Consider the following 44,081-nt stretch of genomic DNA (forward strand, 5'->3'; position numbering starts at 1 on the left):
GGTTTGCGCGAGGCCCCCCTCTCTGTCCTGCCGGACATCTCCCCCTCAGAGGGGGAGATTGGCTGTCCCTTTGGGTTTCGCCAATCTCCAACGTGGCAGAATTGGCGAGGCCGAGAAACTGCTGATCTCCCCCCTTGAGGGGGAGATGTCCGGCAGGACAGAGAGGGGGGCGAAGGATCGCGGTCTCGGTCTGCACACGGCGGCGCCATGACCATCGCCGCTGTTCAATCCAACCCCACGCCCGCCATCCTGCCGGGCAGCGGCGGCCTGCGCGGCGCCTTCTCCGATCTGTTCTGGCGGAGGCCGAAATTCCTGCTCACCCTGATGCTACTGCCGCCGCTTCTATGGCTGGGCATCGTCTATATCGGCTCGCTGTTCGCGCTGCTCGCCCAGAGCTTCTTCTCGATCGACGAGTTCTCCGGCCTCATCAATCGCCAGTTCACGCTGAAGACCTATGGCGATCTGTTCCAGGCCGCCAATCTCGACATCATCCTGCGCACGGTGACGATGGCGGCGCTCGTCACGCTCGCCTCCGCGGTCGTCGCCTTCCCCATCGCCTATTACGCGGCGCGCTATGCGCGCGGCCGCTGGAAGGCGCTGTTCTATCTCGGTGTCATGCTGCCGCTGTGGTCGAGCTATCTGGTCAAGATCTACGCCTGGAAGCTGATCCTGGCCAAGGAAGGCATCCTCACCTGGCTGCTCGCCAAGCTGAACCTGCTTTGGCTGCTCGATGCATGGCTGTCGCTGCCGATCGTCGGCGGCAACTCGCTGTCGGTGTCCTTCACCGGCACCTTCATCGTCTTCGTCTATGTCTGGTTGCCCTTCATGATCCTGCCCGTTCAGGCCGCGCTCGAGCGCGTGCCCGGCAATCTGGTCGAGGCCTCGTCCGATCTCGGCGCCTCGCCCGGCCAGACCTTCCGCAACGTGCTGTTCCCGCTGGCGCTGCCGGGCATCGTCGCCGGCTCGATCTTCACCTTTTCGCTGACGCTCGGCGATTACATCATCCCGCAGATCATCGGCACCTCGCGGCTTTTCATCGGCCAGGCCGTCTATTCGCAGCAGGGCACCGCCGGCAACATCCCTTTGGCCGCCGCCTTCACCGTGGTGCCCATCGTCATCATGGGTTTCTACCTCTGGGGCGCCAAGCGCATGGGGGCTTTCGATGCGCTCTGACCGTGGTCAAAATGCTCCGCTCGGCCTGAAGATCGCCGCCGCCTGCGGCCTGCTCTTCCTGCACCTGCCGATCCTCTTGATCTTCGTCTACGCCTTCACGACGGAAGAGAAGAGCTTCGTCTGGCCGCCGCCGGGGCTCACCACGCAATGGTTCGCCGTCACCTGGAACCGGCCCGACGTGTGGGATGCGCTGTCGCTTTCGGTCCGTGTCGCCGCCATCTCGACGGCGATCGCCCTGGTTCTCGGCACGCTCTGCGCCGCTGCCGTCTCGCGGACGCGCTTCTTCGGCCGCGAGGCCATCTCGCTGCTGGTCATCCTGCCCATCGCGCTGCCCGGCATCATCACCGGCATCGCGCTGCGCTCGGCCTTCGCGCTGGCCGACATCCCGTTTTCGTTCTGGACGATCGTGCTCGGCCACGCCACCTTCTGCGTGGTCGTCGTCTACAACAACGCCGTCGCCCGCTTCCGCCGCACCTCGGGCTCGATGATCGAGGCTTCGATGGATCTCGGCGCCGACGGTTTCCAGACGTTCCGGCATGTCGTGCTGCCCAACATCGCGACCGCGCTGCTTGCCGGCGGCATGCTGGCCTTCGCGCTGTCCTTCGACGAGGTCATCGTCACCACCTTCACCGCCGGCCAGCAGCAGACCGTGCCGATCTGGATGCTGGAGGAGCTCATTCGCCCGCGCCAGCGCCCGGTCACCAATGTCGTGGCCATGGTGGTCGTGCTGGTGACGCTGCTGCCGATCCTCTTTGCCTATTACCTGACCCGCGACGGTGACCAGATCGCGGGAAGTGGAAAATGAAAACAGCGAATAGGGAGTAGCGAATAGCGAATAGGGAAAGCCGACAGCCAAACCCTATTCGCTACTCGCTACTCGCTCCTGACCAAGGAGAGACCCCATGGACACCCAGATGCTGATCGGCTCGAAATTCGAGAAGGGCACCGAAACCGAGGAGCCGATCCTCAATCCGAAGACCGGGGCGACCATCCTCAACCTGCCGGAAGCGAGCCCGGCGCAGATCGAGGCCGCGGTGGCGGCCGCTGAAAAGGCGTTCGTCGGTTGGTCGCGCACGACGCCGGCGCAACGTTCCGGCTATCTCTTGAAGATCGCCGACCGCATCGAGGCGGAGGCGAAGGAGTTCGCGGCGCTCGAGGCGCTGAATTGCGGCAAGCCGATCAACGCGGTGCTCAATGACGAGATCCCGGCGATCGTCGACTGCTACCGGTTCTTCGCCGGCGCGGTGCGCTCGATGCCCGGCCAGGTCGCCGGCGAATATATTCCCGGCCACACCTCGATGGTGCGGCGTGACCCGGTCGGCATCGTCGCTTCCATCGCGCCCTGGAACTATCCGCTGATGATGATGGCCTGGAAGCTGGCGCCGGCGATCGGCGGCGGCAACACGGTCGTCTTCAAGCCGTCCGAACAGACGCCGCTGACGGCGCTGAAGCTGGCGAAGATCCTCGCCGAGGTGCTGCCCGAGGGCGTCGTCAACGTCGTGCTCGGTCGCGGGGACAGCGTCGGCAACACGCTGATCAACCATGCCAAGGTCAACATGATCTCGATCACCGGCGATGTCGCCACCGGCAAGAAGGTGCTGCAGGCGGCTGCCAAGTCGGTCAAGCGCACGCATCTGGAGCTCGGCGGCAAGGCACCGGTCATCGTCTTCGACGACGCCGACCTCGGCGCCGTGGTCAACGGCCTGCGCGCCTTCGGCTACTACAATGCCGGTCAGGACTGCACCGCCGCCTGCCGCATCTATGCCGGCAAGAAGATCTACGACAAGCTCGTCGCCGATCTCTCCTCGGCGGTCTCGACCATCAAGTACAACCAGCCGGACGACACCGAAAACGAGATCGGCCCGCTGATCTCGCGCCGCCAGCGCGACCGCGTCTCGAGCTTCGTCGAGCGCGCCTCCGAACTGAAGCACATCGAGATCACCACCGGCGGCAAGCCGGGCGAGGGCTCCGGCTTCTATTATCAGCCGACGGTCGTCGCCGGCGCGCTGCAGGAAGACGAGATCGTGCGCCGCGAAGTGTTCGGCCCGGTCGTCTCCGTCACCCGCTTCTCCGATGTCGACGAAGCGGTGAACTGGGCCAACGACAGCGATTACGGCCTCGCCTCGTCGGTGTGGACGAAGGACGTCTCGCGCGCCATGGCGACGGCCGCCCGCCTGCAATATGGCTGCACCTGGATCAACACCCACTTCATGCTGACCAACGAGATGCCGCATGGCGGATTGAAGCAGTCCGGCTACGGCAAGGACATGTCGCTCTACGCGCTGGAGGATTACACCGCCGTTCGCCACGTGATGGTGGCGCACGGCTAGGCGCCTTCGACCTCTCCCTTGTGGGGGAGGTCGGATTGCTCCGAATTGCGAAGAGCAATTCGGTACAATCCGACTTCGGCGCGACGATCCCTGTGTCGGCGGGATCAGCGTAGGAATTAAGCGGCTGTCCTGCCCTCCGCCATCGAAGTCGCAGGCTTGATGTTCTGGTTGACCCGGAAGACGTTGAAGGGGTCATAGGTGCGCTTCACCTGGCTCAGCCGCTCGTAATTTGCGCCATAGCTCGCCTGCACGCGCGCTTCTCCTTCGTCTTCCATCATGAAATTCACGTAGCCGCCTTCGCCGTTGTGGGGGTGGATGCTCGTCCAGTAGGTCTTGGCCCACTTGGTGAGGTCGGCGGCCTTGCCCGGATCGGGATCGATTGCCGCGATGACCATCGACCAGGTTGCGTCGCGCGCGTTCCATGCCGTTTCGTTCTTGCCGACGCGCCGAACGGCGCCGTCGATCGGGTAAAGATGCATGAGCGACAATTCGCTCGGCGCCTCGGCGGCCTGCGCGATATGGGTGGCGATGGCTTCGTCGGGAAGCGACTTCACGAAATCGCCCTTCCAATACCATTGCAGGCCTTTCGGAAGCAGCGGATCGAACAACGCCTGCAAGGCCGGAAATGGCATAACGCCCATCCAGTTGAAGATCGGCGGCGGCAGATTGTCGAGCAGCGGCGCCATGGCCTTGCGCCCGTCCTCCTCGGTGCCGTTGTAGCAGGAGATGATGGCGCAGGCGCGCTTGCCCCAATATTCGCGCGGGAAGGGATCGGTCGAGGGAACGGTTTTCAGGCCGACAAAGGCGCCGAGATCTTCCGGCGCCTCCGGCAGGTAGTCGCGATAGGTCCGCATGACGGCCAACGCATCCTTGGCCTCCCAGAACACCGGGCCGCCGAAGATCATGTTCACAGGATGGGCCTGGAACAGGAAGCTGGTCACGACGCCGAAATTGCCGCCGCCGCCCCGGAGCGCCCAGAACAGGTCGGGATTCTCAGCTTTGCTGGCTGTCACCACGCTGCCGTCGGCCAGCACCAGATCGGCTTCGACCAGATTGTCGATGGTGAGACCGTATCTGCGCGTGAGATAGCCCGTCCCTCCGCCGAGGGTCAGACCGGCAACGCCCGTGGTCGAGACGATGCCGGCCGGAACAGCCAGCCCGAAAGGATGGGTGGCATGGTCCACGTCACCCGACGTGCAGCCTGGCCCGACCCTCACGGTGCGCGTTTTCGGATCGACATGGACCCCTTTCATCATCGACAGGTCGATGACGAGGCCGCCGTCGCAGATCCCCAGCCCGGCGCCGTTGTGCCCGCCGCCGCGCACGGCGATCAGCAGGTCGTTGTCGCGCGCGTATTTCACGGCGGTGATCACGTCGGCGATGTCGGCGCAGCGTGCGATCAGCAGCGGGCGCTTTTCGATCATGCCGTTATAGACCTTGCGGGCCTCGTCATAGCCGGCATCGTCACGCAGGATCACCTCCCCGCGCAGGCTTTCACGTAGTTTTGCATGGGCTTCGTCGGTCATCGGTTTGCTCCCTTGATTGGGGCCACCGCCATGCGGCGGCGGCGCGACGCATTTGTTGCTTCGTTATGCCGCCTCGACGGGCGGGGTGCGTTGGATGGCGCAGGAAGATCACATTGCACCGATCCAGTGCGTGCCGCTTCGCCCGAAAGGGCCAGCGGGGCATGGCCCGGGAGAGCCATGACATGGTCGCCAACGCGGCCGCCGGGGCCGGCCGTACCGAGGCTCGGTCCCCCCGGCCTTGTCGATCTGATCAAGGCGAGCGGCCGCCGCGCGCCGCGGCCACTCGCGCCTTCGTGCTTGCCGGTCGCCTCTCAGCCCCGGCTCTTCGACGGTGCAGCTATTCCACGATCCGGAAGATCTGCCACTGGCTGGTGCCAGACACCACATAGGGCTCCAGTTCCTTGCCCCATTTGGCATGCGCGTCGATCTTGGCGATCTTGGCGAAGAACGCCTCCAACTGGGCCAGGCTCTCGACCTCGTGATGGGACTCGATCGTCGCTTCGCGTGCGCCGATCGAGCCCGTCATGAGCCGGAATTTCAAGTCGGCGAGCCCGACCTGCGAGCCGATCTCGCGCTCCCATTTCCGCATCAGCTCGAGTGCGGTCTGCTTGTGACCGAACTTGGCGTCGATCTGCCATCTGGCGCTGAACATTTTGGTTCTCCCTCATCATTGCGGCCCAGGCCGCTGTTGAGTTGTCCGTGGTTGACTATTCGTCCCAGGCCTGCACGACGGTCTGCCGCGCGATCAGCCCGTTCTTCAGCTCCACCATCGCCGCGCAGTACACTTTTGTGCCGTCCGGATAGGCGCAGGCTTGCATGAAGGCGAGGTTGTTCCCCTCCGCGATGGTGGTATCCACCTTGTGGGTCATCGCCCGGCTGCAGATATCGTCCCAGAAGGTGCTGATCGCCGCGCGGCCGCGGATCTCGCGCGGCTTGCTCGGCGGATTGTTGCGGTCGATCACCCGCACCAGCGCGTCGTCATTGTAGAAGCTCGACAAGAGCTTGCCGTCACGGCCTTCGATCGCCTTCTTGATCGCGGCGCCGTCCACTGTTTGTGTCTTGGTCAGCATTTCATCCTCCATATGCCCATCGTCTTGGGCGGTTGATGTGCGAAAGTGCCGCCCGGCGCTCATTGCCGGACAGGGATTTTCTTATTGCGACTTGGCTTTGACCGCCGCGAACAGGTCGTCGGTCTGCTTCTTGAAGGTCGCCATATCGACCTGGCTGCCGTTGAGCATCGTCGACCAGTGGCGCACGATCGCCGCCATCGCGATGGCCTCCTTGATCTCCTCGTCGCTCGCGCCGTTCGCCTTGGCCGCCAGCGTGTGGAAATAGATGCAGTATTGGCAGGGGATCTGCGAGGCGACCGCCAGGCCCATCAGCTCCTTGGTCTTGCCGTTGAGGGCGGTGTTCGGATTGAGCTGCACGCCCTTGATCTCGGCCCACGCGCCGGCCACCGCGACATCGGGCAGCGTCTTGAACATGTCGGGCACCGTGCCGAGCGTGGCCTGGATATCCTTGTAGGCCGCGGTTGCCGAGGCGTCCTCGGCCCGCGCCGGAGTGATGGCCAGCAATGCGCCCGCGGCAAATGCCAGCAATCCGATCTTGCGATTCAATTTCAGCATTTCATCCTCCATTCGCAGTGCCTTCGTGGCTGCATCGCCTAGCCTGCATGGGGAGAATTGATACCTCTTAGGGCGCCCCGACCGCTTCGCCCGAAAGCGCCATGGTTCTCATGGCCCGTCCGGGCCAGCATGTCTGGCCGAGAAGGCCGCCGCCGCCGCCCGCGACGGCAGGTCGAGCTTGAGCAATATGTTGGCGACATGGCGCTTGACCGTGTGCTCGCTGAGGCAGAGTTCGGCGGCGATCGCGGCATTGCTCTTGCCGTCGGCGATCAGGCTCACCACCTCGCTTTCGCGAACCGTCAGCGCCGTCGGCTCGGCCGGCTTGGGCTTGGGCCGGCAGGCCGGCTCCAGATGCTGCTCGGCCGTCACCTGCACCAGCGCCAGCGGCTCGTCCAACTCGTCGAGGCTGATGCGCCCGGCATCGGTGAAATGCAGCCCGGAGCCCGCGGCCAGGTCCGCGACCAGCCGTGAGCAGAGGATGTGGCCGCGTTCGGCATGCGCGGCGAGCTGCATCGTCACGCGCGCCGTCAGCCCCGTCGGCGGTCCCCGCACCTCGATCTCGCCGACATGCGCCCCTTGCGCGCTCGCCACGCCGATTTCCTGGGCCGCCTCGCGCAGCAGCGCCGCGCAGCGCACGGCGCGGGCCGGACCGTCGAAGCGCGAGATCATCAGTTCGCCATGCGTTCCGGCAACGCGCCCGCCATGGCGGCCGACCAGCAATCGCCAGTTCTCCTGGAAGCGCAGGCTGCGTTCGCTCCACAAACGGTCGCCAAGTCGCGCGGTGTCGTAGATACGGGTCACCAGCAGCGCGGCAAGCACGCGTTCCACATCCGCGACGGCCGGTTCTCCGGTCAGGAATTCCTCGACCAGGTCGGCCACGCGGTCGACGTCGCCGGTCCAGATCGGGTGGTCGCGCCCGGAGATCTCGACCAGGCGAGCGCCGGGGATCTTCCTGGCCAGGAAGCGGCTGGCGTCTGGATCGACGCGGGCGTCGTTACGGCGATGGATAAGGAATGTCGGCACCCTGATCGTTCCGAGCATGTCGCGCACGTCGATATCGGCGTTCATACGGGCAAGCGCTGCCGCGGCGGTCGGACTGGCCGACAGCCGCTCGAAACGGGCCCACCACTGGGTGAAGTGGGTATCGTCCACTCGGCCAGGCGCGAAATTCGGCAACGTCGCGCCGGTTCCCCAGCACGTTTCCGTCGTATCGACGAAAGCTTCCAGACGCTCCGGCGGCATCACCCACTTGTGGAAATGCGCATAGCCGCCATAAAGCACCAGCGCGCGCGTCCGCTCCGGATAGGTGGCGGCGAACAGCATCGCCATCGGCGCGCCCTCCGAGGCGCCGAGGATCGCCGCCCGGCCGCTGCCGGCGGCGTCCATCACCGCGCGCACGTCGTCCATGCGGGTCTCCAAGCTGGGCAGGTGGCGGCTGTCGACGCGGTCGGAAAGCCCGGTGCCGCGCTTGTCGAACAGGATCAGGCGCGAGAAGGCCGAGAGCCGTTTCAACAGGCGGCTGTAGCCTTCGTCTTCCCAATGCAGATCGAGATTGGAAATGAAGCCCGGCACGAAGACCAGATCGAACGCGCCTTGGCCGACCACCTGATAGGCGATCCGCACCTCTCCGCTGCGCGCGTATCTGGTCTCGATCGGCCTCACGCAAACTACCCCGTCCGGCCAGACGATTTTCTGCCGCCGACCATAGCAGAAACCGGCCGTCTAAGGCAGCCTAACTTTAGAGAGCTGAAATATAAGATCTTTGTCGCCGAAAGAGCGAAGCCGCTCTGCCGGGTGCGGAACGGCGTCCGGCCCTATGCCTGCCTGACATATCCGAGGTCCTTGTCGGCCTGCTCCGGCATCGGCGGCCGCTTGATCCTGGCCGAGGCGGCAACCACGAGCTCGTCGAAATTCTCGGTGCCGGCGTCGAGCATCTCGAAGAACTGGCGCCGCATCCGCGGCTCCCAGAACTTGTTGATGTGCTCGGCCACGCCGGCAATGCCTTCCTCGCGCGGCTTCGAATGAAAGAAGGTGGCGATCTGGTTGGCCATGCGCACCAGCTTTTCCGCGGTGCTGGCGATGTGGTCTTCGTCATGCGACATGCTTGGCAACTCCGGAAGCCACCCGTTCGGGGTGGGTGAAAATATCGAAATCGTCGCCGCGAACCAGCGCCACCAGCGTCATACCGGCGGCATCCGCCGTGCGGATGGCAAGGGCGGTCGGCGCGGAAACCGCCATGATGATCGAAGCACCGATGGCGGCCGTCTTCTGCACCATCTCCACCGAGACGCGCGAGGTCACCACGATCGCGCCGCTTGCGCCGTCGATGCCGGCCTTGGCCAACGCGCCGGCGAGCTTGTCCAGCGCATTGTGGCGGCCGACATCCTCACGCGCCATCACGATGCCCTTGCCGGGAATATAGAAGCCTGCGGCATGCACCGCGCCGGTCTCGGCGTGCAGCGGCTGCACCTTCGAGAGTAGTCGGACAGCGCTCGTTATGTCATCCGCGCCAAGCGTAAGCTTTGACGCACCGACGGCGTCGACCGAGCGCATCGCTTCCTCGATGGATTCGATGCCACACAAGCCGCAGCCGACCGGCCCGGCCAGCCGGCGCCGCCGCGCCTGGAAGCGCGTGTTGGCCTGGTCCTTCAGCCTGATCTGGATATCGATGCCGGCGCCGAGATCCTCGACCTCGATCGCCTCGATCTCTTTTCGGTCGGCGATGATGCCTTCGGTCAGCGAGAAGCCCAACGCGAAATCCTCGAAATCGGCGGGGCTTGCCATCATCACCGCATGCGTGGTGCCGGCAAAGGAGAACGCCACCGGCGTCTCTTCCGGCACCATGCGGTACGCGGTCGCTGTGCCGCTGGCGCGGTGCGCCAGCCGCGAGATTTGTGTCGTCGCTTTGCGGCGCGCGGCCAAGAACTACTCCGCCGCCTGCAGCGGAGCGATGCGCCGGCTCTGCTTGGCCTGTTCGTTATAGTCCTTCTGCCAGTCTGTCGGGCCGTTGGACGGCGCCACCTGCACGGCGGTGACCTTGTATTCCGGACAGTTGGTCGCCCAGTCCGAGAAGTCGGTGGTGATCACATTGGCCTGCGTGTCCGGGTGGTGGAACGTCGTGTAGACGACACCGGGCGAGACGCGGTCGGTGATCAGCGCGCGCAGCGTGGTTTCGCCCGAACGGCTCGCCAGCCGTACCCAGTCGCCTTCGCGCACGCCGCGGACTTCGGCGTCGTGCGGATGGATCTCCAGCCGGTCCTCGGCGTGCCACATCGAATTCTCGGTGCGCCTGGTCTGCGCGCCGACATTGTACTGCGACAGGATACGGCCGGTGGTCAGCAGCAGCGGATAGCGCGGACCGGTCCGCTCGTCCGTCGCCACATATTCGGTGCGGATGAACTTGCCCTTGCCACGCACGAAGCCGTCGACATGCATGATCGGCGTGCCGAGCGGCGCCTTCTCGTTGCAGGGCCACTGCACCGAGCCGACACGGTCGAGCAGTTCGAACGAGACGCCCGCGAAGCTTGGCGTCGTCTTCGCGATCTCGTCCATGATCTGCGACGGATGCGTGTAGTTCCAGTCGAGCCCGATGGCGCGGGCAAGCTCCTGCGTTGCTTCCCAGTCGGCGTAGCGCGCCTTCGGTTCGATGACCTTGCGCACCATGTTGATGCGGCGCTCGGCATTGGTGAAGGTGCCGTCCTTCTCGAGGAAGGTCGAGCCCGGCAGGAAGACATGCGCGTAGTTTGCCGTCTCGTTGAGGAAGAGGTCGTGCACGACCACGCATTCCATCGCGGCGAGGCCGCCGGCGACATGCTTGGTGTCGGGATCGGACTGCAGGATGTCCTCGCCCTGGATGTAGATGCCCTTGAACGAGCCGTCGACGGCGGCGTCCAGCATGTTGGGGATGCGCAGGCCCGGCTCGTCGTCCAGCTTCACGCCCCACAGGCTTTCATAGATGTCGCGCACCGCGTCGCCCGAAATGTGGCGGTAGCCCGGCAGCTCGTGCGGGAACGAGCCCATGTCGCACGAGCCCTGCACGTTATTCTGGCCGCGCAGCGGGTTCACGCCGACGCCCTGCCGGCCGATATTGCCGGTGGCCATAGCGAGGTTGGCGATGGCGATCACCGTGGTCGAGCCCTGGCTGTGCTCGGTCACGCCGAGGCCGTAATAGATCGCGCCATTGCCGCCCTTGGCGTAAAGGCGCGCGGCGCCCCGGATGGCTTCCGGGTCGACGCCGGACAGCTTGCCGACGGTTTCCGGGCTGTTTTCCGGCAGGGCGACGAATGACGCCCAGTCCTGGAATTCGGCCCAGTCGCAACGCTCGCGCACGAAGGCTTCATTGTAGAGGCCCTCGGTGACGATGACATGCGCCAGCGCCGTCAGCACCGCCACATTGGTGCCGGGCTTCAGCGGCAGGTGATAGTCCGCCTCGATATGCGCCGACTTGACCATCTCGGTGCGGCGCGGATCGATCACGATCAGCTTGGCGCCCTGGCGCAGCCGCTTCTTCAGCCGCGAGGCGAAGACGGGATGGGCGGAAGCCGGATTGGCGCCGATGATCACGGCGACATCGGTGAATTCGACCGAGTCGAAATCCTGCGTGCCGGCCGAGGTGCCGTAGGTCTGGCCGAGGCCGTAGCCGGTCGGCGAATGGCAGACGCGGGCGCAGGTGTCGACATTGTTGTTGCGGAAGCCCTGCCGCACCAGCTTTTGGACGAGGTAGGTTTCCTCGTTGGTGCAGCGCGAGGAGGTGATGCCGCCGATCGCCGTGCGTCCATATTGGTACTGGATGCGGCGGAATTCCTTCGCCGTATGCTCGATCGCCTCTTCCCACGTCACTTCGCGCCACGGATCGGAAATCTTCTCGCGGACCATCGGCGACAGGATGCGGTCCTTGTGCGTGGCGTAGCCATAGGCGAAGCGGCCCTTGACGCAGGAATGGCCGTGATTGGCCATACCGTCCTTGTAGGGCATCATGCGGATGACCTCGTCATCCTTGACCTCGGCCTTGAACGAGCAGCCGACGCCGCAATAGGCGCAGGTGGTGACGGCCGAGCGCTCCGGCATGCCCTTCTCGAGCACGGTCTTCTCGCGCAGCGCGTCCGTCGGGCAGGCCTGCACGCAGGCGCCGCAGGATACGCATTCGGAAGCGATGAAGTCCTCATGCATGCCGGCGACCATGCGCGACTCGAAGCCGCGGCCCTCGATGGTCAGCGCGAAGGTGCCCTGCACCTCTTCGCAGGCACGCACGCAGCGCGAGCAGACGATGCACTGCGCCGGGTCGTAGGTGAAATAGGGGTTCGATTCGTCGCGGGCGATATAGTCTACCGCCAGCGAGCCATGGCCGGGCGCCACGCCGCCTTCTTCCTTGACGTGGTTGCGGCCCTCGACGCCGTAACGGTTCTCGGAGAGACCGACCGACTTCGCCACCGCGTCGAATTCGCTGGCGCCGGTTCCGGCCTTCTCGTTCCAGCCCGTCGGATGGTCGGAGACATAGAGCTCCATGACGCCGCGGCGGATCGAATCGAGCCGGTCCGATTGCGTGCGCACCACCATGCCTTCGCCGACCGGCGTCGTGCAGGAGGCCGGCGTGCCGCCGCGCCCTTCGATCTCGACCAGGCAGACGCGGCAGGAGCCGAAGGAGTCCAGCATGTCGGTGGCGCAGAGCTTCGGGATCTCGACCCCGCCCTCCATCGCCGCGCGCATGATCGAGGTGCCTTCCGGCACGGTGATGCTTTGCCCGTCGACCGTCAGGGTGACCTGCTTGGTCGCTTTCGACTCCGGCGTTCCGTAGTCGATCTCTTCGATGAGTGTCGGGAAGTCGGCCTTGATGTTCATCTGCCAGCTCCTATTCAGCCGCCACGCGCGCCGGCGCGGGCTTGAAATCCTCGGGGAAATGCGTGATCGAGCTCATCACCGGGTAGGGCGTGAAGCCACCCAGCGCGCAGAGCGATCCGAACTTCATCGTGTTGCAGAGGTCGGTGACCAGAGCGAGGTTCTTTTCCGCCTCGATGCCCGCGGCGACCTTGTCCAGAACCTCCACGCCACGCGTCGAGCCGATGCGGCACGGCGTGCACTTGCCGCAGCTTTCGATGGCGCAGAACTCCATGGCGAAGCGCGCCTGCTTCAGCATGTCGGCGCTGTCATCGAACACGGTGATGCCGGCATGGCCGATCAGTCCATCGCGCTTGGCGAATTCTTCATAGTCGAAGGGTGTATCGAACAAAGCGCGCGGGAAATAGGCGCCGAGTGGCCCGCCGACCTGCACCGCCTTGACCGGACGCCCTGAAGCCGTGCCGCCGCCGATATCGTCGACGATCTCGCCGAGCGTCAGGCCGAAGGCCGTCTCGAACAGGCCGCCATTCTTGACGTTGCCGGCGATCTGGATCGGGATCGTGCCGCGCGAGCGGCCCATGCCGAAATCCTTGTAGTAGGCGGCGCCCTTGTCCATGATGATCGGCACCGAGGCCAGGCTGATTACATTGTTGATCACCGTCGGCTTGCCGAACAGGCCCTGGATCGCCGGCAGCGGCGGCTTGGCGCGCACCACGCCGCGCTTGCCTTCGAGGCTGTTCAGGAGCGAGGTTTCCTCGCCGCAGACATAGGCGCCGGCGCCGACGCGGATTTCCATGTCGAAGGCGTTGGGCGAGCCCAGCACGTTGACGCCGAGCACGCCCGCCTTGCGGGCGATCGCGACGGCCTTGTTCATTGTCGCTACCGCATGCGGATATTCCGAGCGGACATAGACGAAGCCCTTGGTCGCGCCGGTGGCGATGCCGGCGATCGCCATGCCTTCGATCAGCACGAAGGGGTCGCCTTCCATGATCATGCGGTCGGCGAAAGTGGCGCTGTCGCCTTCGTCGGCATTGCAGACGATGTATTTCTGCGCGCCCGCCGTATCCAGCACCGTCTTCCACTTGATGCCGGTCGGGAAGCCGGCGCCGCCACGGCCGCGCAGGCCGGACTCGGTAACCTGCTTGACGACATCGGCCGGCGCCATGGCGACGGCGTTCTGCAGGCCACGCAGACCGCCCAGCGACTTGTAGGCATCGAGCGACAGCGGGTCGTTGATGCCGCAACGGGCGAAGGTCAACCGCGTCTGCTTGGCGAAGAAGGGGATCTTGTCAGGCGCGCCGAGCCAGCGCTTGTGATGACCGCCGGTGAGGAAGCCGCTGTCGAACAGGCTCTTGACGTCGGACGGCTTGACCGGCCCGTAGGCGACGCGGCCCTCGGACGTCGCCACCTCGACCATCGGCTCGAGGAAATAGGCGCCGCGCGAGCCGTTGCGCACGATCTTGGCCTCGACGCCGCGCTCCCTGAGTTCCTTCTCGATCGCTTTGGCGACCTTTTCGGCGCCGAGCGCCAGCGCGCCGGAATCTGCCGGGATATAGATGCGCGGGATCATGAACGCACCTCCGCGACGATCTCTTCGATCTTCTCGTCATCGAGCCGGCCGATAACTTCGCCGTCGAGCATCGCCGACGGCGAGCAGGCGCAAAGCCCGAGGCAGTAGACCGGCTCCAGTGTAACCGATCCGTCGCCCGTGGTCTCGTGGAAATCGATGCCGAGCAACTGCTTGACCTTGGCCGCGATGGCGTCCGAGCCCATGGACTGGCAGGCCTCCGCCTGGCAGAGCTTCAGCACGTGCCGTCCGGCAGGCTTGGCGCGGAAATCATGATAGAAGCTGACGACGCCGTGCACTTCGGCCCGCGACAGGTTCAGCCCGTCGGCGATCACCGGCAGCGCGTCCTTCGGAACGTGCCCGAACTCTTCCTGTATGCTGTGCAGGATCGGCAGCAGCGGGCCTTCGAGGCCCTTCATCTCGTCAATGATCGCCGCCGTGCGCGACGCGATCTCGGTACTTGCGGCCTGCATGGTCACGCAGCGCCCTCCCTGGGTCGTGGCATCCAACCATATATGTCGCCCAAACTCTTAGCGATTTTGGGGCAACGACATGCATGGACGCAATATCGCTAAGTCCTTACGAAATCAGAGGAAACCTCCGAAATCAATAAAGCGCTTCCGTCGCTTGATAGAAATTTTCTATCGAAATCAGGTCGCTCGCATTGTCTAGCCTAGCGGTGGGCGCGGAAATCGTCCGCCAGCGCCATCGCCTCGTCCAGCAGCGCCTGCACCAGCGGCGTGTGCGGCTCGCGCGGCGCCGCCACCAGCCCGACCGTGTGGCTGGCATCCGGGTCGACGATCGGAATAGCCCGGATCGGCTCCGAAAAGCCGAATGTTTCCGCAAGGTTGAGCGGCATGATCGACGACCATTTGCCTGTACGGATATGCGAGAACAGCACGATCATCGAATTCGATTCCAGCGTCGGGCGCACCTGCACCCCGGCTTCCGCCAGGTGCTGGTCGATGATGCGGCGGTTCTGCATATCCGGCGTCAGCAGACAGAGCGGCAACTGGCTGATCTCGGACCACGTCACTTTGTCGCGGTCGGAAAAAGGGTTCCCGACCGCGGTGATCAGCTGGTAGCGCTCGTCATAGAGCGGCACGCTGGTCACCCGCCCGAGCGGCTCGTTGTCGAGATAGGTGATGCCGGCATCGACGTCGAAATTGCCGAGCAGCGACAGCACCTCGATCGAGGTGCGCGACAGCACGGAAAATGTGACGCCGGGATGCTTTTCGCGGAACGGTGTCGTCAGCCGCGCCACCATGGCCAGCGCCGTCGGGATCGCCGCGATGCGGATGCGCCCGGACAGGCCGTGGCGCGCCGCCCGCATCTCCTCGCGCATCGTGCGCGTATCGCCGACGATGCGGCGCGCCCAGCCCAGCACCTGCTTGCCTTCCGGCGTCAGGCCCTGGAAGCGCGAGCCGCGCAGCACCAGCATGACGCCGAGCTGCTCCTCGAGCTGCTTGATGCCGGCCGACAAGGTCGGCTGGGTGACGCCGCACACCTCCGCGGCCCGGCCGAAATGCTCCTCCTTGGCCAAGGCGATGAAGAATTCCAGCTTGTCGATCATGCCATTCGATCCGCAACGTTCGGCCCAAGGTCGGGGAAATCGCGTTGCTTCGCAAGACGCACGCATAATCGGGCCTCGTCCACATTTTTTGAGCCGGCTATCTGTTTTCCCGCGCGGCGCATGGCGCTATGTGGGATAGGCGCAAGCCAAGGAGGGACGACATGCTGGGCTGGTTTCGCAAGCTGTTGCCGCGCGAGGATCGCTTCTTCGATCTGTTCGAGCGGCATTCGCGCACCGTGGTCGGCGGCGCCGAGGCCCTCGAGCAGCTTCTCAGCGGCAAGGACATCGACCGCTGGTGCCAGAAGATCGTCGATCTCGAAAACGAGGCCGATGGCATCACGGCCGAGGTTCTGCTTGCCGTCAGGCGCTCCTTCATAACCCCCTTCGACCGCGGCGACATCAAGGATCTGATCCAGTCGATGGATGACGCCATCGACATGATGCACAAGACCGTCAAGACGGTGAAATTGTTCGAGGTGAGGGAGTTCGACCCGCTGATGCGGGAAATGGGCGGCGTCATCGTCCAGGCTGCCCGGCTGGTCGCGGAGGCCATCCCGCTGCTTGGCAAGGTCGGCGCCAACGCCGCGCGCCTCAACGCCATCGCCGAGGAGGTCATGCGCGTCGAGGGCCGCGCCGACGACCTGCACGAGCAGGGCCTGAAGGACCTGTTCAGGCGTCATGGCCGCGGCGACGCCATGGCGTATCTGATCGGCTCGGAGATTTATGGCCAGCTGGAGAAAGTGGTCGACCGCTTCGAGGATGTCGCCAACGAGATCAGCGGCATCGTCATCGAGAACGTTTAGGCGATGGAAGCCACGATCGCTTTTCCCCTGCTGATCGGCCTCGTCGCCGTGGCGCTGTTCTTCGATTTCCTCAACGGCCTGCACGATGCTGCCAACTCGATCGCGACCATCGTCTCCACCCGGGTGCTCAGGCCGCGTTACGCGGTGTTCTGGGCGGCTTTCTTCAATTTCATCGCCTTCATGTTCTTCGGCCTGCATGTCGCCGAGACCGTCGGCAAGGGCATTGTCGATGTCAGCATCGTCACGCCGGCGGTGATTTTCTCAGCGCTCGTCGGGGCCATCGTCTGGAACATCGTCACCTGGGTCGCCGGCATTCCGTCGAGCAGCTCGCACGCGCTCATCGGTGGGCTGGTCGGCGCCGGCGTCGCCAAGGCTGGAACCGGCGCCATCGTCTGGTCCGGGCTCGGCAAGACGATCGCGGCCATCGTGCTCTCGCCCGCGACGGGATTCGTGCTGGCGCTCGTCCTGGTTCTCATCGTTTCCTGGCTGTTCGTGCGCCAGACGCCGTTCGCGGTCGACAGCACCTTTCGCGTGCTGCAGTTCTTTTCCGCCTCGCTCTATTCCCTGGGACATGGCGGCAACGACGCGCAGAAGACCATGGGAATCATCGCCGTGCTGCTCTTTTCGCAAGGCGCGCTCGGCCCGACTTTCTATGTGCCGCTGTGGGTGGTCCTCACCTGCCAGTCGGCGCTGGCGCTGGGCACGCTGTTCGGCGGCTGGCGCATCGTGCACACGATGGGATCGAAGATCACGCGGCTGAACCCCATGCAGGGTTTTTGCGCCGAGACCGGCGGCGCCATGACGCTGTTCGCCGCCACCTGGCTCGGTGTCCCGGTCTCGACGACCCACACCATCACCGGCGCCATCATCGGCGTCGGCGCCGCCCGCCGCGTCTCCGCCGTGCGCTGGGGCATCGCCGGCAACATCGTCGTCGCCTGGGTGATCACCTTGCCGGCGACGGCGGCGATCTCGGCGTTGACCTATCTCGCTACGAGGCTGGCCGCGTAAGCGGCCGTGCTCAGCCTCGCGGCGAGGCTACCTGTCCACCAGGTTCAGGATGTTGCCGTCGGGATCCCTGAACCAGGCGACCTTCATGCCTTGGCCGACATGGATGTCGCCCTCGAGCGTCAGCCCGGGCATGTCGTAGTGCTCGAAGCTGACGCCTTTCGCCCGCAGCGACTTGACGATCGGCTCGATCTGGTCGCCGACCGTCCACGTCACCGCCGTCGCCTTGTTGGTGCCGGCAAATTGCGAATGATAGACGTTGATGACAGTCTCGCCGCTCTTATAGACGATCAGCTCGCCGCCCATGTCGTGCACTTGTTTGAGGCCGAGCGTTCCTTCGTAGAAGGCCTTGGCCTTGTCCAGGTCCTTCACCGCGAGATTGGCTGTCGCATTGCTGTTTTGGAGCATGACGATCTCCTTCACAGATTGTCGTGATGGCAGTGGAGATAGCGCGGGCGGGTCGTTTGGCCATGGGCTTGGGCTCGAAGCGCGATCCCGGTTGGCAAATCCGACACCGTCCGTCGCTTTCCGGGGCACGCCGGGCGAGCTGTTGCGCCACGGCTTGGTTCTGCCGGGAAACTGCACTATCTGGAACGCCAAACCCCGAGGAAAGATCATGACTGTTACCAAGGAATCCGTCGTCGAGCGTCTGAAGACGGTCAATGGGCCGGACTTCACCGGCAACATCGTCGACCTCGGCATGGTCTCGGAGATTTTTATCGCCGATTCCAAGGTCTTCTTCTCGATCACCGTTCCCGCTGCCCGTGCCCAGGAGCTGGAGCCGCTGCGCGCCGCCGCCGAGCGCGCGGTGAAAACCATCCCCGGCGTCGCCAGCGCCGTCGTCGCGCTGACGGCGGAGAAGAAGGGCGGCGGCATGGAGGCGCCGGTTCCGGCGCGCCAATCTTCGCAGGCAGCACCGTCACCGCCTGCTCCGCCGGCAGCACCGCAGCGTCCCGCGCCGCAGGCGCCCGCATCGCAGAGCCATGGCAAGCGCGGCGTGCCCGGCATCGACGCCATCATCGCGGTCGCCTCCGGCAAGGGCGGTGTCGGCAAGTCGACCACGGCGGTCAACCTGGCGCTCGGCCTTGCCGCCAACGGGCTGAAGGTCGGCGTGCTCGACGCCGACATCTACGGCCCGTCGATGCCCAGGCTGCTCAACATCCACGGCCGGCCGCAGACCGTCGACGGCAAGATCCTGAAGCCGATGCAGAATTACGGCCTCAAGGTGATGTCGATGGGCTTCCTCGTCGACGAGGAGACGCCGATGATCTGGCGCGGCCCGATGGTGATGTCGGCGCTGACGCAGATGCTGCGCGAGGTCGAATGGGGTCCGCTCGACGTGCTGGTGGTCGACATGCCGCCCGGCACCGGCGACGCTCAGCTCACCATGGCCCAGCAGGTGCCGCTCGCCGGCGCCGTCATCGTCTCGACGCCGCAGGATCTGGCGCTGATCGACGCCCGCAAGGGTCTCAACATGTTCAAGAAGGTCGATGTGCCGCTGCTCGGCATCGTCGAGAATATGAGCTACTTCCTCGCTCCGGACACCGGCAAGCGCTACGACATTTTCGGCCATGGCGGCGCGCGCCGCGAGGCCGAGCGCCTCGGGGTCACCTTCCTCGGCGAGGTGCCGCTTGAAATGGGCATCCGCGAAAGCTCGGATGCCGGCGCGCCGGTCGTCGCCTCCAAGCCCGAGGGCGCCGAGGCGAAAATCTATCGCGACATCGCATTAAAGGTCTGGGATCGGGTCCAGGAAGAGCGCGGCGCGGCCGAAGCCGCGGTGCCGAGCATCGTGTTCGAGTAATTCGCCGGACCGGCGCTAGAGCAATTCCAGGAAAAGTGTGAGCGGTTTTCCATCCGGAATTGCTTAAAAACAAAGGGATAGAGCGGTTCGCCGTTTCCGTGAAACGGTGAAACGCTCTAGGCGCCGACCTTCTCGCCGAACGTCGAGAAGAACTGCCCTGCCAATTTCTTCGATGTCGACTCGATCAGCCGGCTGCCGAGTTGCGCGATCTTGCCGCCGACCTCGGCCTTGGCTGCGTATTTGAGCACTGTCGAGTCCGGCCCGTCGGCGGTCAGCGTGACGTCGGCGCCGCCCTTGGCGAAGCCGGCGATGCCGCCCTTGCCTTCGCCCTGGATGGTATAGGAATGCGGCGGCTTGAGGTTCTTCAGCGTGACTTCGCCGTTGAAGGTCGCCTTGATCGGCCCGATCTTGAGCACCACGGTTGCCGCCATCTCGGTGGCCGAATTCTTCTCCAGGCTCTGGCAGCCGGGAATGGCCTCCTTCAGGACCGCAGGGTCGTTGAGGGCTTCCCACACCTTCTCGATGGGTGCGGCGATCCGCTCCTCGCCTTCGATCACCAAAGCCATCAAGACCTCCCCGGATTGCTGATGCCGATTGGTCGTAGCGCGCGGGCCGGGACAAGTCTATCGCACCAAAGTCCGGGTTCTGGCAGCGCCTGCCTCTTGCCTGCATGAGCGCATTGTCCTATCGATTTGTCATACAAATACGGAGACCACCATGGCAGGCGCCCCCACCAAGAAGAAGACATTTCGCTCGCAGGAGTGGTTCGACAATCCCGACAATCCGGGCATGACGGCGCTCTATCTCGAGCGCTACCTCAATTACGGCCTGACGCGCGCCGAGCTGATGTCGGGCAAGCCGCTGATCGGCATCGCGCAGACCGGTTCCGACCTTTCGCCCTGCAACCGGCATCACATCGAGCTCGCCAAGCGCGTGCGCGAAGGCATCGTCTCGATGGGCGGCATCCCGTTCGAGTTTCCGTGCCATCCGATCCAGGAGACCGGCAAGCGCCCCACCGCCGCGCTCGACCGCAACCTTGCCTATCTTAGCCTCGTCGAGGTGCTCTACGGCTATCCGCTCGACGGCGTCGTGCTGACGATCGGTTGCGACAAGACCACGCCGGCGCTGCTGATGGCGGCGGCCACCGTCAACATTCCGGCCATCGCGCTGTCGGTCGGCCCGATGCTCAATGGCTGGCACAAGGGCAAGCGCACCGGCTCCGGCACCATCGTCTGGGAATCGCGCCAGCGCCTGTCTGCCGGCGAGATCGACTATGACGAGTTCATGGACATCGTCGCCTCCTCGGCGCCGTCGACCGGCTACTGCAACACCATGGGCACCGCCACCACGATGAATTCGCTGGCCGAGGCGCTCGGCATGGAGTTGCCGGGCTCGGCCGCCATTCCCGCGCCGTATCGCGAGCGCGGCCAGATCGCCTACGAGACGGGCAAGCGCATCGTCGACATGGTGCATGAGGACCTGAAGCCGTCCGATATCATGACGCGACAGGCCTTCGAGAATGCCATCGTCGTCAACTCGGCTATCGGCGGTTCGACTAACGCGCCGATCCACCTCAACGCGATCGCCCGCCATCTCGGCGTGCCGCTCGACAATGACGACTGGCAGAAGATCGGCCTCAACGTGCCGCTGCTCGTCAACCTGCAGCCGATCGGCGAGTATCTCGGCGAGGACTATCACCATGCCGGCGGCGTGCCGGCGGTGGTGGCCGAACTGATGAAGGGCGGCCTGTTGCCGCATCCCGATGCGATCACCGCCAACGGCAAGACCATGGGCGACAATTGCAAGGATGCCGTCACCGAGGATCACGATGTCATCCGCAGCGCCGCCAAACCGCTCAAGGCCAATGCCGGCTTCATCAACCTCAAGGGCAATCTGTTCGATTCCGCCATCATGAAGACCAGCGGCATCTCGACGGAATTCCGCGAGCGCTACCTTTCCAACCCGAACGATCCGGAAGCCTTCGAGGGCAACGCCATGGTCTTCGACGGGCCGGAAGATTACCACGCCCGCATCGACGATCCGGCGCAGGGCATCGACGAGCACACCATCCTGTTCATGCGCGGCGCCGGTCCGGTCGGCTATCCGGGCGGCGCCGAAGTGGTCAACATGCAGCCGCCGGCCTACCTCATCAAGAAGGGCATCCATTCGCTGGCCTGCATCGGCGACGGCCGCCAGTCCGGCACGTCAGGCTCGCCGTCCATCCTCAACGCCTCGCCGGAAGCCGCCATCGGCGGCGGCCTTGCGCTGCTCAAGACCGGCGACCGCGTCCGCATCGACCTCAAGAAGGGCACGGCCAATATCCTCGTCAGCGACGAGGAGATCGCCAAACGGCGCGCCGCGCTGCAGGGCAATGGCGGCTATCACTATCCCAAGCACCAGACGCCCTGGCAGGAGATTCAGCGCGGTATGGTCGACCAGTTCTCGGCCGGCATGGTGCTGAAGCCGGCGGTAAAATACCAGGACGTCGCGCATACCAGCGGCGTGCCGCGCGACAATCACTGAGTTCATATTCGGCTAAATCAAAGGGGCGGCTTGCGAATAGCGGGTCGCCCTTTTTCATGCCCTTGTTTCAGCTTCATGGGACCCACAGATAAGCTCGACCTCGGCGGCCTTGCGAAGGGAGAAGATTATCGTGGCGAAACGGCGTTCTTCCCTCGGCTTCCTCGGCATGTTCGGCCGCTCCGGCGATTTGCGCCAGCTCGACGAGGCACTGCGCGCGGCCGACCTGCATCCCGCCCTGGTGCCCGAAGGCGTCAAACTCACCATTGTCAATCTGATGAACGACCACTGGCCCAACGAGCCACCGGCGCCCGCCTATCACTCCGTGGCGCAGCTTTGCGGCTACTGCGTCGCCGGACCGGATGTGTTCGAGCAGGCCAACGGCCGGGAGCCGACCTTGGAGGTCGAGCGCCGCATCGAGGCGGCGCTGGAAGCCGGCGACAGTTTCGACGCGCAGATCGTGCTGATGACGCTGCACGCCAAGCTGATCAACGCCGAGGTCGTCGAACGCTACGGGCTGACCGCGGAGTGACTTGGTGGGACGCGTTGAGATTCGGTCAGGCCGAGTCGAAAATGATGGTTTCCGAGAACCGGAGCGGAGCGTACTTTCGTACGTGAGCACCGGAAGCGCAGGAGCCGCCATTTGCAGGCCGGCCTCACCGAAATATCAGCGCGCCCTAGAGCAATTCCAGGAAAAGTGTGAGCGGTTTTCCGTCCGGAATTGCGTAAAAACAAAGGGATAGAGCGGTTCGCCGTTTTCGTGAAACGGTGAAACGCTCTAGCCGCCCATGCCGCTGCGCGGCAACTTGATCATCTCGCCGAAGCGGGCGCGCAACTTGTCGTCGAGCAGGCGCGAGACATGGCGCGGGAAGCGCTCGGCAAGCACGCGCTTCTTCTCGGCGATCGCCCGCGACAGGATGTCGGGCCGGCCCTTTTCGTTCCATTCCTTGGGCGAGAAACGGTCGCCGACGGCGGGGTAGAAATATTCCGTCTGCATCAGCTTCAGCGTCTGATCGTTGCCGAGATAGTGCCCGGGACCCTTCATGCAGACATCGGCGATGGTGTCGATCGACAGCGCCTCGTCGGTCACCTCGATGCCGCGCACGCAGCGCAGGCAGTGACCGAGCATATCGTTGTCGATAATCAGGCTTTCGAGGCAGAAACCGAGCAGCGAGGCATGCATGCCGGCTGACTCATAGACGAGATTGAGGCCGGCAAGACCGGCCATCACGTCGGTGATGCCCTTTTCATAGCCGGACTGGATGTCGGGCAGTTTCGAATCCGTCATGCCGGCGGCCGAGCCGCCCGGCAGGTCGTAGTACTGCGCCATCTGCGCGCAGGCCGCGGTCAGCACTGCCTGCTCGGCGGAGCCGCCGGACATGGCGCCGGTCCTGAGGTCGGAGACGAACGGCCAGGTGCCGAAGATCGCCGGATGCCCGGGCTTGATGGCATTGACATAGACCAGGCCCATCAGCACTTCCGCCACCGCCTGCACGACGGCGCCGGCAATCGCCGCCGGTGCGGTGGCGCCGGCCTGGCCGGCCGACAGAAGCAGGATCGGAATGCCGCCTTCCACGCAGGCTTCCAGCACGCCGCAGGCGTCCTCGGCGAACTTCATCGGCGGCACCACGAAGCAGTTCGAGTTCGACACGAACGGCCGCGCCCGGAAATTCTCCTCGCCGCCGGCGATCGCATAGAGCATTTCCAGCGCCGGCTTGACGTTCTCGCGCACGGTGAACGAGGTACCGACATGCTTGGATGTCCCCGTCACGCAGGCATAGAGCGTGTTGAAGTCCATATCGAGCGGGTCGGGAATGTCGCGCGGCACCATGGTGCGCTGGAAGAAATGGATGTTGTCCAGCCCGTCGACGAGACGGGCGGCGTCGTAAAGATCCTGCAGCAGCGATTCGCGGTATTCGCGCTTCTCGACATCGACCAGATGCACCGCCGCGCCCGCCGTGCCGTAGTGCACGCGCTTGCCCTGGATCAGCATGTCGTGCTTCGGATCCTGGCCGTAGAGGGTGAAGTTGCGCGCAGCCTTCTTGATGGTGTCCAGCACCAAGGCGCGCGGCAGCCGGATGCGGCCGTCGTCGCCATAGGTGCCGCCAACGCGGACCAGCGCTTCGATGCAGGACGGGATGGCATTGGCGAAGCCGACTGTCTCCAGCAGCGTCAGCACCGCTTCGTGGATGCGTTCCCGGTCGTTCTGGCTCAATGGCCCGTAGCTGCCGCCTTCGAGGCCGGCCCGCACCGGACGGATGTCGTCGGCCAACGGCGCCGCCCGCATCGCGCGGCGCGCTTCGCGCCCGCCGGAACGCCGCGAACGCTGGTCCGACGACGATTCCTGCTTCTCGAGAGCCACTGACATGGAAGCACTCCACCTTTTGTCTTTATCTGCGAGACGGTCCGCGGCGGTTGGTCCACCATCGGCCTGCCTCGTCCCCTTCTGGCCCCGACTATGCCGCCGGCATTGGTACAGCCTATGGGCCAACCAATCCCGTCGAATATGCCAGAATGCTAAACCGGTAAGCCTGAGCCCAAACAAAAAAGAGCCGGCGCTGTGCCGGCTCTTTTTGGAAGTTCTGTGGCGATCAGGCGGCCGCGGGCCTGCGTCCGGCGGCGGTGGCGAGTTCGCGGATGCCCGGCTCGATATGCTGCAGCGAGATCGAGGAGATGCCCAAGCGCATGAAACGAGAGGGCTTTTCGCTGCGGTCGAAGAACCGGTCGCCGGGTTCGATGATGACGCTGCGCGACGCGGCGGCTTCCGCAAGGCCGCGTGAATCGGTGCCGCGCGGCCCTTCCAGCCAGAGCGATGTGCCTCCCGCCGAGTCGGTGGAGCGCCACTCCGGCAGGAAAGCGGAAATCGCATGGACCAGACGCTTGCGCCGCTCGTCGAAGGCGGTGGAAAGCCTCCGCACCAATGCCTCGTGATGGCCCAGCGACAGGAACAGCGCCACGGCGCGCTGGTTGTTCGCCGGCGGGTGCCTGAGCATGAAGCGGCGCAGCGCGCGAAGCTCGGCGATCAGCCCGGCCGAGGCGACGATGTAGCCAAGCCTGAGACCCGGAGCCAGCGTCTTCGACATCGAGCCGACATAGATGACGCGGCCCGAGCGATCGAGGCTCTTCAACGCCTGCTGGGGCGCCTCGTCGAGCAGCTGGCTGTCATAGCCGTCCTCGATGATGATCTGGTTGTTGCGGTTGGCGCGCGCCAGGAGGTCCTGCCGCCGCTCGGCCGACAGCGGCACCATGGTCGGGCAGTGGTGGCTCGGCGTGACGAAGACGAAGCCGGAATCGCTGGGGATCGACGAAGTCACGATGCCGGACTGGTCGACCGGGACTGGCTGGATATCGGCGCCGGCCAGCCGGAAGATCGAGCGGGCGTCGGGATAGCCTGGATCTTCCATCGCCACTTTCGAGCCCTTGGTCATCAAGAGCGAGGCAAGCATATAGAGCGCGTTCTGCGCGCCCAGCGTCACGATGATCTCGTCCGGATTGGCGAAGATGCCGCGCCGCGGCAGGAGCCTGGCCTGGATCTGCTCGATCAGCAGCGGATCGTCGCGGTCGACCATGTCGGATGCCCAGTTGCGGATCTCCAGCACCGCCAGCGCCATGCGGTTGCATTCGCGCCATTCGGCGGTCGGAAACAGCGCCGGATCGAACTGGCCGTAGACGAACGGGTAAGAGGACTTGATCCAGTTGTCATGCTTGGCCGGCGGCGGCATGTCGCTTGCGGCGATCTGCCGGCGCGCCTTCCAGTCGATCTCGTTCTGCTGGTCGGGCGCCTTCTGGTGCGGCTTGGCGGGGGTGGCCAGCACGTCAGGGTTGACGAAATGGCCGCGCCGCTCGCGCGCCACCAGGAAGCCCTGGTCGACCAGCTGCTGGAAGGCGAGCACCACCGTGCCGCGGGCAACCCCAAGTTTTTCCGCGAGAATTCGGCACGACGGCAGCGGCATCGAGGCGGCGATCTGTCGGTCTAGAATGGCCGCGACGATCGCCTGGCGGATCTGCGCCTGGAGGGTTTGGCCGGATTCAGCCGAAATCCGGAACAGGCCGGACCATATGGCCGTGTCATTGCGCTGTGGCATGGGAAATCTTCCTCGGATGGCCAGCTGTTTTCACTTGGCTGGACCAGTGGAGTGTATGGGTGGCATAAGGGGTTGCGCCAATCAATTTTTCTGATCGCTGGGATTTATGCCAGTGATCTATCAAGGCGCGATGCGGAGCATCGTCGCCCCGCGTTTAGGCGCGATGCGCAGCATCCAAGCGCGACGCGCAGCGTGGTCGAGGCACCCACCCAAGGCGCGATGCGCAGCAATCGTCGCCCCGAGCGCGCAGCCCCTTCACCGTCCAAAACCACCTCTCATCAAAGCGTGATGCAGTGCGGCAATGCCACGCTTGAACGAAATGGAAATCGGCTCGATAGAATGACGCGCCGACACGCGCCGGAAACATCCGGCCTGTTAAAATGGTCTAAAAACCCGCCAGGAGCCCGCCAGTGGACCAGTCATCCTTCGACAAGCAACTTGCCGCCTTGCGCGATCAGCGCGCGGCGGCCAAGGGCTCGATGCGCGAGGCCTTCGCCGCCGATCCCAAGCGCTTCGAGGCATTTTCCGCCACTGATGGCGACCTTCTGCTCGACTGGTCGAAATGCGCCGTCGACGCAAACACGATGACGATGCTGGAAAAGCTCGCGGGTGCGGCCGATCTCGAGGGACGCCGCGCCGCCATGTTCGAAGGCAAGAAGATCAACATCACCGAGAACCGCGCGGTGCTGCACACGGCGCTGCGCAACCTGACGGGAAAAAGCGTCATCGTCGACGGCCAGGACACCAAGGCCGACGTGATTGCCGTGCTAGACGCCATGGGCGCTTTCGCCGACGCCATCCGCTCCGGCAAGGCGGCCGGCGCCACCGGCAAGAAGATCACGGACATCGTCAACATCGGCATCGGCGGTTCGGATCTCGGCCCGGCGATGGTGACGCTGGCGCTTGCGCCCTACCATGACGGGCCGCGTGCGCATTATGTCTCCAATGTCGACGGCGCCCATATCCACGACACGCTGAAGGGCCTGTCTCCCGAAACGACTTTGTTCATCATCGCCTCCAAGACCTTCACCACGGTCGAGACGATGACCAATGCACAGACGGCGCGCGATTGGGTTCAGAAGGCGCTCGGCAAGGAAGCGGTCGGCAAGCATTTCGCCGCCGTCTCGACCGCGCTCGACCTTGTGGCGAAGTTCGGCATCGAGCAGGACCGCGTCTTCGGCTTCTGGGACTGGGTCGGCGGCCGCTATTCGGTCTGGAGCGCCATCGGCCTGCCGGTGATGATTTCCGTCGGTCCGCGCAACTTTCGCGCCTTCCTCGACGGCGCGCATGAGATGGACGAGCATTTCCGCACCGCGCCGATGCAAAAGAACCTGCCGGTGTTGCTGGGATTGATCGGCTGGTGGCACCGGGTCGTGTGCAAATATCCGGCCCGTGCCGTCATCCCTTACGACCAGCGCCTGTCGCGCCTGCCGGCCTATCTGCAGCAGCTCGACATGGAATCGAACGGCAAGAGCGTCACGCTGGGCGGCACCGCGGTTGCCACGCCGACCGGCCCGCTGGTCTGGGGCGAGCCCGGCACCAACGGCCAGCATGCCTTCTTCCAACTCCTGCACCAGGGCACCGACTTCATCCCGGTCGAGTTCCTCGCCGCCGCCGTCGGTCACGAGCCCGAACTGAAGCACCAGCACGATCTCTTGCTCGCCAACTGCCTGGCGCAGTCGGAAGCCTTCATGAAGGGGCGCACGCTGGACGAGGCGCGCGCGCAGATGCTGGCCAAGGGCATGAAGCCGGCCGATGTCGACAAGATCGCGCCGCACCGGGTCTTCTCGGGCAACCGCCCTTCGCTGACCATTCTCTACCGCAAGCTCGACCCGCGCACGTTGGGCCGGCTTATCGCGCTTTATGAACATCGCGTCTTCGTCGAGGGCACGCTGTTCAACATCAATTCCTTCGACCAATGGGGTGTCGAACTCGGCAAGGAATTGGCGACGGGCCTGCTGCCTGTCGTTGAGGGCAAGGAGACTGCCGCAAAACGCGACGCCTCGACTGCCGGACTGGTGGCTCATATCCACCAATTGCGTGGCGCGGAGTAAAGGGATTGGCGGATATCAAGGGAATATTGTTCGACAAGGACGGCACCCTTGTCGACTTCAACACAACCTGGCTCGGCGTCGCCGACTTCATGGCGATGGATGCCGCCGAGGGCGACCGCTGGAAAGCGGATCGGCTGCTCGCCGCTGCCGGCTTCGACTTCGTCACGAAACGCTTCAAGCCCGATTCGATCTTCGCCTCCGGCTCGAACATGGACGTCGTCGAGCTCTGGTTCCCGCGTCTGTCCGAGCAGGATCAGATGCACGCCGTTTCCCGCTTCAACGAGATCACCTCGGTACAAGGCTCGGCCATGGCGGTCGCGCTACCGGGCGTCATCGACTCGCTGCGGACCTTGCACAAACGATCCTACCGCATGGGCGTCGCCACCAACGATTCGACCAGCGGCGCCGAAAGGACGCTCGCCACGCTGGGCATCGCGCAGCTCTTCGATGCCGCCTTCGGCTATGACGCCGTCGCCAATTCCAAGCCGGCGCCCGACACGGTTGTCGCTTTCTGCGACCTGACCGGGTTGAAGCCGGGCGAGATCGCCATGGTCGGCGACAACCGCCATGATCTCGAAATGGCGCGCGCCGGTGGTTGCGGCCTGGCGGTGGGCGTGCTCTCCGGCACTGGCACGCGAGACTCGCTGGCGCCGATGGCGGACGTCGTTCTGGAGTCGGTCGCCGACCTGCCGGATTTCCTTGCCGCGCGGGTGAACGTGCCGGCAGGCTAAGCAGATTTGGCAACAAAAGCGAACACGGCGCTTGGCTTCGGCACGCTGCCGCCGTTTCCGCCGACATCCGGCACCTGGTATTCGCCGAGCAGGCAGAGCCGCGGTCTCGGCAGCCAGGCGCGGCCGGGATCGCCGACCAGCACATCGATGTCGGCAGCGAGGCATCGGTCGAAGAAGGGCAGCATCCGCTGCCCCACGTCCTGCGCGTAGAAGACATCGCCCGCGAGCACCAGGTCGACCGCCGGCGGCGGGCCGGCGGTGACGTCCTCGTCGCATATCTGGATGGTGACGCCATTGGCTTCCGCGTTGAGGCGGAGCGCCACGACGCCGTTGCGGTCTATCTCCGCCGCGATCACCGCGCGCGCCCCGGCTTTTGCCGCCGCGATGCCGACCAGCCCGGAGCCGGCGCCGAGGTCGAGCACCCGCTTGCCGGCAACGATTGATGGACGGTCCAGCACATAGCGCGCCAGCACCGCACCGCCGGCCCAGGCATAGGCCCAGTAGGGCGGCTGCGGCTCGGGCCGACTTTCGTCGCTGTCGTCGCCCGGTTCGAGCAGCCGCCGCAGGCCGCTGCCGGGATGCGCCAGATGGAGCCTGATCTCCGGCACCGACGGCACCGGCGCCAGGTGCATGCTCGCCTTGATGAATTCCGCCGGATCGAGCCGCTTGCCTGGTTCCGGTGTCTTGCCGGCGGAATAATCGCTCAAGCCTGGTCCCGCAGCGCGCGCCGCAGGATCTTGCCGACAGGCGTCTTCGGCAGCTCGGTGCGGAACTCGATGAATTTCGGCCGCTTGTAGCCGGTCAGGTTCTCGCGGCAATAGGCCATCAATGTCTCGACGGTGAGCGCCGGGTCCTTCTTGACCACAAACAGCTTTGGCACTTCGCCGGAATGCTCGTCCGGCACGCCGATCGCAGCCACTTCCAGCACGCCGGGGTGATGCGCCACCACCTCTTCCAGTTCGTTCGGATAGACGTTGAAGCCGGAGACCAGGATCATGTCCTTCTTGCGGTCGACGATCTTGGTGTAGCCGCGCTCGTCCATGAAGCCCATGTCGCCGGATTTGAAGAAGCCGTCCTCGGTCATCACCTTGGCGGTCTCGTCGGGCCGGTTCCAGTAGCCGGCCATCACCTGCGGACCGCGGATGCAGATCTCGCCGACTTCGCCGAGCGGCACATTGTTGCCGTCGTCGTCGCGGATGGCGATTTCGGTCGAAGGCAGCGGCAGGCCGATCGTGCCGGTGAAGTCGGTCGAGCTGAACTTGTTGGCGGTCGCCACCGGCGAGGTTTCGGAGAGCCCGTAGCCTTCGCTCACCGGACAGCCGGTCAGCGCCTTCCAGCGTTCGGCGACGCCCTTCTGCACCGCCATGCCGCCGCCCAGCGTCAGGATCAGCGGCTTGAAGTCCAGCTTGCGGAACTCCTCATTGTTGAGCAGCGCGTTGAACAGCGTGTTGAGGCCGGGAAAGATGTGCATCGGGTATTTCGCCAGTTCCTTGACGAAGCCCGGAATGTCGCGCGGGTTGGGGATCAGCACGTTCTGCGCGCCCTGCTGCATGCCCATCAGCGCGTTCACCGTCAGCGCGAAGATGTGATAGAGCGGCAGCGCGCAGATGAAGTTGAGATGCGCCGGCTTCGGCTTCACCGTGTAGGCGTCCTCCACCCACAGCGAATTCTGCGCGACGTTCGAAAGCACGTTGCGATGCAGCAACACAGCGCCCTTCGAGACGCCGGTGGTGCCGCCCGTATATTGCAGGAAGGCGATGTCGTCGCCGGAGACCGTGGGCGGCTTGAAGGCGATCGTCGCGCCGGTCTTGAGCACGGCGTTGAATTTGACATGGCCGGGCAGCGACCATGCCGGAACCATCTTCTTCACCCGCCGCACGACGAGGTTGACGATGGCGCCCTTGAGGCCGCCCAGCATGTCGCCCATGGCGGCGACGATGACATGCTTGACCGGCGTCCTGGCGATCACCGCCTGCAGCGTGCCGGCGAAGTTCTCGAGGATGACGATCGCCTGCGCGCCGGAATCCTTCAACTGGTGCTCCAGTTCGCGCGGCGTGTAGAGCGGATTGACGTTCACCACCGTATAGCCGGCGCGCAGGACTGCCATCATCGCCACCGGATATTGCAGCACGTTCGGCATCATCAGCGCCACGCGCGCGCCCTTCTCCAGGCCTCTTGCCTGCAGGTAGGCGCCGAACGCGGCCGACAGCCGCTCGAGTTCCGCATAGCTGATCGACTTGCCCATGCACACGAAGGCCGGCTGCCCGCCGAATTGCTTGCAGGCGCCGACCAGGAACTCGCCGATGGACTTGTAGGGCAGGGCGCCGATCTCGGCCGGCATATTCTTGGGATAGCTTTTCAGCCACGGCTTTTCCGGCAGGCCGACGGTGAGCTCGGTGATCGCTTTCGGCAGGCCCTTCGAGGCGGTGGTCGGCTTGGTTGCCGGCTTGTCCACTTTCGCGGCTGCGGCCTTGGTCTTTGCCGTTGCGGGCTTGGTGGTGGTCGGCTTTGCCGCCGCCTTGGCAGACGCTGCCTTTGCGGCCGCCTTGGCCTTCGGCGTGGCTGCGGCCTTGGCAGGCTTGGTCGCATCGCTTTCGGCGGCGGCCTTGGCCTTTGCCGGGGCTGTCGTCTTGGCTGCTTTTGCCACCTGTCTCTCCCTGTCGCCTTCGATCTGGGCGCCGCCTCCGAAAGAAGCGTCCTCCATGCCGGTCCGGATCTTCCGGGAAATCCCGCCCATCGTCTATGTATTGCCTCTATCGGCGACCGTGCAAGCCTTGCCCCAGCGGCAATGCGGGGAAAGATTTGTCGTCGAAATCTTGTGGGTTCGACGGCCTCGCGCATCGTGCCTGGACGGCATGGAGACCTTGGCGGCACGCCTCGCGAGCTCGTTTCGCGGAGCGGTAGATCAATAAAAAAATGCCGTCGTTAAGAATGTCGTGAGCAGAAAAAACTACTCACTTTTTCTCCTGTTGGAGCAAAAACTAGATTCTTTTCCTGCTTCCCATGGGGTACGCAAACGAGGTGTTCCAAAGGCGAAGAAACGGTGCTTATATGCGCCCTTCGCGAGCCTGATAGAAGGGCTTGAGAGAACATCAGGGAGTGCTCAATGAAAAAGACAATGACTTTTGCAGCCGCGTTGCTGGCTGCAAGCGTCCTCAGCGGCATGGCCAGTGCTAAGACACTCGTCTATTGCTCGGAAGCGTCGCCGGCCAATTTCGATCCGGGTACGACGACCGGCGGTAACGACTTCGACGCGTCTTCGCGCACCGTCTATTCGCGACTGGTCGAATTCAAGCATGGTGGCACCGAGATCGAGCCTGGTCTTGCCGATAAGTGGGAAATTTCCGACGATGGCTTGGTCTATACTTTCCATCTGCATCCGGGCGTGAAGTTCCAGACCACCGATTATTTCAAGCCTACGCGCGACCTCAACGCCGATGACGTCGTCTTCTCCTTCGATCGCCAGTTCAACAAGGAGAATCCGTGGAACGGCGACAAGTATCTGCCAAATCTCACCTGGGACTATTACACCGGCATGGACATGCCGAAATACGTCGCCAAGTGGGAGAAGGTCGACGACCTCACCGTCAAGCTGACGCTGACCGAGCCGAACGCGCCGATGCTGGCCAATCTCGGCATGGACTTCGCCTCGATCGTGTCGAAGGAATATGCCGACCAGCTGCAGAAGGACGGCAAGATGGCCGACTTCTCGACCAAGCCGATCGGCACCGGTCCGTTCCAGTTCGTCGACTATCAGCTCGACGCGGTCATCCGCTACGCGGCCAACCCCGACTACTTCAAGGGCAAGGAAAAGATCGACGATCTCGTCTTCGCCATCACGCCTGACGCGACCGCCCGCATCCAGAAGGTGCTGGCAGGCGAATGCGACGTGGCTCCGTATCCGAATCCGGCCGACATCGCCACCATCAAGGCCAACAAGGACGTGACCCTGATGGATCAGGCCGGCCTGAACATCGGCTATATGAGCTACAACACCACCATCCCGCCACTCGACAAGCCGGAAGTGCGCCATGCGCTCAACCAGGCGATCGACCGGGAAGCGCTGATCAAGTCGCTGTTCCAGGATGCCGGCGCGACGCCGGCCGAGAACCTGATCCCGCCGACCATGTGGTCGTGGGACAAGGACGTGAAGACCGACGCCTACAATCCGGACGAGGCCAAGAAGGTGCTCGAGGCTGCCGGGCTGAAGGAAATCCAGCTCTGGGCCGCCGACCGTGTTCGCCCCTACAACCCGAACTTCCAGCGCGCGGCTGAGCTGATCCAGGCCGACTGGGCCAAGGTCGGCGTCAAGGCGAACATCGTCAACTACGAGTGGACGAAGTACCGCGAGGAAGGCAAGAAGAAGGACCGTCCCGGCGCCTTCCAGATTGGCTGGACCGGCGACAATGGCGATCCGGACAACTTCTTCGCCACTCTCTTCGCCTGCTCCGCCATCGGCGTCTCGAACTACTCCAGCTGGTGCGACAAGGACTTCGAGGACCTGATCCAGAAGGCCAAGAAGACCAGCGACCAGGCCGAGCGCACCAAACTCTACGAGCAGGCGCAGGTGATCTTCGCCAAGGAAGCTCCGGCTTTCCTGCTGGCCCACAGCCAGGTCTACGCGGTCGTTCGCAATAATGTCAGCGGCTTCAAGATGGACCCGCTCGGCATTCATCGCTTCGACGGCGTTGACAAGGCCGAATAATATTGCGAACGGGGCGGCGCTAATTCCAGCGCCGCCCCGTTTCATTTGACGATGCTCCGATATCTTCTCAACAAAATCGCCCTCCTGATCCCGACCCTGGTCGGCATCACCATCTGCGCCTTCGCATTTGTCCGGCTGCTGCCCGGCGATCCGATCTTGGCCATGGCCGGCGAGCATGGCGTCGCCCCCGCCCGCTACGAAGAGCTCAAGCAACAGTTCGGCTACAATCTGCCGATCTGGGAGCAGTACGCGCGCTATGTCGGTGAGGTCGCCACCGGCGATTTCGGCGTCTCCATTTCCTCCAAGCGCCCGGTGCTCGAGGAGTTCAAGACGCTCTTCCCGGCGACGCTGGAACTCTCCTTCTTCGCCATGGTCTTCGCCATGCTGCTCGGCATTCCGGCCGGCATTGTCGCCGCCGTCAAGCGCGGCTCCTGGTTCGATCAATCGCTGATGGGCACCGCCCTTGTCGGCTATTCCATGCCGATCTTCTGGTGGGGCCTTCTGCTCATCATCTTCTTTTCCGGCTATCTCGGCTGGACACCGGTTTCGGGCCGCATCGGCCTGCAGTTCTTCTTCAAGCCGATCACCGGCTTCATGACCATCGACACCTTGATCTACGGCAAATGGGATGCCTTCCGCTCGGCGCTCAGTCATCTCGTCCTGCCGGCGATCGTGCTCGGCACGATTCCATTGGCGGTCATCGCGCGCCAGACGCGCTCGGCTATGCTCGAGGTGCTGGGCGAGGATTACGTCCGCACCGCGCGGGCCAAGGGCCTTTCGGGAGCGAGGGTCATCGGCGTTCATGCGCTGCGCAACGCGCTGATCCCGGTCGTCACCACCATCGGCCTGCAGGTTGGCACGCTGCTCGCCGGCGCCATCCTCACCGAGACCATCTTCGCCTGGCCGGGTATCGGCAAGTGGATGGTCGATTCAATCTTCAAGCGCGACTATGTCGTCGTGCAGTCGGGCCTGCTTCTGATCGCGCTGATCGTCATGGCGGTAAACCTCATCGTCGATGTGCTTTACGCCGTCATCAACCCACGCATCAGGGCGGCATAAATGAGCCAGACCGAAATCGCCCCGATGGCCGCCGGCAACCCGGATCGTCTCACCGGCCTGAAAACCTTCTGGCACTATTTCTCGGTGAACCGCGGCGCCGTGATCGGCCTGTTCGTCTTCATCTTGCTGGTGCTGGCGGCGCTCTTTGCGCCGCTGCTCGCGCCCTACGCGCCGGACGTGCAGGACAAGACCGCGTTCCTGCGGCCTCCGGCATGGCAGGCAGGCGGCTCGACGCAATATCTGCTCGGCACCGACCCGGTCGGCCGCGACATCCTTTCGCGCCTGCTCTATGGCGCGCGCTTCTCGCTGCTGATCGGCGCGGTGGTGGTCACGCTGGCTCTTACCGGCGGCATCACGCTCGGCCTGCTCGCCGGCTATTTCCGCGGCTGGGTCGATGTCGCGATCATGCGCGTCATGGACTTGATCCTTGCCTTCCCGTCGCTACTTCTGGCGCTGGTGCTGGTCACCATCCTCGGCCCCGGCCTGTTCAACGCGATGCTGGCCATCGCGCTGGTGCTGCAGCCGCATTTCGCCCGCCTGGTGCGCGCCGCCGTCATGGCCGAGAAGAGCCGCGAATATGTCGTGGCGGCCAAGGTCGCCGGCGCCGGCCATCTCAGGCTGATGCTTGCCACCATCCTGCCCAACTGCCTGGCGCCGCTGATCGTCCAGGGTACGCTGTCCTTCTCCAACGCCATCCTGGAGGCAGCCGCACTGGGCTTCCTCGGCCTTGGCGCCCAGCCGCCGACGCCGGAATGGGGCACCATGCTCGCTTCGGCGCGCGAATTCATCCTGCGCGCCTGGTGGGTGGTGACCTTCCCGGGTCTCGCCATCCTCATCACCGTGCTTGCCATCAACCTTGTTGGCGACGGCCTGCGCGACGCGCTCGATCCCAAGCTCAGGAGGTCGTGATGGCATTGCTCGACATCCAGAACCTCGTCGTTGAATTCCAGACCGCGTCCGGCCCGTTCCGCGCCGTCGACAGCGTCTCGCTCCATGTCGACGAACGCGAGGTGCTCGCCATCGTCGGCGAATCCGGCTCCGGCAAGTCGGTGTCGATGCTGGCCGTGATGGGCTTGCTGCCATGGACGGCGACCGTCACCGCCGACCGCATGAATTTCAATGGCCGCGACCTCTTGAAGATCAGTCCGGCCGATCGCCGCAAGATCATCGGCAAGGACGTCGCCATGATCTTCCAGGAGCCGGTCGCCAGCCTCAACCCGTGCTTCACCGTCGGCTTTCAGATCGAGGAAGTGCTGCGCTTCCACATGGGCATGGACAAGGCCCAGCGTCGGGCGCGCGCCATCGAGCTTTTCAAGCAGGTCGGCATTCCCGACCCGGCCGACCGGCTGAATTCATTCCCGCACCAGATGTCAGGCGGCCAGTGCCAGCGCGTCATGATCGCGATGGCGATCGCCTGCAACCCGAAGCTTTTGATCGCCGACGAGCCGACCACCGCGCTCGACGTCACCATCCAGAAGCAGATCCTCGATCTGCTGGTCTCGCTGCAGGCCAAATACGGCATGGGCCTGATCATGATCACTCACAATATGGGCGTGGTGGCCGAAACCGCAGACCGCGTCATCGTCCAGTACAAGGGCCGCAAGATGGAAGAGGCCGACGTGCTGTCGCTCTTCGAATCGCCGAAGAGCAACTACACCCGCGCGCTGCTTTCGGCGCTGCCGGAGAACGCCGTCGGCGATCGGCTGCCGACCGTCTCCGACATGCTGTTCGAGCCGGCGCCTTCAGGAGCCGGCGCATGACCAAGGTCGTCGAAGGCAAGAACATCAAGCGCGACTACCATGTCGGCGGCGGCCTGTTCCGCGGCGAACGCACCGTGCATGCGGTCAAGGGCGTGTCCTTCAGCGTCGAGAAGGGCAAGACGCTGGCCATCGTCGGTGAATCCGGCTGCGGCAAGTCCACCCTCGCCCGCATCATCACGCTGATCGATCCCGCCACCTCCGGCGAGCTCTTCATCGACGGCAACAAGGTCGACATCGCCAAAGACGGCCTGTCGAAGGAGATGCGCCGCAAGGTGCAGATCGTGTTCCAGAACCCTTATGGCTCGCTCAACCCGCGCCAGAAGATCGGTGACGTGCTCGGCGAGCCGCTTTTGATCAACACCGACAAGTCGGCCGAGGAGCGGCGCGACCTGGCGATGAAGATGCTGAAGAAGGTCGGCCTCGGACCGGAGCACTTCAACCGCTATCCGCACATGTTCTCGGGCGGCCAGCGCCAGCGCATCGCCATCGCGCGGGCGCTGATGCTGAACCCGAGCCTGCTGGTGCTGGACGAGCCGGTCTCGGCGCTCGACCTCTCGGTGCAGGCGCAGGTGCTGAACCTGCTCGCCGACCTGCAGGACGAGTTCCAGCTGACCTACGTCTTCATCAGCCACGACCTGTCGGTGGTGCGCTACATCGCCGACGACGTGATGGTCATGTATTTCGGCGAAGCGGTCGAATACGGTCCGCGCGACGAGGTCTTCTCCGACCCCAAGCACGCCTACACCAAGACGCTGTTCGCCGCGACGCCGCGCGCGGACGTGGCGAGCATCAAGGCGAGGTTGGCCAAGAAGAAGGCGGCCTGACGCCTGCTTCGTCCTCGTAAAGGGCGCTAGCCCAGGCGCTGTCCCGCCAACGTCTCGCGATGAGATCAGATCACGACAGCTTCGCAACAATCGCCCGCAGCGCTTCCCCAAATCGGCGCACTTCCTCCACCGTGTTGTAGTGCACCAGCGAGGCGCGGATGGCGCCGCTGTCCATCGACAGGTTGAGCCGCTTCATCAGCCGCGGCGCATACATGTGGCCGTCGCGGATGCCGATCTGCACGGCCGCCATCTCCTCGACGATCTTTTGCGGCGACAGCTTGCCGATGTTGAAGCAGAAGGTCGGCACGCGTTCGTTGATCCGCGTCTCTTCGGCAACGCCGTAGATGGTCGCGCCGCAATCCTTCAGCACCTTCAGCATCTCACGCGCCAGCATCAGCTCGTAGTCGCGGATGGCGCTCATTCCTGCGACGATGTTGTCGCGGCGCGAGCGGTTGTTCTCGGCAAGGAAATTGCGGCCCACCGATTCCAGATAGCGCACCGCCGCGTCCATGCCGGAGACATTCTCGTAGATGAAGGTGCCGGCCTCGACCTTGTAAGGCGGTTCGTTCGGAATGAAATCCTCGCGGAAGGTCGGCAGCCGCTTCAGCGTTTCGAAGCGGCCCCACAGGAAGCCCATATGCGGCGAAAAATTCTTGTAGCCGGAGCAGACGAGATAGTCGCAATCCCAGGCCTGCACATCGATCAGCCCGTGCGGTCCGTAATGCACGCAGTCCAAAAACACTTCGGCGCCTGCCGCGTGCGCGATCCTGGCCACTGACGCGACGTCGACGATCGAGCCGATCGAATGCGCCGTCACCGTGCAGGCGACGAGCCGGGTACGCTCCGACACAAGCGGCTTGAGGTCGTCGACATGCAGGTTGCCGTCCTCGCGCATGCGCCACCATTTGAACTTGGCGCCGCTGGATTCCAGCGCCAGCCAGGTGGCGATGTTGGCGTCGTGGTCCATGTCGGTGATGACGATCTCGTCGCGTCCCTCGTCTCCGTCCTTGGCAAGCATCTGGCCGATGCCGAGGCTGACCAGGCGGATGAACGAGGTGGCGTTCATGCCGAAGCAGATTTCTGACGGGCTGTAGGCGTTGATCAGCAACGCGACGCTTGTCCGCGCTTCCGCGACCGATTGGTCGACCGTGACGCTGCGGCCATAGCGGCCACCGCGCTGCACATTGTGTCCGACCAGATGGCTGGTCACCGCGTCGAGCACGCTTTGCGGGATCTGCGCGCCGGCGGCATTGTCCATGAAGATGAAATCGCCGGCTTGGCTAAGCGCCGGGAACATGGCGCGGATCTTCTCAACCGGGAACGAGGCCGCGCCCTCCTGCGCTTTCGAAACATGGTGCTGGTTCACGAGGCGTCTCCTTCAGGTCATCGATTTCAAGTGGGGATCAGTGCGCGGACCGGGCCTTGCCGCGCTCTTCGAGGTAGCCGACCAGCCGCACCAGCGGCCACAAGAAGGCGAGGTAGATGATCGCGGCGCCGATCAGCGGCGTCGGGTTGGCCATCAGCGCCTGCGCGTCGGTCGCCTGCTTCAAGAGGTCCGGCATCGCCACGACTGAGGCGAGCGCGGTGTCCTTGAACACCGAAACGCAATTGCTGGTCAGCGGCGGGATGACGACGCGGATCGCCTGCGGCAACACCACCTTGCGCATGGCGACCCAGAAGGGCAGGCCGAGCGCGGCCGCCGCCTCGAACTGGCCTTTCGGAATGTTCTGGATGCCGGCGCGGCAGACTTCCGCGGTGAAGGCCGCGAGCACCAGCGACAGCGCGAGTGCGGCCGATACGAAGGACGACAGGCGGATGCCGACGAAGGGCAGGGCGTAGTAGATCAGGATCAGCACCACCAGGATCGGCAGCGCGCGGAAGATGTCGATGTAGAGGATCGCCAGCCGCCTCAGCGGCTTCGGCGCGTAGAGCCGCACCAGGCAGATCGCCAGTCCGGCAATGGTGCCGAAGACGATGGCCGCCAAGCCAAGCATAACGGTGTTTCCCAGTCCGCGGATCAGGATCGGAAACGATCGGACCAGGATGCCCCAGTTGAAGAAGGTGTCGATCAGTTCCATCGGCTCACCATGAAGGCAATGCCAAGCCCACCGCCTTCGCGGGCCTGAAGGGTGGAAGCGGGAGCGCTGGCCTGGCTGGCGCTCCCGCGGCGATATCTCGCCAGACTATTGCGGGATCGGGCCCGGCGTCACGGTGCTGGTTCCGGCTTCCGGATCGACGCCGAACCACTTCTTGTGGATCGAGGCCATGGTGCCGTCCTTCTTCATGGCGGTGATCGCATCGTTGACCTTTTCGAGCAGCGGATGGCCCTTCTTGGTCATCATCGCGAAGCGCTCGCCGGTCGGGATCCGCACCAGGATCTTCAGCGCCGGCATCTGCTTGATGGCGAACAGGAAGCCGGCGAGCTCGCCGGCGCCGCCGTCGATACGGCCGTTCTGCACGTCGAGCAGCAGGTCCTGCTGGGCGTTGTAACTCTTGGTCTCGGCGACGCCGAGCTTGGCGGCGTTATCCTTCATATAGGCCTCGCCGGTAGACCCGGCGATCACGCCGATGGTCTTGCCCTTGAGGTCGTCGAGCGACTTGATGGCGGAATCCGCCTTGCCGACGATCGTGCCGTCGCTGTCGTAATAGGGTTGGGTGAAGCCCTGGTTCTGCAGCCGTTCCTTGGTGACGGAGATCGAGGACACGGCGAAATCGATGCGGCCCGAAGCGGTCGCCGCGAACAGCGCCTGGAAGCCGAGGTCCTGGAACTCGACATCGGCGCCGATGCGCTTGGCGACATCGTTGGCGACGTCGATCTCAAAGCCCTCGAAGCCACCGGATTCGGTCTTGTATTCCCATGGCGGATTGGCCGGGTAGGCGCCCACCATGATCTTGTCGGCAAAGGCGGGCGCCGCGAAGGCCATGCCCGCGGCAACGATCACCCCAATCAGTCCTAGACGTTTCAACATCTTGCTTCCCTCTGGTTCGGTCACGTCGAAAGTGACTCATTTCCCGGTCCGCTTCTTCCGGCGCCAACTCCCAGGCGCCGCAGGCGAGGCGGTGCCTGCAAATCAGGATGCGCGGCGCTGCCGCGAGCCGATATGCTCCTCGATCCTCGCGAGCAGCGCGTCGACCGCCGCCTCCGTGGTGACCACGCCAGGCGACAACCTGAGCGTCGTGCCGCGCGCATCGCAATAGAGCCGCTCGTTGCGCAGCGCCGCGATGATCTTCACCGCCTCGACACCTTGCGGCAGGCCGAGCATGACGCTGCCGCCGCGCTCGCCGGCATCGAGCGGCGAACGAAGCGTCCAGCCATTGTCTAGCGCCGCGCCGACGATGCGCTCGACGAGCGCTGCGTTCTGCGCGCGGATGGCGTCGACGCCGGTCCTTTCCACCCATTCCAGCCCGGGCAGCGAGGCGATGCTTGCCAGGATCGCCGGCGTGCCATGGTCGAAGCGGCGCGCGTCGTCGGCATAGGCGAAGGCGTCGAGATCCCAGGAGAACGGGTTCGGCTGGCTGAACCAGCCGCGCAACTCCGACCGGCAGGTCGCAAGCAATTCCGGCGCGGCTTGCAATATGCCGGCGCCGGAGGAACCGCACAGCCATTTCAGCGAAGTCGAGACGACGAAATCGACTGGCGTCGCAGCAACCGAAAACGGCGCCACGCCGATCCCTTGCGTGACATCGACGCCGACAATGCTGCCCATGGCGCGGCCATGCGCGGCGAGCCGCTCGACATCGCAGCGATGCGAGGCCGTCGAGGTGACGAAGGTGATGAGCGCGAGCCCGACATCCTGTTGCCAACGGGCGATGAAATCCTCGTCGCGCACCCAGCTTTCGCCCGGCCGCAACGGCACCGTGTCGAGCGTGAAGCCGAAGCGTTCGGCCAGTCCCGCAAGCAGGAAATGCAGGCTTGGAAAACAGTCGGCGGCAACCAGCAGCCGCTTTCCCGCCAGGCGCTCGGCCGGCAGGCCGCCGATCAGGCTGTAGAGCGCTGCGGTGACATTCTCGGCGGTGGTCAATGTGCCTTGCGGCGCTTCGATCAGCCGTGTCCAGGCGTCGATGAACCGTTGGCGGGCGGCCAGCGCGGCCGGCCATTGGCCGTCATCCTCTGCCGACCAGACGCCGGAAAAATCCGCCAGCGCGGCGGCCATGCGCTCGGCCTTGCCGGGAAAAGTGCCGATCGAATGATAGAGAAAATAGCCGGACATTTGCTGTCTCGCCCCCTTGTGATCATGTGATCACAAAACTGGACGGGGATCAATCGGCAGCGGGAAGAAATGCGGACAGGTGACCAGGAAGTGCGCGATTATCCTTGATCAACGAGCCGCCGCTGAATCGCTGCGGAGATGGCCGAAGCGACCGAAATGGGCGTTCCGGCAAATCTCTAATCATAGGACCTGCCAACGCAAACGCAGGGACCTAGGCGTCAGGGTCCCTTGCCGAAGGCGGAAAAATCCACCGTCCGGGGCTCGGGCACATCCGGGCAGATCGTGCGCAAGGTCGCTTGAGTCGCGGTGATGTCGGCTACCACCTCGTCGCGGGCGCGGGGAAAATCCTTGTCCTTGAGCGCCGCGATGATCGCGGCGTGTCGCCCCGAGGGCTCCATCGTGCCGGCGCGCATCAGCGGCGCGACATGGTTGGACAACAGCCGCATATAGGGGCCGAAGCGCAGCCACAGTGTCTCGATCAGCTGGAACAGCACGTCGGACCCGGAGGCGCGGTAGATGGTGAAGTGGAACTGCTGGTTCTTGGCGATCAGCTCGTAGATGCTGCCATCGCGGCCGATCGCCTGCTGGTCGTCGGTGACCTTCTGCAGGGAAGCGACATCGGCTGGGGTCAGGCGTGGCCCGCCAAGCTCGGCGGCTAGTCCTTCGACGGCCAGCCGGGCCCGGCAGAGGTCGTCGAGCCGCGCCCGCGTCACCACCGGCACGCAGGCCGAGCCATTTTGCGAGATTTCCAGCGCGTTCTCCGCCGCGAGCCGGCGCAGGGCCTCGCGCACCGGCATGTTCGAGGTGCCGAAGGCCTCGGCCAGCGAGGCGATGGTCAGCACCTGCCCGGGATCGAAGCTGCCGACCATCAAGGCATGGCGAAGCTGTTGATAGACGCCATCCTGGACGGTGACGCGTCCCGATACGGGTTCGAAGCCCAGAGCCACGCTTCTGCTTTCCTTAGCTGCCGGCAAAGTCTATGTGCGAATAGATGCGAAACGCGCTCACAGGAGCGAGCGTGATCATCTGATCACAGATTGAGCTCGGAGAAAAGCCGGCGCAGCCCACCGCGCTGCCGCGGCTGGGCATCTTGCAGTCGGCGCTATTGGAAATTCACTCCGGGATGACCGCCATGGCCTGGATCTCCACCTTGGCGCGGTCCTCGACCAGCGCCACCACTTGCATGGCGGCCATCGCCGGAAAATGCCGGCCGATGACGGCGCGGTAGGCCTCGCCGATCCCCTTGAGATTGGCAAGATACTCGGCCTTGTCGGTGAAGTACCAGGTCATCGAGGTGATGTGCCGCGGTTCGCCGCCGGCTGCGGCAAGCACCGCGACGACATTGGCGAGCGTCTGGCGCACCTGGCCGACGAAGTCGTCGGTCTCGAACTGGCATTGCCCGTTCCAGCCGACCTGACCGCCGACGAACACCAGCCGCCCATGCGCCGCGACGCCGTTGGCGTAGCCGATCGGTTTGGCCCAGCCTTCCGGCTGCAGAATGGTGTGCATGTCCAGTTCCCCCTGGTTCAAACTCGTTCTCACGCCCCGCCCATGACCTGCCTGGCGATCACCACCTTCTGCACGTCGGAAGCGCCCTCATAGATGCGCAGCGCCCGGATCTCACGATAGAGGCTCTCGACGATGTGGCCCTTGCGCACGCCGTCGCCGCCATGCAGCTGCACCGCCTTGTCGATCACCTCCTGCGCCTTGTCGGTGGCGAACAGCTTGGCCATCGCCGCCTCGCGCGTGACGCGGGCGGCGCCCATGTCCTTGGTCCATGCGGCGCGGTAGATGAGGAGCGCGGCGGCGTCGACATCGAGCGCCATGTCAGCGATGTGGCCCTGCACCATCTGCAATTCGGCCATCGGCGCGCCGAATAGCTTGCGCGCGGCGGCTCTGCTGACGCTCTCGTCCAGCGCCCGCCGCGCGAAGCCAAGCGCGGCCGCGCCGACGGTCGAGCGGAAGACGTCGAGCACCGACATGGCGATGCGGAAACCGTCGCCCGGCTTGCCGATCAGCGCGGAAGCCGGGACGCGGACATTGTCGAACGACAGTCGCGCCAGCGGGTGCGGCGCGATGACCTCGAGGCGCTCGGCGATGCCGAGGCCGTTGGCGTCACCCGGCACGATGAAGGCGGAAATCCCCTTGGCGCCTGGCGCCTCGCCGGTGCGGGCGAACACGACATAGAGATCGGCGATGCCGCCATTGGAGATCCAGGTCTTTTCACCGGAAAGCACATAGTCGCCGCCGTCGAGGGCAGCGGTCATTTCCATATTTGCGACATCCGACCCCGAACGCGGCTCGGAGAGTGCAAAAGCCGAGATCGCCTGACCGGCCCGCGTCTTTTCCAGCCAGCGCTGCTGGTCCGGTGTGCCGAACAGCGAGATCGCCCCGGTGCCCAGCCCCTGCATGGCGAAGGCGAAATCGGCGAGGCCATCGTGGCGGGCAAGCGTCTCGCGGGTGATGCACAGCGTGCGCACATCGAGCGGTCCTGGGTTGGCCGGGTCCAGCGCCGTCGGCCTCAGCCAGCCGTCGCGGCCGAGTTTCGCTACGAGTTCGCGGCAGGCGGCATCGACATCGTGGTGGTCGACGGGGAGGTTCTTCGCGCACCAGGCGTCGAGGCGCTCGGCGAGTTGGCGGTGGCGGTCTTCGAAGAAGGGCCAGGAAAGGAAGGAGCGGTCAGGCATGTGGATACCCTTGTACGCCGCGTTCCTTCACACCCCCCTCTGTCCTGCCGGACATCTCCCCCGCAAGGGGGGAGATTGGCAGTTTCGACCTCGGTGCCCATCCTGTAACGCTGGCGATTGACGAAGGCATGGCGGCTGACCGGCATGCTGAAATCGTTCCGCAGCAATTGGGAGGGACGCGAATGAGCGCCATGGCAAAGCTCAAGC

The 44,081-nt window shown here is 64.6% G+C and carries 39 protein-coding genes; 15 read left to right on the forward strand and 24 right to left on the reverse strand.

The features are described 5' to 3' along the window. Positions 1–207: 207 nt before the first annotated feature. The 3 genes from FJ471_RS18995 to FJ471_RS19005 all read left to right on the forward strand — a co-directional run bounded on the left by FJ471_RS18995 (position 208) and on the right by FJ471_RS19005 (position 3,503). Entirely contained in the window at positions 208–1,173 is a 966-nt protein-coding gene (locus FJ471_RS18995; protein ID WP_140805709.1) for an ABC transporter permease, read from the forward strand. Then, the gene (locus tag FJ471_RS19000; protein ID WP_140805711.1) at positions 1,163–1,978 is read left to right on the forward strand and encodes an ABC transporter permease; all 816 of its coding nucleotides are present in this window, start codon (positions 1,163–1,165) and stop codon (positions 1,976–1,978) included. The genes FJ471_RS18995 and FJ471_RS19000 overlap by 11 nt, the downstream gene beginning before the upstream one ends. A 97-nt stretch (positions 1,979–2,075) precedes the next feature. Beyond that, on the forward strand, positions 2,076–3,503 hold the full coding sequence (locus FJ471_RS19005; protein WP_140805713.1) for a gamma-aminobutyraldehyde dehydrogenase: 1,428 nt from the start codon (positions 2,076–2,078) through the stop codon (positions 3,501–3,503). A gap of 116 nt (positions 3,504–3,619) precedes the next feature. Here the strand turns inward: FJ471_RS19005 and FJ471_RS19010 are convergent, their stop codons facing one another. The 11 genes from FJ471_RS19010 to FJ471_RS19060 all read right to left on the reverse strand — a co-directional run bounded on the left by FJ471_RS19010 (position 3,620) and on the right by FJ471_RS19060 (position 15,629). Then, entirely contained in the window at positions 3,620–5,029 is a 1,410-nt protein-coding gene (locus FJ471_RS19010; RefSeq protein ID WP_140805715.1) for an FAD-binding oxidoreductase, read from the reverse strand. A gap of 337 nt (positions 5,030–5,366) precedes the next feature. Beyond that, positions 5,367–5,681 carry a hypothetical protein gene (locus FJ471_RS19015; RefSeq protein WP_140805717.1) on the reverse strand — a complete coding sequence of 105 codons (315 nt, stop codon included), beginning with the start codon at positions 5,679–5,681 and terminating at the stop codon, positions 5,367–5,369. A gap of 55 nt (positions 5,682–5,736) precedes the next feature. Then, positions 5,737–6,099 (reverse strand): nuclear transport factor 2 family protein, encoded by a 363-nt coding sequence (locus FJ471_RS19020; protein ID WP_140805719.1) that lies wholly within the window; start codon positions 6,097–6,099, stop codon positions 5,737–5,739. 81 nt (positions 6,100–6,180) lie between these two features. After that, positions 6,181–6,654, reverse strand: a complete 474-nt coding sequence (locus FJ471_RS19025; RefSeq protein ID WP_140805721.1) for a carboxymuconolactone decarboxylase family protein — start codon at positions 6,652–6,654, stop codon at positions 6,181–6,183. Between the two features lie 108 nt (positions 6,655–6,762). Next, positions 6,763–8,316, reverse strand: coding sequence for an alpha/beta fold hydrolase (locus FJ471_RS19030; RefSeq protein WP_140805723.1), 1,554 nt, complete (start codon positions 8,314–8,316; stop codon positions 6,763–6,765). A gap of 152 nt (positions 8,317–8,468) precedes the next feature. Next, the gene (locus FJ471_RS19035) at positions 8,469–8,756 is read right to left on the reverse strand and encodes a formate dehydrogenase subunit delta (protein WP_140805725.1); all 288 of its coding nucleotides are present in this window, start codon (positions 8,754–8,756) and stop codon (positions 8,469–8,471) included. Then, positions 8,746–9,576 (reverse strand): formate dehydrogenase accessory sulfurtransferase FdhD, encoded by an 831-nt coding sequence (gene fdhD / locus FJ471_RS19040; RefSeq protein ID WP_140805727.1) that lies wholly within the window; start codon positions 9,574–9,576, stop codon positions 8,746–8,748. Before fdhD ends, FJ471_RS19035 begins: the two co-directional genes overlap by 11 nt. A gap of 3 nt (positions 9,577–9,579) precedes the next feature. Next, entirely contained in the window at positions 9,580–12,492 is a 2,913-nt protein-coding gene (gene fdhF, locus FJ471_RS19045) for a formate dehydrogenase subunit alpha (RefSeq protein WP_140805729.1), read from the reverse strand. Between the two features lie 10 nt (positions 12,493–12,502). Then, positions 12,503–14,059 carry an NADH-quinone oxidoreductase subunit NuoF gene (locus tag FJ471_RS19050; protein ID WP_140805731.1) on the reverse strand — a complete coding sequence of 519 codons (1,557 nt, stop codon included), beginning with the start codon at positions 14,057–14,059 and terminating at the stop codon, positions 12,503–12,505. Continuing rightward, the gene (locus tag FJ471_RS19055) at positions 14,056–14,535 is read right to left on the reverse strand and encodes a formate dehydrogenase subunit gamma (protein ID WP_140805733.1); all 480 of its coding nucleotides are present in this window, start codon (positions 14,533–14,535) and stop codon (positions 14,056–14,058) included. Before FJ471_RS19055 ends, FJ471_RS19050 begins: the two co-directional genes overlap by 4 nt. 194 nt (positions 14,536–14,729) lie before the next feature. Next, positions 14,730–15,629 (reverse strand): LysR family transcriptional regulator, encoded by a 900-nt coding sequence (locus FJ471_RS19060; RefSeq protein ID WP_140805735.1) that lies wholly within the window; start codon positions 15,627–15,629, stop codon positions 14,730–14,732. Positions 15,630–15,790: 161 nt separating this feature from the next. Between FJ471_RS19060 and FJ471_RS19065 the strand changes: the two genes are divergently transcribed. Both FJ471_RS19065 and FJ471_RS19070 read left to right on the forward strand, forming a co-directional pair. After that, positions 15,791–16,432 (forward strand): DUF47 domain-containing protein, encoded by a 642-nt coding sequence (locus tag FJ471_RS19065; protein ID WP_140805737.1) that lies wholly within the window; start codon positions 15,791–15,793, stop codon positions 16,430–16,432. Between the two features lie 3 nt (positions 16,433–16,435). Then, entirely contained in the window at positions 16,436–17,440 is a 1,005-nt protein-coding gene (locus tag FJ471_RS19070) for an inorganic phosphate transporter (RefSeq protein ID WP_140805739.1), read from the forward strand. Positions 17,441–17,467: 27 nt separating this feature from the next. Here FJ471_RS19070 and FJ471_RS19075 read toward each other — a convergent pair whose 3' ends face one another. After that, entirely contained in the window at positions 17,468–17,845 is a 378-nt protein-coding gene (locus tag FJ471_RS19075; RefSeq protein WP_140805741.1) for a VOC family protein, read from the reverse strand. Positions 17,846–18,053: 208 nt separating this feature from the next. Here FJ471_RS19075 and FJ471_RS19080 point away from each other — a divergent pair, with 208 nt between their 5' ends. Beyond that, a complete protein-coding gene (locus FJ471_RS19080) occupies positions 18,054–19,238 on the forward strand; it encodes an Mrp/NBP35 family ATP-binding protein (protein ID WP_140805743.1) in 1,185 nt (394 codons plus the stop codon). A gap of 116 nt (positions 19,239–19,354) precedes the next feature. Here the strand turns inward: FJ471_RS19080 and FJ471_RS19085 are convergent, their stop codons facing one another. Beyond that, positions 19,355–19,804 (reverse strand): carbon monoxide dehydrogenase subunit G, encoded by a 450-nt coding sequence (locus FJ471_RS19085; RefSeq protein ID WP_140805745.1) that lies wholly within the window; start codon positions 19,802–19,804, stop codon positions 19,355–19,357. Positions 19,805–19,955: 151 nt separating this feature from the next. On the opposite strand from FJ471_RS19085, the gene FJ471_RS19090 reads away from it, so the two are divergent. Together FJ471_RS19090 and FJ471_RS19095 are read left to right on the forward strand one after the other, a co-directional pair. Further along, complete coding sequence (locus FJ471_RS19090) at positions 19,956–21,761, forward strand: IlvD/Edd family dehydratase (protein ID WP_140805747.1); 1,806 nt, start codon at positions 19,956–19,958, stop codon at positions 21,759–21,761. A gap of 130 nt (positions 21,762–21,891) precedes the next feature. Next, positions 21,892–22,290, forward strand: coding sequence for a hypothetical protein (locus tag FJ471_RS19095; RefSeq protein WP_140805749.1), 399 nt, complete (start codon positions 21,892–21,894; stop codon positions 22,288–22,290). Positions 22,291–22,536: 246 nt separating this feature from the next. Here FJ471_RS19095 and FJ471_RS19100 read toward each other — a convergent pair whose 3' ends face one another. Beyond that, positions 22,537–24,126, reverse strand: coding sequence for a trimethylamine methyltransferase family protein (locus tag FJ471_RS19100; RefSeq protein ID WP_140805751.1), 1,590 nt, complete (start codon positions 24,124–24,126; stop codon positions 22,537–22,539). Between the two features lie 223 nt (positions 24,127–24,349). Beyond that, positions 24,350–25,843: a PLP-dependent aminotransferase family protein gene (locus tag FJ471_RS19105; RefSeq protein WP_140805753.1), complete on the reverse strand. Its 1,494-nt coding sequence runs from the start codon at positions 25,841–25,843 to the stop codon at positions 24,350–24,352. Between the two features lie 410 nt (positions 25,844–26,253). Between FJ471_RS19105 and pgi the strand changes: the two genes are divergently transcribed. Next, complete coding sequence (gene pgi, locus FJ471_RS19110) at positions 26,254–27,897, forward strand: glucose-6-phosphate isomerase (RefSeq protein WP_140805755.1); 1,644 nt, start codon at positions 26,254–26,256, stop codon at positions 27,895–27,897. 5 nt (positions 27,898–27,902) lie between these two features. Continuing rightward, positions 27,903–28,628: an HAD family hydrolase gene (locus FJ471_RS19115; protein ID WP_140805757.1), complete on the forward strand. Its 726-nt coding sequence runs from the start codon at positions 27,903–27,905 to the stop codon at positions 28,626–28,628. Here FJ471_RS19115 and FJ471_RS19120 read toward each other — a convergent pair. After that, positions 28,625–29,260 carry a 50S ribosomal protein L11 methyltransferase gene (locus tag FJ471_RS19120; RefSeq protein WP_140805786.1) on the reverse strand — a complete coding sequence of 212 codons (636 nt, stop codon included), beginning with the start codon at positions 29,258–29,260 and terminating at the stop codon, positions 28,625–28,627. The genes FJ471_RS19115 and FJ471_RS19120 overlap by 4 nt on opposite strands. Positions 29,261–29,331: 71 nt before the next feature. After that, positions 29,332–31,275, reverse strand: coding sequence for a long-chain fatty acid--CoA ligase (locus tag FJ471_RS19125; protein WP_140805759.1), 1,944 nt, complete (start codon positions 31,273–31,275; stop codon positions 29,332–29,334). Between the two features lie 459 nt (positions 31,276–31,734). On the opposite strand from FJ471_RS19125, the gene FJ471_RS19130 reads away from it, so the two are divergent. The 5 genes from FJ471_RS19130 to FJ471_RS19150 are packed head-to-tail and all read left to right on the forward strand — an operon-like array spanning position 31,735 to position 36,976. Beyond that, positions 31,735–33,333: an ABC transporter substrate-binding protein gene (locus FJ471_RS19130; protein ID WP_140805761.1), complete on the forward strand. Its 1,599-nt coding sequence runs from the start codon at positions 31,735–31,737 to the stop codon at positions 33,331–33,333. Positions 33,334–33,384: 51 nt separating this feature from the next. Continuing rightward, entirely contained in the window at positions 33,385–34,392 is a 1,008-nt protein-coding gene (locus FJ471_RS19135; RefSeq protein WP_140805763.1) for an ABC transporter permease subunit, read from the forward strand. Continuing rightward, positions 34,393–35,301: an ABC transporter permease subunit gene (locus FJ471_RS19140; protein WP_140805765.1), complete on the forward strand. Its 909-nt coding sequence runs from the start codon at positions 34,393–34,395 to the stop codon at positions 35,299–35,301. Then, positions 35,301–36,152, forward strand: coding sequence for an ABC transporter ATP-binding protein (locus FJ471_RS19145; protein ID WP_140805767.1), 852 nt, complete (start codon positions 35,301–35,303; stop codon positions 36,150–36,152). The genes FJ471_RS19140 and FJ471_RS19145 overlap by 1 nt, the downstream gene beginning before the upstream one ends. Then, on the forward strand, positions 36,149–36,976 hold the full coding sequence (locus FJ471_RS19150; protein WP_140805769.1) for a dipeptide ABC transporter ATP-binding protein: 828 nt from the start codon (positions 36,149–36,151) through the stop codon (positions 36,974–36,976). Before FJ471_RS19145 ends, FJ471_RS19150 begins: the two co-directional genes overlap by 4 nt. Before the next feature lie 70 nt (positions 36,977–37,046). Here FJ471_RS19150 and FJ471_RS19155 read toward each other — a convergent pair whose 3' ends face one another. The 7 genes from FJ471_RS19155 to FJ471_RS19185 all read right to left on the reverse strand — a co-directional run bounded on the left by FJ471_RS19155 (position 37,047) and on the right by FJ471_RS19185 (position 43,874). After that, positions 37,047–38,342, reverse strand: a complete 1,296-nt coding sequence (locus FJ471_RS19155) for a cysteine desulfurase-like protein (protein ID WP_140805771.1) — start codon at positions 38,340–38,342, stop codon at positions 37,047–37,049. 37 nt (positions 38,343–38,379) lie between these two features. Further along, complete coding sequence (locus FJ471_RS19160) at positions 38,380–39,054, reverse strand: amino acid ABC transporter permease (RefSeq protein ID WP_140805773.1); 675 nt, start codon at positions 39,052–39,054, stop codon at positions 38,380–38,382. 105 nt (positions 39,055–39,159) lie between these two features. Then, entirely contained in the window at positions 39,160–39,945 is a 786-nt protein-coding gene (locus FJ471_RS19165; RefSeq protein WP_140805775.1) for an ABC transporter substrate-binding protein, read from the reverse strand. Between the two features lie 102 nt (positions 39,946–40,047). Next, positions 40,048–41,187: an aminotransferase class V-fold PLP-dependent enzyme gene (locus tag FJ471_RS19170; protein WP_140805777.1), complete on the reverse strand. Its 1,140-nt coding sequence runs from the start codon at positions 41,185–41,187 to the stop codon at positions 40,048–40,050. Positions 41,188–41,405: 218 nt separating this feature from the next. Continuing rightward, the gene (locus FJ471_RS19175; RefSeq protein ID WP_140805779.1) at positions 41,406–42,134 is read right to left on the reverse strand and encodes a GntR family transcriptional regulator; all 729 of its coding nucleotides are present in this window, start codon (positions 42,132–42,134) and stop codon (positions 41,406–41,408) included. A 166-nt stretch (positions 42,135–42,300) separates the two neighbouring features. Further along, positions 42,301–42,696: a RidA family protein gene (locus FJ471_RS19180; protein WP_140805781.1), complete on the reverse strand. Its 396-nt coding sequence runs from the start codon at positions 42,694–42,696 to the stop codon at positions 42,301–42,303. A 29-nt stretch (positions 42,697–42,725) separates the two neighbouring features. Continuing rightward, on the reverse strand, positions 42,726–43,874 hold the full coding sequence (locus FJ471_RS19185; RefSeq protein ID WP_140805783.1) for an acyl-CoA dehydrogenase family protein: 1,149 nt from the start codon (positions 43,872–43,874) through the stop codon (positions 42,726–42,728). Positions 43,875–44,081 lie beyond the last annotated feature (207 nt).

Source organism: Mesorhizobium sp. B2-7-1 (assembly GCF_006440735.1).
Classification (GTDB): domain Bacteria; phylum Pseudomonadota; class Alphaproteobacteria; order Rhizobiales; family Rhizobiaceae; genus Mesorhizobium.

Coding starts and splice junctions, on each gene's coding strand:
- FJ471_RS18995 (WP_140805709.1), top strand. CDS start 208: ATGACCATCGCCGCTGTTCAATCCAACCCCACGCCCGCCATCCTGCCG.
- FJ471_RS19000 (WP_140805711.1), top strand. CDS start 1,163: ATGCGCTCTGACCGTGGTCAAAATGCTCCGCTCGGCCTGAAGATCGCC.
- FJ471_RS19005 (WP_140805713.1), top strand. CDS start 2,076: ATGGACACCCAGATGCTGATCGGCTCGAAATTCGAGAAGGGCACCGAA.
- FJ471_RS19010 (WP_140805715.1), bottom strand. CDS start 5,029: ATGACCGACGAAGCCCATGCAAAACTACGTGAAAGCCTGCGCGGGGAG.
- FJ471_RS19015 (WP_140805717.1), bottom strand. CDS start 5,681: ATGTTCAGCGCCAGATGGCAGATCGACGCCAAGTTCGGTCACAAGCAG.
- FJ471_RS19020 (WP_140805719.1), bottom strand. CDS start 6,099: ATGCTGACCAAGACACAAACAGTGGACGGCGCCGCGATCAAGAAGGCG.
- FJ471_RS19025 (WP_140805721.1), bottom strand. CDS start 6,654: ATGCTGAAATTGAATCGCAAGATCGGATTGCTGGCATTTGCCGCGGGC.
- FJ471_RS19035 (WP_140805725.1), bottom strand. CDS start 8,756: ATGTCGCATGACGAAGACCACATCGCCAGCACCGCGGAAAAGCTGGTG.
- fdhF (WP_140805729.1), bottom strand. CDS start 12,492: ATGAACATCAAGGCCGACTTCCCGACACTCATCGAAGAGATCGACTAC.
- FJ471_RS19050 (WP_140805731.1), bottom strand. CDS start 14,059: ATGATCCCGCGCATCTATATCCCGGCAGATTCCGGCGCGCTGGCGCTC.
- FJ471_RS19060 (WP_140805735.1), bottom strand. CDS start 15,629: ATGATCGACAAGCTGGAATTCTTCATCGCCTTGGCCAAGGAGGAGCAT.
- FJ471_RS19065 (WP_140805737.1), top strand. CDS start 15,791: ATGCTGGGCTGGTTTCGCAAGCTGTTGCCGCGCGAGGATCGCTTCTTC.
- FJ471_RS19070 (WP_140805739.1), top strand. CDS start 16,436: ATGGAAGCCACGATCGCTTTTCCCCTGCTGATCGGCCTCGTCGCCGTG.
- FJ471_RS19075 (WP_140805741.1), bottom strand. CDS start 17,845: ATGCTCCAAAACAGCAATGCGACAGCCAATCTCGCGGTGAAGGACCTG.
- FJ471_RS19080 (WP_140805743.1), top strand. CDS start 18,054: ATGACTGTTACCAAGGAATCCGTCGTCGAGCGTCTGAAGACGGTCAAT.
- FJ471_RS19085 (WP_140805745.1), bottom strand. CDS start 19,804: ATGGCTTTGGTGATCGAAGGCGAGGAGCGGATCGCCGCACCCATCGAG.
- FJ471_RS19090 (WP_140805747.1), top strand. CDS start 19,956: ATGGCAGGCGCCCCCACCAAGAAGAAGACATTTCGCTCGCAGGAGTGG.
- FJ471_RS19100 (WP_140805751.1), bottom strand. CDS start 24,126: ATGTCAGTGGCTCTCGAGAAGCAGGAATCGTCGTCGGACCAGCGTTCG.
- FJ471_RS19105 (WP_140805753.1), bottom strand. CDS start 25,843: ATGCCACAGCGCAATGACACGGCCATATGGTCCGGCCTGTTCCGGATT.
- FJ471_RS19120 (WP_140805786.1), bottom strand. CDS start 29,260: ATGCACCTGGCGCCGGTGCCGTCGGTGCCGGAGATCAGGCTCCATCTG.
- FJ471_RS19130 (WP_140805761.1), top strand. CDS start 31,735: ATGAAAAAGACAATGACTTTTGCAGCCGCGTTGCTGGCTGCAAGCGTC.
- FJ471_RS19135 (WP_140805763.1), top strand. CDS start 33,385: ATGCTCCGATATCTTCTCAACAAAATCGCCCTCCTGATCCCGACCCTG.
- FJ471_RS19140 (WP_140805765.1), top strand. CDS start 34,393: ATGAGCCAGACCGAAATCGCCCCGATGGCCGCCGGCAACCCGGATCGT.
- FJ471_RS19145 (WP_140805767.1), top strand. CDS start 35,301: ATGGCATTGCTCGACATCCAGAACCTCGTCGTTGAATTCCAGACCGCG.
- FJ471_RS19150 (WP_140805769.1), top strand. CDS start 36,149: ATGACCAAGGTCGTCGAAGGCAAGAACATCAAGCGCGACTACCATGTC.
- FJ471_RS19160 (WP_140805773.1), bottom strand. CDS start 39,054: ATGGAACTGATCGACACCTTCTTCAACTGGGGCATCCTGGTCCGATCG.
- FJ471_RS19165 (WP_140805775.1), bottom strand. CDS start 39,945: ATGTTGAAACGTCTAGGACTGATTGGGGTGATCGTTGCCGCGGGCATG.
- FJ471_RS19170 (WP_140805777.1), bottom strand. CDS start 41,187: ATGTCCGGCTATTTTCTCTATCATTCGATCGGCACTTTTCCCGGCAAG.
- FJ471_RS19180 (WP_140805781.1), bottom strand. CDS start 42,696: ATGCACACCATTCTGCAGCCGGAAGGCTGGGCCAAACCGATCGGCTAC.
- FJ471_RS19185 (WP_140805783.1), bottom strand. CDS start 43,874: ATGCCTGACCGCTCCTTCCTTTCCTGGCCCTTCTTCGAAGACCGCCAC.